The sequence below is a fragment of the uncultured Campylobacter sp. genome, assembly GCF_938002845.1.
Taxonomy (GTDB): domain Bacteria; phylum Campylobacterota; class Campylobacteria; order Campylobacterales; family Campylobacteraceae; genus Campylobacter_B.
In genome coordinates, this window is record NZ_CALKZP010000057.1 from 1 (window position 1) to 57,671 (window position 57,671).

Genomic DNA, 57,671 nt, shown 5'->3' on the forward strand with positions numbered 1-57,671 from the left:
AGAATTTTAGAATTTTAGAATTTTAGAATTTTAGAATTTTAGAATTTTAGAATTTTAGAATTTTAGAATTTCGCCCGCGCGGCGCTGCTCGTAAATTTTGTAAATTTACGAATGCGACCATTTTTAAATTTAGCTGCGCGGCTTTACTTTTAAATTTACCCGCGCGATTTTGCCAAATTTATTTGCGTCGCTCGCAAGATCGGCTTAAATTTAACCGCTCGCGGCGCGTTGATGAAAATCATTGCTAAAATTTGAAATTTCGCATAAAATTGGCGAAATTTCATAACAAGGAGCGGTGGTGGAGCAAATTTATCCTTACGTGCAGATCGTCCATCTCATCTGCGCAATTATCTTTTTAGGCTATATATTTTTCGACGTCGTGATTTTTTCGCGGCTCAAAGGCGCGCTGGGCGCGGATTTTGAGCGCGTTAAAAAAGCGATCGGCTCGCGCGCGATTAAGATCATGCCGGTTTGCCTTTTTACGCTAATAATCACCGGCGGAATGATGATGAGCCGTTGGGTCGGAAGCGCTAATGGCGGATATTTCGGTACGCCGCTTCAAAAAATCTTTATGCTAAAAGTCACGCTCGCGCTCATCATCGCCGTGTGCGTAGCGATAAATTTAAGTTGCCGCGCGATGGGAAGGCCTGCGCCTGAGTTTTTGCGAGTAAATATCCACAAGATCGCTTTTGTATTCGGCTTCATCATCGTGCTTTGCGCCAAGCTGATGTTTGTAGTATAATTTATGGCGCAAAATTTAGCGCTGGCAGCGTGACTTTTATTGCGAAATTCTGCAGCGTGACAAAGATTTAATTTCGCTTGCTTTTAAAATACGATGCTTGCTAAAAATTTTAAAATTCCGTTTTGCTGGGCGGGAGTAGAAATTTAAGAATTTTAAATTCCACTATGTCTGCACTAAAGCGCGAAATTTTAAAATTTCACTCCTTTCTTGTGCTGTTTTGTCAAACGCAATCTGCAAAATTTAATCTCATAAAATTTTAAAATTTCATCGCAAGCTTTAAAACGCTCATAAAATTTCTCACCCAATTCTGCAGCTTTAAAATTTTGTAAAATTCTGTGGCTTTAAAATTTTGTAAAATTTTAAATTATATCGCTAGGATGCGGATGAGAATTCTAAAAAACTCGCGCAAAATCGAAGCAAACAATGAAAAAGCGAATTTATTTGACGACTTTACTTACTATTTAATAATCATTAAAGATATAAAAAGCTAAAATTGCTTTTCGCCCGCGGGCGAATTTAATGTCTGCTTGCCATTCGCGCGGGATTTTGAGGTTTTCCGTAGCCGTGGCAATGGTTTTGAAATTATTTATGAGAAAGGAAAAAGGATGAAGAAATTTCTCTTAAGTCTGCTTGTCGCAGCTTTGGCCAGTAGTGCGCTTTGCGCCAGATCGCTTTCCGAGATCAAAAGTAGCGGAGTGCTTAGAATAGGCGTTTATGACGCACAGCCGCCGTTTAGCAAGATAGAAGACGGCGTGCATCAAGGCTTTGAGGTCGATATGGCAAATGCCATCGCTAAAGATATGCTTCCATCGGGCGGGAAGGTAGAGTTTACCTCCGTGCTTGCAAATCAGCGTATAAAATTCCTACAGGAAGATAAGGTCGACGCGGTTATCGCAACTCTTACTGTAACTCCGGAGCGCGAGAAGCAGATCGATTTTACGACCCCGTATTTTAGCGTCAATATAGGCATTTTAACCCGCGTCGAAGATAAGATTAAATCTTTAAATGAATTACAAGATAAAACTATTTTAGTTCTTAGCGGCGGTACCGCAGAAACATACTTTGAAAAACAAGGCTATAATATCGCCAGATGCGATAACGCAAACGCCTGCTATAAGGCGCTAAAAGCTGGACAGGGCGACGGGTATGCCGATGATAACTTAGTCGTGCTGGCTTATCCGGTATTAGATAAAAAGGTTGAAGTAAATATCAAAAATTTAGGCACTTCGGATTTCTTAGCCATCGGTGTGAAAAAGGGTAATTCGGAGCTCTTGGATTTTCTAAACGGCGAGCTAATCAAACTAAGCAAAGAGGGCTTTTTCAAAAATTCGTTCGATAATTTCATCGAGCCTTACTACAAAGGAACTGCAGAGAAAAAGTATTTCTTGCTGGACGATCTTTATAGCTTGCTGTAATTTTTAAAAAGGGGGACGCTATGAAAAAGATAATCTTGGCGTTAATGTTGGCTGTGTGTTCGCTTCTTAGCAACACTTTGACTCAAATCAAAGAAAAAGGGGTTATTCGAATCGGTATAGATGGCTCATCTCCGCCGTTTAGTGTCGCTAAAGCCGGCGAATATAGCGGCTTTGAGATACTCTTAATCGAAGGGCTTGTTAAAGAAATTTTCGGTGATAAAGGCAGCAAGATACAATATGTCGTAACGGTAGGTGATGACCGCATAAAAGCGGTACAGGATAACAGAGTCGATTTAGATATCGCGCTCATCTCGGTTACGAAAGAGCGCGAGAAGCTGGTAGATTTCTCCGATCCATACTTTAGCGTAAATATCGGCGTGCTAACTCGTAGCAACGATAATATCAGAAAGGTCTCCGATCTAAACGGAAAGACTATACTAGCGCAGCCCGGCACTACTGTGTTTGATTACTTTACGAAACAGGGCTATAACGTAGTACCGTGTGCGAGCGCGAATGAATGCTTTAATGACCTAAAATCGGGCAAGGGCGACGGATACGCAGATGATAATCTGCTTGTGTTCGCTTACGCTGTAGTCGATCGCAAAGTCGAAGTAAATATCAAAAATTTAGGCTCGACGGACTTCCTGGCCATCGCGGTGCAAAAGGGCAATACCGAGCTGCTTAACGCGGTAAATGCGGGACTAATTGAGCTAAGTAAAAAGGGTTTTTTTACAAAAATTTTTGATGAGAGTATTGAGCCTTTTTATAAAGGCACCATTGATAAAAAGTATTTCTTGCTGGACGATCTTTATAGCTTGTTTTAATTTAAAGTGGCGATGGACGGAATTCTATTCGCTGGCAAAATTTTAGTAAAATTTAAAGGAATTTTATGAAAAAGATTATATTTGCGTTGTTAATCGCTTCGTGTTCGTTATTTGCTAACTCTTTAGCGCAGATCAAAGAAAAAGGGCTCATTCGTATCGGAATAGACGGCTCACTGCCGCCGCTTAGCGTCTCCGAGGACGGCAAATACAGCGGTTTTGAAATTTCGCTTATCGAAGAGCTCGTGAAAGAAATTTTCGGCGATAAGGGCGGCAAAATCGAATATGTCGTAACTCTGGGCAATGATCGTATCACAGCCGTGCAAGATAACAAGGTCGATTTGGATATCGCGGCGATTACGGTTACGAAAGAGCGCGAGAAACTAGTGGATTTTTCAAACCCTTACTTTAGCGTAAATATCGGCGTACTAACCCGTAGCGATGACAATATCAAGACAATAAACGACCTGCAGGATAAAGAAATTTTAGCAGAGCCCGGCACTACGGCGTTTGATTATTTTAATAAGGAAGGCTTTAAAGTTATCTCATGCGCTAGTTCTAGTGAATGTTTCCGAGCGCTAAAATCCGGTCGCGGCAGCGGCTATGCAGACGATAATATGGTAGTTTTGGGTTATTCGGTTGTAGATCGCAAGGTAGAGGTAAATATCAAGAATTTAGGCACGACGGACTTTTTAGCTATCGCGGTGCAAAAAGGTAACGATGACTTGCTAAACGCCTTAAACGACGGGCTTGTCAAGCTCAGCAAAAACGGCTTTTTCAAGAAAATTTTTAACGACAGCATCGATCCTTTTTACAAGGGCAAGGCTGAGAAAAAATATTTCTTGTTAGATGATCTTTATAAAATGTTTTAATTCAAAGGACAAAATATGAAAAAAATTCTACTAAGTATTTTGCTGGGTGTTGGCGCGCTTTGCGCTAATTCCCTAGCAGATATCAAGCAAGCAGGCGAAATTCGCATAGGCTTGCAAGATTCCCAGCCTCCGTTTAGCTTCGATGATAACGGCACGCTAAAAGGCTTTGAGGTTGATTTGGCAAATGAGTTAGTCAAAAATCTATTCGGCAATAAAAAGATCAAAATCGACTTTATCTCCGTAGCATCTAAAGATCGCGTCCCCTCACTGGAGCAAAACAAAGTAGATCTCATCATATCCAAGCTTACCGTCACAAAAGATCGCGTTCAGAAAGTCGATTTTTCTTACCCGTATTATTCAGTGCAAATTGGCGTGCTAAGCCGTAAGGATGATAATATTTCAAGAATAGATCAGATCGCGCATAAAAAAATTCTAAGCGTTAAGGGCACAACTGCCGAGGAGCACTTCAAAAACGCGGGCTATGAGATTGCGACATGTACCGACGCGAATGAGTGCGTCGCTAGGCTAAAGGCTGGCGAGGGCATAGGCTTTGCCGACGATAATACGGTCGTACTCGGATACGCTAGAAACGATGCCGCGCTGGATGCAAAAATCATCAACCTTGGCAAGGTAGATTATATCGCCGTTGCCCTATCTAAGGGCAATACCGAGCTACTTGATGCGGTTAATAGCAGCCTGGTAAAAATGTATAAAGCGAAATTTTTCCATAAGGCTTTTGACGAGGATATCAAGCCATACTACGGTGGCAAGATCGATAAAAAGCACTTTACGCTAGACGAGGTTTATAGCCTGTTTTAATTTAGACGTATTTAAAATTTTAAGGCGTCCTTTGACGTACAAACATACGCGCAGCTGCGATATTTGATCGCAGCTCGCTTTTGCCGCCAAGGCTTCGGCGGCAATTTATAATTTAAATTCCGTATTTTTACGGATCCCGGTTGCGATATAAAATTTTATGAGATTTTGATATGCAGTTACGAAAGATTGTGGCTTATAAAAGATAGCCGGTCGCAAGAAATTCTAATTCGAGTAGTAAAATTTTATATCCTTTTTCAGTTGCATCGGCAATATATTAAATTTAGCCCTAAAAATTTTAGAAAAATGCGATAAATTATTATATCCGACCATTTTGGCGGCTTCGTTTACGCTGATTTGATCTAGACTCAATAGCTCTTTTGCAATCTCAAGCCGCTCATTTGTCAGCATCGCATAAACGCTCGTGCCAAAATATGCTTTAAAATCCCTTTTTAGTGCAAATTCGTTCGTAGCGCAAAGATGAGCAAGCTCTTTAATGCTAGGTGGATTTTGCATATTTTCGAGTAATATTTTCTTTGCTTTTTGAACTGTTTTTATGCGATTTTCATCAAGGCTAAGCGCATTTTCAGGCTCATTAAATTTATGAAAACTTCTATAAAGCATCTCTAAAATTTTACTTTCCATAAAAATTTCGCGTATTTTGCCGTCGTATATTGCGGCATTTTCGAGCTCTTTGAGAATGATATTTTGCACGGCGCTTATTTTAAATTTCTTCATGCAAACGGCTTGATCTAAATTCAAATTTTTTAAAATTCCCAGCTCATTTGCAAAAGCGGTGCTAAGCGCTATGCAGGAGCTTTTATAGTGTTTATTTTCAAGCTCGTGAACGCCACGCAATTTGCTTTGCATAGTTCCGAGCCAAAACTCACCTTTATTCAAAACGAATTGATCTTTATCCGATCTGAAGCAGATAGGATTTTCGCCAGTATTGAAAAATAAAAATGAATAGCGGCTGCCCCGTTCGTGGCGATGCAAAAGGGAATCTCTGCAAATTATATCGCTGCTATAATATCCTATCTCTCCGCCCGTATAAAAAGAGCTAAAGTCGAATTTTATACTTTCGCTTTCAAGTTCGGTTTTATTATACCCACATTGCTTGGACGGCTCAATATCGTTAGATATTTTTTGCAAAAAATCGTCTAAACTTATCTCTTTACTCATCTTATCCCTTTAGCGTTTAAAATAATCCCTCTGCCGTTTAGTATTTCTTGATAATGCATATCTTATTATAGTAAAATGAGTTTAAATTTTAATAAGAAAAGGGGCGTTTGTGCGCGCAATATATAAATTATCGCTGATCGCTGCTATAGCGACAGCCGGAATATCGAGCGAGATAGAAAAACAGGACAAAAGCGTAAATTTGGGTGAAATTACTGTAGTCAGTGCTACGGGCCATCGGCAAAATATCCAAGACGCACCCGCTTCCATTTCCGTTCTTACGCAAAAAGAGATACAAAAGCGCAACTACCAAGATATCTCCGCGATGGTAGAGGATTTGCCGAGTGCCTTTACCGCAACGCTAGGCGCTGCATCGAGAAAAGGCATAAGCCTAAGAGGCCTATCTCAAAAATATACGAAAATTTTAATCGACGGCAAGCCTGCGACCAGCGATAGCGCTTATAAAGGATTAAGAAGTATTGGCAGTAGCCAGAATTTCTTGCCTCCCGCAAATGCGATAGAGCGCATAGAGGTCATCCGTGGTCCTATGAGCTCGCTTTACGGCAGCGACGCTATGGGCGGAGTAATAAATATCATCACCAAGGGCTTTTCAAATGAGCTTAGCGGCAATGTAAACGGATACTATACTTTCGCTAAAAAATCGCAAATAAAAGGTGATTATCAAACGGGTTTTTATCTAAACGGAGCTATCGTCCCGGACGTGCTAGGTATTGCACTTTACGGCAGATTTTTTGAAAAGATAGAGGATAAAGAGCCTTATGCGAATAGAAATAATGAAGAGACTAATATGGGCGCAAAACTGATGTATAACGTAACGCAAAATGATGAGGTAACGCTTGATTATCGTAAAGTAAATAATAAATTTAGGCGTACATACGGGCGTACGCGAACAACCTCTGGAGGCAATAACGATATTGCGAAAGAGGATATGAAAGGCTACACCGCAAGCCTGTCTCATCAGGGAAAATACGATAAGTTTATGATAGATAGCTACGCAAATTACGATAGCATGAAAGAAAGCGGCGCCCAGGATCTGCGTCTTAGAACGACTACGCTAAATTCTAAAGGCTCATATTTTTTCGATTCAAATGCTTTGAGTTTGGGCGTGCAATACCGAAACGAGAGATTAAACGAAGCCGCTACTACCGCAGATGAGGCAAAAGTCAAAAGATGGGATTATTCGATCTACGGCGAGGATGATTTTTATCTAACTGATGATTTAACACTAACCGGCGGAATCAGATATAACCGCGATAAAGACTACGGCGGCCATATATCACCGCGCGCTTATGCCGTTTATCGTTTAAACGAAAGTTTTTCTATTAAAGGCGGCGTTTCGACGGGATATTCAACTCCGGATATTAAGCAGCGTAGCGAGGGCCTTGCCCTGCCATTTGCAGGAGGTCAGGGAGCGCAGATCGGCAGAAGCTCTTTAAAGCCCGAAAGTAGCATAAGCTACGAAGGCGGGTTTTCTTACAACGATAACGATAAATTTAACTTTAGTGCTACTGCGTTTTATACCAAAATCAAAGATGGAATTTCTACCAAATTGATTTGCCGTCCAAGACCGGGAAATCCTTGCGTGCATAACGGCAAAAGTTACAGGCGCGGTATTTGGGATACTATAAATATTGGAGAAGCTGAGGTTAGGGGTCTAGAGCTAAGTAGCGATTATCAAATTTTAGATAATTTGAAGCTGCATGCAAACTACGCCTATACGAAATCCGAGCAAAAAACGGGTAGCGAGAAGGGCAAAACCTTAAATAATTTTCCAATCCATTCGGTAAAGCTAGGATTTGATTACGACGTAAGCTCCAAGCTAAACTTATGGTCGCAAATAAATTATTATAGTAGGACGCGCGATAGCCTAAGCTACGATGAGGATATCCGCTCATACACGCTTTTTGATCTGGGCGCTAGCTATAAAGTCACAAAAGACGCAAGTTTAAATTTTACGCTTTATAACATATTCAACGAATTCGTACTAACGCGCTCGGGAAATTACCAAATGATGGTCGTAGACGGGATGAAGGCGCAGGTTGGATTTAACGTGAACTTTTAAATTCGCGGCGCATAAATTTCGTCCGCGGATTTAAAATTTAAGGAAATTAATGGCGATTCTAAAAAGGAAAAAATTTTGGTTCAACGTCCATCTTGTTTTGACGCTTATATGCTGCTTGCCGATCTTAATCGTAGCCCTTAGCGGCGCTATTATCTCGTATCACGACGAGATTATAGATGCGTTAAATCAAAGTAAATCTTTCGTGAGCCCGAGCGGAAAAGATGCCCTCGAACCCGCCGAAATTTTAAATATTTTCAGAAAAGTCAAGTCCAGTTTTACGCTCAGTTATTATAGAATTCCTCAAAATAAAAATGAGGCGATTAGGCTTTCCGGTACAGATTCTAGCGGCGAGTTTAAATCATATTTTATAGATCCTTATAACGGCGAAATTACTTCGGAAAATATAGGCGATACGTTTATCGGCGTAGCGCTAAATCTACATACCAATCTGGGATTTGGGCTAAGCAAAAACGAAACTCTGCGGCTAATAGGCAAAAATATCGTGGCGCTTAGTACGGTTATGTTTATTTTGGTCTTAATTTCAGGCGCGGTGATCTATTATCCTAGTTTTAGAGGGAAAATTTTACGCGCATTTAGGATAAATTTTAAAGCGAGAGGTTATGCGTTTTTATATAGCTTGCATGGCGCGGTCGGAGTTTTGCTGCTGCCCGTTTTACTTACGATAAGCGCTAGCGGGCTTTATTGGTCGTATGATTGGATAGCCAAAATCACCAACAGAGCGCTAGGGGAAAAGGAAATTTTTAGAAAAACGAGTTTTACCGAAGTGCGAGGATTTTCGCTTGAGGATGAAGATAAAATTTTAAATTTTCAGACGGCATTTGATATTTTTAAGCGTGAACGCGGTGAAAACTACGAATTCTTCAATATTATCGCCCAAAAAGATGGAGAAAATTTTATGATCTTTTATTTCGATAAAGGCGAAAAGAGCGAAGAGCATATGAATACGATGAGTATAAACGTTAAAAAGGGCATCTTGCGGCATGCTCGCTATGATGATGCGAAAAGCACCATGCCGCGCCCTTTTGCTATACATAAAGCCGTTTTGAGCGTGCATTCGGGCTATATCTTCGGCGAAGCGGGTAAGTTCTTGTTTTGCGTAGCGGCGATTTCAGTGTTATTTTTTATAGTTACGGGATTTTGGATGAGCATAAAAAGAATTTATAAGAAAAGATAAATCTACGAATTCAAAGCGGAGAGATAGCTTATTCACGGCGTAAATTTAAAATTTTACCCGAAACGGTATCGCTTCTTTTCAGTTAATAAAATTTTATATACAGCGCTTTGAAATACTGCGTGCAGAGTCTTTGTGGGCCTTGTGCCGCATCTTGATTTTGTTAAATTTGCTCCGGCGTTTCAACCGCGCTTATTTGTCGCTCATAAAATCCCTGATATTTTGTGCGATCATCTTTATCAGCCGTTTGCGGGCCTCCATGCTCGCCCATGCGATGTGAGGCGTGATGATGACGTTGCGGCGATTTTTTACTCGCAGCAGCGGATGATCCGCCCTCATCGGCTCTGTTTGCAGCACGTCAAGCGCCGTGCGCAGGCCTCGCTCGTCCACGGCGCGAGCCAGCGCTTCCTCGTCCACGATGCTGCCGCGGCCGAAATTCATCAAGATCGCCCCCTCTTTCATCTTCGCAAGCTCCGCCTCGCCGATCAATCCCGCCGTTTTTTCATTTAGCGGAGCGTGGATTGAGATAATATCGCAGGCCCTCAAAAGCGCATCCAAGCTCACTCTGGCAAACTCGCCGTTGTCGTTCGCGCCGCTAGTGGAGTAGTATCTCACGTTCGCGCCGAATGCGGCGGCGATGCGAGCGACCTTTGCGCCGATCTGTCCAAGCCCGATGACGCCGAATTCTTTACCGTAAATTTCGCTGATAGGTGCGTCAATGTGGGTGAAAATTTCGCTCTCGCACCATTTGCCGCTGCTGCCGTAGTCTGCGTAGTATCCGAGCGCGTTGGTTAGCGCAAACAGCGACGCGAATGCCTGCTGCACGACGCTTTGCGTCGAATAGCCCGCCACGTTTTTCACCGCGATGCCGCGAGCCTGCGCTGCCTGCATATCGATATTATTCGTGCCCGTGGCACTTACGCAGATCAGCTTAAGCGTGGTTTGAGCTATGATCTGATCCGTGATTAGGACTTTGTTGGTTATGACGACGTCAGCGCCCGCTAGGCGCTGCGCGGTTTGCACAGGCTCGGTCGTCTCGTAGCTTTCAAACTCGCCCAAGCTCGCAATCTCGCTAAGATTGGCATCGCCTCCCAGCGTCGCGGCATCCAAACATACGATTTTCATATTTTCCCCTTTGCGTTTTAAAATTTTAAGCTGCAGCAGCGCGGTTAAATTTAGCCGCTAAATTCCATTGCGCGATCCGGAGCGCAGCGCTTAAACGGCAAATTTTAACTCTGCAAATTTAGCTATTGCGTAAATTTGCTCTAGCGGAATTTAACTATCGTGAATTCTGCCCTCGCGAAATTTAATACTTGCAGCGCGCGGGGCGTTAAATTTCAGAATTCTAATTCGCATCGAAGCAAGCGGTAAATTTTACCGCCGCTGAAACCTGCGTCTAAATTTAAAATTTCAATTCGTGCCGAAGCGAGAGATAAATTTTTGCCGCCCGCGTTTAAATTTTAAAATTTAGCTCGCACAAATCTTGCTCCGCGCGGAATTTTAGTTCACGTGAATTTGATCTACGCGGAATTTTAGCTCGCGTCAATTTAACCTGCACGAAATTTTATCCGCGCAGAATTCCAGTCGCGACGCTACGTTAAATTTTACCGTAGCCTCCTAGCGTTAAATTTTTGCTGCTGAGCGGCGATAAAATTTACCGCTGCGAGAGTCTTACCGCCAAAGTTATCGCCAAAATACTCCGCCTTAAAATTTCTCAAATTTTTAAAATTTGCCGCGACGCTACTTCGCGTCCTCGATGTAGTGCCCCACAAATTTTGAGAGATTATTGAGTATCTCGCCGCCCTTGCGGAAGCCCAACGCGCAGCCTTCGTAGGCGAAAAACACCCCCGCTTGATAGTTCTGGGCGCGCTCGTCTTTGTTTAGCTCGTAAAATTCCTGATATAAAAATTTCTGATTTCCGTATTCGCCGCCGTTTTCCTCTATCTTTTTGCCGTCGGCGTCGAAAATCGCTATGTTCGCCCCCTCGCGCGCCAAAAACGGCTTTTTGATCATTTTTTTGCCGATGATCGGCGAAAAGGAGCTTTGTAGCAGCAACGGGTGGTTCGGATACAGATCCCACAGGATTTTCATAATCCCCTTGCTTTGGAAAAGCAGCGTGTATGCGGGGTTTAGGATGATCGCCTTTTGATTTTGCACGATGTTTTTTAAGATGAGCGCAAGCTCGCCCTCCTCGATCGCGATCGCCTCCCAAGGGATGAGCTTGAACCAATACTCGTAGTTTTCGCCGTCAAAAAACACGCCCTCTTCGTCGTTAAATTCCACCTCGTCCACGTAGGCAAAGCGCGTCTTAAAGCCCGCATCCTCCGCGGTCTGCTGCAAAAGCTTCGTCGTCTTTTCGTCCTCGACGTTGCCCGCGACGCTGCTAAATAAAATTTTCCACCCCTCGTAAAATTTAGAAAAATCCTCAATCTCTCCGTCAAGTACCACGAGCCGCTTGAAATTATCGCGCAGTGCGTCGTAGAGGTCGTTGAACTGGCTCGCCTCGTCCATGCCGTTTTCTTTGAGCATCGCCCACTGGATGATCGCCGTCTCAAACACCGCCGTGGGCGTGTCGGCGTTAAATTCTATCAGCTTGATCGGCTTGCCGTCCAGCCCGCCCGCAAAATCGAAGCGCCCGTATAGGTGCCAGTGCACCTCGTTTTCCCAGCTTTGCTTGATTAGATCTACGAGATTGAAAGGGATGCCGAGCTCGTGGAAGAGGTTGTTGTCGATGACGTGCTGCGCGGCTGCTATAAACATCTCATATAGCTCGTTTGCGGCCTCATAATACGCATCCGCCTCAGCAGCGCTCACGCGCACGATCTCGTCGCTGACGTAAGGGGTCTCGTCGGCGTCCGTGTGCCAGTAAAAGCCGAGCTTTTCGAGATATTCGTTGCTTAGCGGCGTTATCTTTTTTAGTTGCATAGATTTTCCTTTTTATGTAAATTTTAAAATTCCGCCCGCAGCGCAAAACAAATATAGCACTAGTCGCTGTCGGCATCTTTTACGAGCGCGGCGAAGCAGAATAAAACGCGAGCTATGGGCTCGCACCTCTAAGCGCACCGGTTAATCAGAGCTCGGCGGGCGAGCGGTGCATTGCTCCGCCGCAGAGCGGCACCTCTTTTGCAAGAAATACACCCTTGCAAATAGCCCCTCCTCGGCTTTCTCAAAAACTGCGGCACGACTTGATCATGCGCCGCTGCTACCTGGATTTCACTCGGGTAAAATTTACTCACTTTAGCACCGCTAGGCGATATAAAATTTGCCGCAAGAAGCACTGCGATACGAAATTTCGCCTTGCAGATGCGCTGATTAAAACTCCCGTCGCAGCACGGCCTCGCTCGCCTTAACGTCGCGTCGCAATATAAAATTTTATCGCACGACGCTACCTTTCATATCAAAATTTCGCCGCGCGGTAACGCTTCAGTAAAAAACGCGATCCGATGCGCTCGGCAGCGGGCGCGGATTCTACCTCGTCATGACGTCGCCGCGTAAGGATTGCAAATCACTACGCGCACCATAAAATTTTTTCTAGCGATAACGTAGCCGTAGGGCATTGTCCCCCGAGCGATACGTAATTTGCCGTATCAAATTTCACCGAAAACGTGCAGCGCGGAGCGCGCTTTCGTTTTAGCTAAAATTCTACTGCGACGGAATTTTGCTCGCTTTCAAGTGCTGCGTGTTAAAATTTAAACTCGCTGCGTAAAGCCGCCGTATGTTTCAAAGCGCGCTTAGCCACCAAAAAATCCGCCGCTTTTGCCGCTTTTGCTTCCGCCGAAAAATCCGCTTCTGCCGCTTCGCGCCTTATCGTTTTGCTGCTTTGCTTGATTGAAGCTATCGACGCTTCTAGAATATGCGCTCGGGCTTTTATAGGCGGTTTGGCGCTGGCTTTGATAAGCTGGGTTGTTAAACAGCTTGCCGCCGATCCACGAGCCGATGATGGCGCCTGCAGCGCTTGCCAAGATCGCTTCACCCAGGCTCATGCCGCCGCTGCTAAGCTGCGCGTTTTGGTTGGTTAAATTTGAAGTGCCGGCGTCGATTTTGGCGTTTTCTTCGGCTAGAAGGGCTTTGGTTTCCTCATCGCTTAAAATTCTCTCCGTGCCGTCTAGCGATCTTAAGATAATCTGGGTTTTTTCGCTCGGAAATTCCTCTAAAATTTTATATTTTCCCGGCGCGACCTCTTCGAGTCGCACGAGCGCGCCTTCTTGCAGACGGACGTTTTGCTCCTGCCCCCTATCGTCGCAGCCCGCTAACGAGCCCGCCATAACGAGCCCGAAGCCGCTTACCAGCGCATAGCTAGCGATTTTGCGTAGTTTCATTTAGATCCTTTCAGTGATTTTATATCTAAGCTTTGATTTATCAAAAGCTCGTTTCCCTCGACGCGGATAAACTCGCTCTTGCCGATGTTTTCGATGATTAGGCTTTGCGCTTTGAGGCGCTTTTTGCGTTTGAGCGATTTTACGAATTTTGCAAGGCTCGTCCATTCGCTACGATCGAAGGTTTTTTCTTTGATTTCGACATCGTAGGGTTTGGCTTCGCGGCTTTTGCTCGAAAGCAGCGGTTTGTCGAAAAACGACAAAAAATACCTGAGTTTCTCGTCGCGCTCTTTATACATCAACTTGATTTCATCTTTCGAGGCGATTAAAATTTCCTCTTTTTCTTTGTGAAGTCTGTCCTTATCGCTTTGCAGTGCTTCGATTTTACCTTTTAGCTCGGAGATTTCTTTGATGAGATAGTCGATGAAGCTTTGAGTGCCCGCCCCGCCGCCAGTACGCGTGCTTTTTGCAGAGCCTTGCGAAGCGGGCTCGCTTTGTTGCATTTCATCATCTAAAAGCACGTAGCGTACGCCGCCGCTTTCCTCGGCGCGCAAGGAATTTCTGCGGATGCGGTTGTAGACGGCTTCTTTTGAAATTCCTAAAATTTCGGCTGCTTCGCCGATCGAGACTTTTTTCATACAAAGATGCCTTTTAGCGTTTTAGGTAATTATTGCTAAATTTGCCTAAAATAGGCATTAAACGCTTCATTTACAAAGATAGATCCTGCTTTACCGCAGCCGGCGCGCGATAAAATTCCGCTCGCTTGCGCCCGCACGATATAAAATTTCGCTTCGCTTGTAAAGCCGCGCAAAATTATTTTTTTGCTAAGCTTTTAGAATTTTAGCCCAATAATGTTGCTTAATTAAGTATATTTTTTATACACTTACAAAAAATTTTAGTATTTCAAAGGAGGCGAAATGTCCGAATCGCCTAAATATAAAAAATCCGAAATTCGCTGTAAGCTCATTTTAGACGCGGCGCTGGAGCTGTTTTTAGCCAAAGGCTACGAGGCTACGAGCTTAAGCGATATCATCGAGCTTAGCGGCGGCTCGCTATCGTCGGTTTATAAGTATTTTGATAACAAAGAAAGCCTATTTTTGCGCATCATCGAACTGCAAAGCAAAAAGCTTGATGAGCGAATGAACGAACGCATGCGAATCAACAAAGACCTAAAATTGCGTGAGTATCTGCAGGAGTTTGCAGGGATTTATCTGGAGTTTCTTTTCGCTCCGGAGGCTATAAAATTCTACCGGCTGATACTTTTCAGCGGCTTTAACGGCGCGCTTAGCGAGAGCCCAAAAATCTTTTTAAAAAGCGGCGTGCTAGGTTCGCCGAATGCGCTGGATGAGTATTTGGCGGCGCATGCGGACGAGTTTGCGCCCGGACGCACGGCAAAAAGCCTGGCGCTATATTTTTGCTTTTTACTTAGAGAGCCGCATTTTAGCAGGCTGCTGTTTTTCGACGAAAAGCTAAATTTCAAAGCGAGCGAGCTAATCAAGGACCGCATCGATATGTTTTTGCTGGGCGTAAAAAAACGCTAATAGCAGAATTTTACGGCGTAAATTCCGCGCTTTCGCGACTTTAAATTTTATGAGCGGTTTGGGGTTTAGAATTTGATTCTATCTGTTACCAAGCGCTATAAAACGCCGCATATCCCGCGCTTAAAATTTTAATTCTATCGATGCAGAATTTTTGAAATGATTAGAGCTGAAATTTTTATTTTCCGTATTAAATTCCGTGCCGCAGTTAGAATTTTGCCGTTAAATTTCGCGCCGCTTGCCTGCGCCTTTAAATTTGCGCCACTCAGATTTTAAATTTAATAAAACCTCTTATAATCCAGCGAAATTTTAGATCAAAAGGATTAAAAATGGATTATGATATCATCGTAATAGGCTTTGGCAAGGCGGGCAAAACCCTTGCCGCAAAATCCGCTGCGCTAGGTAAAAAGGTCGCTCTCATCGAGCGCTCACCGCAGATGTACGGCGGCACCTGCATCAACGTAGGCTGCATCCCGACCAAGCGGCTAGTTACCGCGAGCAAGGAAGCTGGCTTCGTAAATTTCAGCGTGCTCGGAGAGTATTTCGTACTGAGTATGCAGAAAAAGGACGAGCTCGTAGAGGCGCTGAGGGCGAAAAATTTAGCCATGCTAAAGGGAAGCCCAAATATCGACGTAATCGATGGCAAGGGCTCATTTACGAGCGCGAATTCCGTGCGTGTGCTAAGCCCGGACGGACAAACGCGCGAAATTTCGGCAGAAACGATCGTCGTAAATACGGGCTCGAGGGAGGTCGAGCCTAGCTTTGAGGTAAGCTCGCAGATCGCTTATAGTAGCGAAGAAATTTTAAATTTAAAGATCCTGCCGAAGCATCTAGTAATCATCGGCGGCGGATTTATCGGGCTTGAGTTTGCTTCGATGTTTGCGGGATTCGGCTCGAAAGTTAGCGTGCTGATGCGATCGAAATTTATGAAAAACGAGGATGAGGACGTGGCTGCTAGCGTCAAATCCGCTCTGCAGGCCCAAGGCGTGGAGATTATCGAAGACTGCGAGTTTTTGAGCTTAAAGGGCGACGAGCTAAAATTTAACCTCGCGGGCGAGAGCAGGGTGATCGCGGCGGATGCGTTTTTATATGCCCTCGGTCGTCGCGCGAATACGGGTGAGCTAAATTTAGTCGCTGCGGGGGTGCAGACGGACGCGCACGGCAATATCATCACGAATGAGCATCTGCAAAGCTCGACTGCTGGCATCTACGCAGCAGGCGACGTGCGCGGCGGCGAGATGTTTACCTACACTAGCTTAGATGATTTTAGGATAATTTTTAGCGCGCTTTTCGGAGACGGCGCGCGCACTACGAAAAACCGCGCGCCGCATGCAAGTGTGCTGTTTACCCGCACGCCGCTAGCTCGCATCGGCCTTAGCGAGAGGCAGGCAAGAGAGAGTGGGCGCGAGATCAAGGTGCTGAAGCTTTCGATGGCAGCGGTGCCCGGCGCCAAAGTCGTAGCGCACGACGAGGGAATGATGAAAGCGGTCGTGGACGCGGCTAGCGGCGAAATTTTAGGCGCGGCGCTTCACTGCGTAAACGCGCACGAGATCGTTAATGAGCTGGCGATCGCCATGGCGCTGGGCGCGAAGGCGGATTTTTTCAAAAATCAAATTTTTACGCATCCTAGCATCAGCGAAGCGCTGAACGATCTTTTCGGACAGTTTTAAATTTGAAATTTAACGGCGCTCGGGCTTAGGGATGCCCAGGCGCCTAGGCGTAAATTTATCATAAAATTTAATGCGCCGGAGTGGGTTAAATTTGGAGCGAGTTAATAATTTGAGCTCTTGCCGTCCGCTTCTTTCTTGGCTACCAAAGTTGGCTATAAAAAGAAATGATTGAAATAGTTAATTGATAAAATATTCTCGTTTAGGAATAGCAAGATCGCAATCTATTCGGCACTCGGTAAGAGTATGCGGATAAAATTTCTTCTCACAGTTTATACAGGCGAAAACGATTTCGTCCGTCGCTTCATTCAACATAACTCTATAATCGCTAGGCGACCATTGCGGGCATTCGCACGCCAAGTCCAAATCCACGCTAACTACCAAGCTGTCAAATACAATCGAGTTTAATTCCTCGTAGACTAGTCTTAAGCTCTTTTGATCTTTCAATGCTCTAATTTTATTTATCAAGCGGTATCTGTCCGATTTGATGATCTTTACGCCAAAAAGATCCTTCGCTTTTCCGTCGCCGTAAATCGATAGCTCGGTCGGATAATCTTTAAAATTTAATTTTAGTAGCCCGTCCAAACCGCAACCGTCGTATTCTTTCATAAGAAACAAAATTTTATTTTCCATGAACCATGTCGCTATACAGCAACATACTTGCTCGGGATTAAAAGGATGTAGATTTAAAATTCTATTTTCTAACGATAAACACAAATTTCTAATTTTGGGCTGCATTATTTAATTATTTTAACGGCCAAATTTTAGATTATACTATCTCTACCGATATTTGAGCGTCGATTTTGCCGCCATTTTCTTTTAAAATTTCAGGAAATCCCAATTTTATAATCTGCTCTTCACAGAGGCTATAAGAATAGTGGATATTTGACTCTATGCTCAGCGGAGCGACTATTTTCGCAACTTCGCTAAAAGGCAGCTTAACGTCCAATAACGCCACGTAAAAGGCGTCCTTATCGCTATCAAAGACATTTATATAGCAGCCTTTTATATTTTTATCGCCGCTATTTGGAGCCTTGATTATTCTTTCATGGCCGGCAGAGGAACCAAAGAAGTATGAAAAACCGGGCTTAACCATATCAAGGCATCCAAAAGATCTCATCTGCTCTATGTTTAAGCTATAGCCATATACATAATAAGGATCGTCTGCATCCGATTTTACGATTTGTTTTATGTCTTCCAAATCAAGATCTATTTGCCGCGAATCGGCGTAGCTCTCATCGATACCGAAAGATGTTATATCATAATATGTCTTATAATACATATCGCGTATATGAAATTTAATCCGCTTATCTCTTAAAAGCTTTGGATCTATTTTTAGACCGAGTTTTTGCGCGTCCGATTTCGCAATCAATTCAGGCTTGAATATAAATTCTTTGCCAAAACGACCGCTTTGCCCTTTTGGAATTTTAAGTCCATAGAGTTCCCGTCCATCTCTTACCGGAAAAAGATAACGGAAAATACCTTTTATGCTTTTCATTTTTGAATCCTTCTTGTTTTATTTGCTTTCTCAACCCGCTTTAAATTTACGTTATGCTCGCTTGGATACTCTGCACGTATTGAAATTTATACCTTAAGGCGGCGCCTATCTTTTATACGGTATTATATCGCTCTTTTTTACAAATACCTTTATATCGCTGCACTTTTCAACGACCTCGCACCACTTATCATCGCAGTGGTTAATTACAAATATAGGATAATCGGGTCTTGCCAAAACATCATTTTCATTTTTGGATACATAGGTTCTATATTCTCCCTCATAAAAATAACTATATTTATGCCTATCCTTAAACCAATACATATTCTTTTGAGCGGATTTATCATCGGCGCCGGCGCATTTGGCGGCATATTTCATAAAATACGGCTCACACCCGCAAAAGAACAATAACAATATAAAAGATATAAAATATTTCACAGCTCTCCTTTCAAGTATAAAATTAATATCTTTTTACTATATCGTCTTTCTTTACGAAATACTCTTTTTGACCGCAAGGATAGTAAATTTTACACCATTCGCCTTTGCAGGATTGGATAGGGATGACCATCTCATCATAATAAGCAAATTCCTCTTTATCTTCTATAGAAAATTTTACGAATAACGCCGTCTTTAAATTTATATATAATTTTTTGATCTATTTTTTCGCCGCATTCGCCGTAAAAGGTACCGTCTACGTGCTTTGCAAAAGTGATTTTATGCCCTAAAATCGTAGGACTGCACCCATATAGGCATAATGCGACAAAAGATATAACAAAATTTCTCATCTCTCCTCCTACTTAAAATGCGCCCTATCTTTTATTTGGATACATTAGGCTATTAAATACCGCTATAGAAATTATGGCTGATACTAATGTCAAAATTTTCATCTTATTTTCGCCCCCTTTGTCAGAATTTTATTTATAACGCCTTATAATATTCCTTGCAAATACATACGTAATTTTAAAATTTTATACCTTAAGACTGCGCCTATCTTTTAAAATTTTATTCCTCGTCGCGCCGATTTTGCACCCTCTTTAGCCACTCTTTTTCAAATTTAAAATATTTCTCAAGCCTTTTATTCTTTTCTATTTGATCCGATTTTCTATCTCGGCATAATCTTGCAGTTCGCCTCCGCATTTAGGGCAAATACTCCTATCTTTAATGCCTAAGAAATTTACTCATATTTTTGAAATTTTGTCGTAATTCTCCTGTAAAATTTTACTTAAATTTGGCTTCAGTCGTTTAAAATTTTATCTCTTTAAAATTTACGCAGACACGAGCAGACGAGGAGTCGCCGCGATAAATTTAAAGTCAAATTTTATTTCTAGCCATCTTTCAATTTGTTTCTTATCTTTGATGTATTAAATCCCGCCTCGTTTCATTTGCAAATTTGAAACGTATTTCTAAAAAGGAAAAACAATGAGCGAAAGAAATTTACAAATTTTAGGTTGGGCGGGCACATGCCTGTCGGTCATCATGTACGTATCCTATGTGCCGAATATAATGGCAAATTTAGACGGCAACAAAGTCCCGTTTCTCCAGCCGCTAGCAGCTGCGGTAAACTGCACGATATAGCTTAGCTACGGGCTGCTAAAGCCTAAAAAGGACTATCCGCTCGCCGCAGCGAATTTCCCGGGGATCATCTTTGGGCTGCTAACCGCAATAACGGCGCTTTAAACCCAAAGAATTCACGCCACCACCGCGCAGTTGAGCCTCTGCTAACCGCAATAACGGCGCTTTAAACCGCCTTTAGCGGCTTAATAAATTTCAAAATCGCCCGCGCCGCACCTTGTATGCCGCGTCTGTACAGCGCGCCCACCTGCCACGCTGAGTCCGAGCTAACTTGTCGCAAGCGTACCCGCACCTCACATATCCATTACGGCACGGCTTTGAAATTTTGCAAAATCGCCCGCGCCGCATTCAAATCCGCCGAATTTAAATAACTTTTATACAAAATTTGATAAGCTTATTTTGATTAAAATTTTATCTTTAAAAGGACGAAAAATGAAAAAGGTCATCACTTGCGTCGATCAAAATGCGCTTGCCCCAGCGGTTAGAGATTACGGAATTTATGTCGCTAAAACCTTGGGTGCCGAGCTCGTGTTTATTCACGTGGTTGAAATCCCGGAGCTTGGCGAGAATTTTTATGGGCTAGCCGCAGGCGGGATCGTCCTAGGAGAGAATGATATCCTTGCAAATAGCTACGGAAGTCCCACACTAGGCGGCGTGGATGCAGAAAAAGACCACGAAGAAGCTGAAGCGATGCTGGATGAATATATCTGCGCTGCGACTGCTGCAGGTGTAAAGGCAAGTAAAATCATTAAAGATGGCGATTTCATCGACGTTATCGCTGAGTACAAGGAGGAAGCTGAAATTTTTGTACTCGGTATCAAGGGCTCAAATAACGAGGACGTAGGCTTTAACGCAAGCGTGCTGATAAAGGAGCTTCACGTGCCGTCGCTGCTCGTGAATAAGGAATTTTCACCGATAAACTCTGTACTCATCGCGTTTGACGGCACTGACGCGGCGAAACGCACGCTTGAGTTTATAAAGAGCTCAAAGCTTCTTGCGAGCGCACATAAACATGTCTTGCACATCAATCTCGATGCCGCAGAGGGCGAGCGGATGCTGGATCTAGCGCGCGAAATTTTAGGCACTCAAAACGCCACTTTCAAATACATCCAAGCCGAAGTTCCCGCCGATGAGATCATCAAATATCGCCGCGCCAATAACCTCGATCTGATCGCTACCGGTGCCTTTACGAAGGGCTTTTTCAAAAAGCTCTTTTTAGGCAGCGTCTCCGAGGACATCTTGCACAATGCGCTTGTACCGGTGCTAGTGCTATCATAATCGCAAGACCAAACGCCGATAAACGCTAAATTCCGTCGCTTACGTTATTTTAAAGCGGCGGAATTTTAGAATTTTAAATTTTTAAATCCTTTGTTTTTCAAATTCATATACTTTTTAAAATTTATATAAATTTTGCTTAAAAATTCGTCAATATATCTTATTAAATTCCCTTAAATTAGTAATTACATATAAAATTTTATGATTTAGTTTATTAAAAATTTTATTATTATTTAAGAGGAATTGTAAGATAATCCCGCCAGTAAATTGATATAGATTATAAAATCTAAAAAGTATTTTTATGAAAAAGGGTAGAATTTTACTTTCTTTTGCACTACTTTGCTCGCCGTTTTGGCTTACTGCGGCGCAAAAATAGCGGCGCTTCTCAAGGTCAATCCGCTACCGCAAGCTCTGCCTCTAAAATTTCGTCATCGCAAAGCTCGCGTGCAGCCGCCGCATCGCGGAGCTCCGCGCCGCCTGCTTCAAATTTAGCCTCTAATAGTGCGGCGACGCAAAGCTCTGCGCAAAAGCCTGGAAGTCGCCCTACCACTGTAAATTCCGCGCCGCAGGGCAACGCCGTCGTAAGCCCCGCCACTAAAGACATTGCACAAAATTCCGCGCCGCAAAGCGGTAGCGCGGCAAATTCTACGCTGCAGGGCTCAGACGGCGATAATCTCGGCACCATAAACGTCACGGGCAAGGCCGATCTATTGACAACCGAAGGCACCGGTATGTATACGACCGATAATATGAATACCGCTACGGGCCTTGATCTAAGCATCCGCCAGACGCCTCAAACTGTTTCCGTCGTACCCGATCAGCTCATAAAGGATTTGAGCCTTACCAAGGTCGACGACGCGCTAAATTACGTACCGGGTATTACCGCTACTAGCAGATTCGGTATGAATTTGCCGATTTCAAGGGGATTTAACATCGATAATATCCAAGAAGACGGCATGCAATCCACTACTGCGCTTGCGGCGCAGGGGCTTTACGGGCAGTCTAAGGAGCACACGGATTTGGCGTTTTACGACCGCGTCGAAGTTTTACGCGGCGTCGCGGGTCTTACGCAGAGCAACGGCGAGCCCGGCGGAACTATAAATTTAGTAAGAAAGCGTCCTCAAAAGGAGTTTGGAGCAAATTTATCGCTAAGTGCGGGCAGTTATGATTATTATCGCGGCAGCGTGGACGTGACGGGCGGCTTAAACGAAAGCGGCTCGCTCCGAGGACGGCTCATCGGCGTAAGCGGCAAGGAGGGCTCTTATAGAGATCTACAAGGCACCGAGCGTGGCGCGGCATCGGCGATGGTGGGAGCTGATCTAGGAGATTTTAGCGAAATTTTAGCTGGCGTGATCTATCAAAAAACGAGAAGCGTTTACGATCCTTTCGGTATCCCCGTAATGGATAACGACGGCAACGCGTTAAATTTAAGCAAAAGAACGACCTTTATATCGGATTGGAGTAGGTCGGTTTATGAAAAATATAATACGTTTTTGGAACTAAATCATAAATTTAGCGATAATATCAAGGCTTACGCCAAACTAAACTATACTCACAGCGAGAGCTTGTTGAAATTCGGCAGCTGGCACGGAGTGGGTAGGGATCCTGCGAGCAGATACATAGGCTATGACAGATACGACAACGGCAGTAAAGAGCTAAGCTTTCAAGTAGGTAGCGATATAAACTATGAGCTGTTCGGACAGAGCCATGTTTTTTTATAAACGCCACCGCGTCGAAGGAGAGATTCGCGCAGCACGATAGAGACGTTTACGGCGGCGCAGCGGGATTGACATATGAGAGCTTTAATAAGGGGCTTATAAACAACGAGCCTAATTGGAATGATACGACCGCGCTATGCGCGCTTGGAACCCGCTGCTACAATCTTTACTACACGACTAAAATTTATCAGCAGATGGTTGCGATGGGCACGAGATATAATTTTAACGATGATTGGCATCTGCTCGTAGGCGGCAGATATTCAAGGCTAAAGCGAGAAAGCGCTACGGATAACTATCGCACGGGTCGCCACAGCGAAGACGATATCGTTAAAAAACACAAGATCACGCCTTACGTGGGGCTTACGTGGGATTTTTCGAGAGATCATTCGCTATATGCGAGCTATGCCGAAATTTATAAACCTCAAACCGCTAGGGATAGAAACGAAAAAATTCTAGAGCCGATCGTAGGCTATAACGCCGAAGTGGGCTTGAAGTCGGAATTTTTCGACAGCGCGCTAAATACGACCGTAGCTTTCTTTCAGATCGAGCAGGAAAATAGAGCCGTTACCGACTACGATTATTACGACGCTACGGGTCTAAGCAGATCGGTAGCTAGCGGCAAAGTCAGATCCAGAGGCTTTGACATAGAAGCAAACGGTGCAATTACCGACGAGTGGAAAGTATTCGGAGGCTACACCTACAATAAAAGCGAGTATATGAAGGACGAGAGGCGTTTTGCGGCGCTAAGCAACGTCGATTACCGCAAGGGTGCCAATGCCAAGCCTTGGATCCCTAAGCGTATGTTTAAGCTCTACAGCAGCTACGAAATTCCGCTCGTAGCGCAGCAAAAGATCACTTTGGGCGCCGGATTTCGCTATCAGAGCAAGACCGACAACCAATATACCAGGCGCAGTATCTCGACGGGCGCTTATTACCCCGCTAACGACATCCCCGTACAGGGCGGCTACACGATATGGGACGCCAACGCTGCGTATGAATACAATGAGCATTTTAGTTTAAATTTATCGGTAAAAAACATAACCGACAAGCGCTACTTTATCAATCAAAATAACAGAGTAGCGGGACAAAACAACTACTACGGCGAGCCGCGGAATTTTATGCTGACGTTTAATTATAAATATTAAGGCGCCGTTTTGCTCAAAGTCTGCCCGCGCCTTGCTTTGGGCGGGATGCATAAAATTTGCGAGTAAGTCGTATTCGCAAATCTTTATGCTCTCAGATCGCGCGGGTTAGTGTCAATGCGAGCGCAGCGGGGCTTGCATGAAGGTATGAGTTGATCGGCGCTCATTAAGCTTGAGCAATCCGGTGCGCCGAAGTCTGCAGACGGTCTTTGCGCGAATAACAAGAGCGCGATTAAATTTTGCATTCGTTCGCGCGGATTTTGTACTTGCAAAGCTGCGAGTGGAGCGAGCACGCAAAGGAGCGTGAGCTAAATTTATCGCAATCCGCGCGTGGCGAGACGGGTAAAATTTAAACGAAGCCGCGGGATTAAAATTTAATTTGCGATTTGGTTGATTAGCGATTGATTAGTGCGGGCGATCCGGGCGATCGCGGGCAGGGGCGATAAATTTAATTTCGCGAAATTCCGAGCGAATTAAACGCGCAGACTTGCGAGCATAAAATCCGCTCGCGAGTCTGCGGGATCAAATTTAATCCCGCGATTTCGCTGTAATCGGCGCTAAATTTTAAAATTTAAAGAGAAAATTTGAAAACGCTAAAGCAATTTTTTGAAATTCTACGTCTGCACTGGTTCGGCAAGGGCGCGGCGAAGCTGTGGGCGCTGCTGCTGCTCGCGCTTGGTTTTAGTCTCGCTATCATCAAAATCAGCGTGCTGATGAACGCGTGGGATAAGCGCTTTTACGACGCGCTAAGCGAGCTTAAAGGCGAGCTCATTCCCGCGCTCGTGGGCGAGTTTTTGCTCTACACGGCGCTCATTGTGCTTTTCATCGTCTGTGGCAGCTGGCTTCGCAAACTGCTCGTAATCGTCTGGCACAGCGGCTAAGCGCGATGATGGAGCGCAAATGGCTACATAACGCCAACTTCTACCGCACGAGCCTTGGGAGGAATTTTAGCGCCAGGGGCGGATCAAATTTAGAAAAACCTGGCGACGTAAATTTAAACGAGCGCGCAGAGTGTTCCGCAGCCGAGGCGGACAGCGCGGCTTTACATAAAGATGCAAAGGGGTTTGAAATTTTACCGAGTACGGCGAAGCAAAATGCAGCAGAGCAAAGCGGCGCAAGCGAGAATAAAATTTCATCTAAAACTCGCGCAGATCGTGAAATTTCAAAAACGATCGCAAAGCTAGACAACCCCGATCAGCGTATCGCCGAGGACAGCTTGCTGCTCGTGCAAAAAAGCGTCGATCTCGTAAAATCGCTCGTCTACAATCTCGCCAAGCTCATCGCCTTCGTCGCGATCTTGTGGCAGGTCTCGAAGGTGCTGAAATTTGAAATTTTCGGCATGCACTTTGAGATCGAGGGCTTTTTGCTCTACGTCGCGCTCCTCTATACGCTGCTTTGTTCGCTGATTACGCATCTCATCGGGCGCAGGCTTAGGGGGTTAAATTTTGCTAAGCAGCGTGCTGAAGCCGATTACCGCTCGGATCTGCTGCTCGTGCGCGAAAACGCAGAAGCCGTGGCGTTTATGCGCGGAGAGAATGCCGAGCGCGGCCGCTTCCGCGCGAGCTTCGGCGAGATCGCTAAAAACTGGCGCAGCATCATGAATACGGAATTTCGCCTCGAATGCTTTTCGGCAAGCTACCTAAAAATCACGAATTTAATCCCGATCTTTGCCTGCTTGCCGCTGTATTTGTCGCGCGCGATGAGCTTTGGCGACATGATGCAGGCGCGCTCGGCGTTTTACAGCGTGCAGGACGGATTTGCGTGGTTTATGGACTATTATAAGCAGATTATGGAGTGGGCGGCGAGCGTGCAGAGGATCTATGAGTTCATTTCGCGCATGGACGGCGAGAGTGCAAATCTGCGTGCTTGCGTCACACAAAGCGACGAAAATTCCGCTCGTTACGAGGGCTTGTCGGTCTTTACGCCTGCGGGCGAGCCGCTGATCGAGGATCTACGTTTAGAGCTTGCGCCCGCGCAGTTTATAATGCTGCGAGGCAAGAGCGGCGCGGGCAAAAGTACGACTCTGCGCTACGCGGCGGGTCTTTGGAGATACGGTCGCGGCGAGATCAGCCTACCGCGCACGGGCGTGATGTTTATCCCGCAAAAGCCCTATCTAGCGCCGCTTAGCCTAAAAGAGCTCATTTCCTATCCGCAGCCGCCGCGCGCAGACTATGGGGAATTTTTAGAAATTTTACACCGCGTAGGACTTGAGAAATTTGCTCGTATGCTAAACTCGCGCGCCGATTACGTTAAAATTTTAAGCGGCGGGGAGGCGCAGCGGCTCAGTTTCGCACGTATTCATTACCACAAGCCGAGCTTTGTTTTTGCCGACGAGATCACGTCTGCGCTTGATTTCGCCTCGGCGCGCGAGCTGCTACTTGGTCTGCGCGTGGATCTGCCGAGGCTTGGCATGCTAGCGATCGTGCATCAAACGGGGCTTGAGGACATATTTGAGCGGACGATAGAGCTTTAAATTTTATCGTTTAAATTTCACGCTGCAGGGATTTTGCCTTTAAATTCATATATTTTTAAATCCAGATTTATTAAAATTACTCGTTTATATTAAGCGGCGATAAAATTTAGCCTAGGCGCTAAGTGTTCGCATACATGGGCATCGGCACCCGCGCGGCTAGGCGCTTGCACGCAGTCGGTGGCATAGCACCGCCATAGGTAAGTATTTACGGCGCAACGAGTAGTTCGGAAGTCGGTCGGCAGTGCGCGATCGCGATTTTGTGCGAAATTAAGTCGGTAAAATTTAAACGCGAGATAGTCTGCTCAATAATGGGCGTCTCGATAAAATTTTAAGTCGCGTGGCGATCTGTAACGTAGCAGCGCGCCAAATGAGAAGGCTACGTCAGCGGTGCGATGTGCAGGCGTAGCGATAAATCGGTAGCGCGTCGGATGGCGCGCAACACATCGGCGGCGCAGACGGCACGCCGTAGTCTAGAAGCGGAGCGGCGATACGTACCTACTCGGCGCCGTATGACATAACCTTCGCTCGGGTATATCATCATCGTAACGGCGCTACGATCGAAGCAAACAACGCTGCCGCGACGACGGATCGGCAGTACAAAGCGGCGCGGCGTGATTGCGGCGGCGACAGCATAAAATGCCGCAATATGGCAACTGCGATCGACAAGATGCGTATGTAGGGAAAGCGCAGTGCAAGTAGCGCAAACGCGCGATACGATGATGGCGATCCGCGGAGCGTATAAGTGAAGCAGCAGTGCGGGCGGCGCAATAACGCCGAGGCGATACGATAGCGGCGACCGACAAGACGTACCGGTGCAGCAGCTTAGCGCTTGCAGGCACTCCGCGTGAAGTCGCTAAATTTTAGAAACGAGACAAGGAGATTTGATGCTTAAGGCGGGGATTGTTTATAAATTTGCGCTCATCGTGCTGCTGGCTTGCGCGCTTTGCATTTTGGGCTTTTCGGGCGCCTACTTTGCGCGCGGCGAATATGACGAGACGTGGATGAGCCTGCATAAGATCGCGGGATTGGGTCTGCTTTGCGTCGCGATCTTGCATATAATCACAAGGCGAAAGAAGCTCGTAAAGCTCTGGGGCGAGTTTTTGGACGTGGTTTTGAGCCGCAAAAATCCCGGTTTTTGCAATATGGATCGCATAATCGGCGCGATCGAGCGCTATAATATCAGAGAAATCGCTAGTAAAATGGGCTTTGAGCCGGACGAGCTCGCTGAGATTTTGAAATCAAACGGCATCAAGCTTGTAAGCGCAGATCAAGGCCTGCGCGAGCTTGCGAAGTTTAACGACGAAAAAATTTTCTTCATCTTGGTGCTTTTGATCGAGGCAAAATTCGGCAAAGCGGGTGGATGTAAGGTCTAAATTTTAAAAGGCTTAATAGCCCGCGTTTGCGATCGCTTCGGCTTGAGAGTGCGCGATGAGCGGATCGATGATCTCGTCGAACAAACCGCCCGCCATGATCGCGTCTAGGCGGTAAAGTGTTAAATTTATGCGGTGGTCGCTGATGCGGTTTTGCGGATAGTTGTAGGTGCGGATACGCCCCGAGCGGTCGCCGGTGCCCACCTGATCCTTGCGATCTTTGCGCTCTTTTTCTAAGCGCTCCTGCTCCTGCATATCGTAAAGGCGCGCCTTTAGCACCTTCATCGCCGCCTCTTTGTTTTTGTGCTGGTCCTTGCCGTCTTGGTTGGTGACGACTAAACCGGTCGGGATATGAGTGATGCGAACGGCGCTATCTGTGGTATTTACGGACTGCCCGCCGTGGCCGGAGCTGCGCATAACGTCGATACGAAGGTCGTTCGGGTTGATCTGTATCTCACTATCCTCGATCTCCGGCATGACGGCGACGGTGATTGCAGAGGTATGCACCCTGCCCTGGCTCTCCGTTTCGGGGACGCGCTGCACGCGGTGAGTGCCGCCTTCAAATTTCAGCCGCGAATACGCTCCCGCGCCCTTTACGAGCAAGATCGCTTCTTTGTAGCCGCCGACGCTGCCTTCGCTAGTGCTTACGATCTCGCATTTATAGCCGCGAAGATCGGCGTAGCGCAGATACGCGCCGAGCAGATCGCCCGCAAACAGCGCCGCTTCGTCGCCGCCTGTACCGGCGCGGATCTCAAGAAAGATATTCTTATCATCGTTGGGGTCTTTCGGAAGCAGTAAAATTTTGATTTTTTCTTCGAGCTGCGGCTTTTGCATCTCTAAGCTTTTAAGCTCCTCTTTCGCTAGCTCGCCTAGATCGGCATCGCTTAGCAGGGCTTTATTTTCTTCGATCTGATTTAAAATTTTAAGATACTCGCTAGCCGCCTCTTTGATCGGCTCGATATTGCGCTGCTCCTTAGATAATGCAGTCATATTGGCGATATCTGCGGTAACTGCGGGATCGCTAAGCATGCGCGAAAGCTCGTCGTAGCGATCCAAAAAAGGCTTTAGTTTATCGGCTAGCATTTAAATTTTATGCGTAAGGGGCGCTTACGCGGCGGTTTTTAAAGAATTTACGAGTTTGGCTAGGCGGCTTACTTTTCTGCTCGCGGTCTGTTTTTTCAAAAAGCCCCTGCTTACGAAGCTGTGGAAGCTTTCATTAGCCGTTTTTAGAGCCTGAGTCGCTGCGTCTAGATCCTTGCTCTCGACCGCCTCTCTTACGGCTTTTGTAATATTTTTTACTCTGGTGCGATAAAATCTATTTCGCTCCGTTCTTTTTATGGTTTGTCTCGCGCGTTTTTCGGCGGATTTGTGATTTGCCATAACGTTCCTTTTCGGTTAAATTTGAACCTGCGATTATACGTAAAAAATATTTAATCGACGCTTAATTTAAGTAAAATTTAAATATAGTTTAAATTTATTAAGATTAAACTTTTTCTGGTAGAATTTCCTGATTTTTATACAAGGATTTGATAATGAAACTTTTCGGGACGGACGGCGTACGGGGCAAAGCAGGGGAATTTCTAACCGCCGAGCTTGCAATGCGCGTAGCGATGGCAGCGGGAATTTATTTTAGGAAAAATTCCGTTACGAATATGATTTTAGTCGGCAAAGATACCCGCAGAAGCGGCTATATGATAGAAACAGCGATCGTAGCAGGCCTTACCTCGGTGGGCTACAACGTCCGCCAGATCGGACCGATGCCTACTCCTGCGATTGCCTTTCTTACGGAGGATATGCGCTGCGATGCAGGCATCATGATAAGCGCGAGCCACAATCCATACTATGACAACGGCATTAAATTTTTCAACAGCGAGGGCTTTAAACTCGACGAAAAAGAGGAAGCACAGATCGAAAAAATTTATTTCAGTGACGATCTAATCGCCGAGGCGCGCACCAAAATGATGCAAATCGGCGCCGCAAAGCGCGTGGACGACGTCATCGGCAGATACATCGTGCATATTAAAAATTCCTTTCCGAAGCAAAAGACACTGCACGGGCTTCGCGTGGTACTTGATTGCGCAAACGGAGCAAGCTACAAGGTCGCACCTACCGTATTTAACGAGCTGGGAGCCGAAACGATCGTCATCGGCGACGAACCTAACGGCAAAAATATTAATGATGCTTGCGGCGCACTAAGCCCGCAAAATTTAGCCTCGGAGGTCAAAAGATTACGCGCCGATGTCGGCTTTGCCTTCGACGGGGATGCCGATAGGCTCGTAGTCGTGGACGAAAACGGCGAGATCATCCACGGCGACGCGCTACTTGGAATTTTAGCAGTCTATTTGAAAGGAAAAAATCGCTTAGCAGGCAATAAAATGGTAGCCACAGTGATGAGTAATTCTGCGCTGGAGGATTTTTTAGCTAAACACGACATCGCGCTTCATCGCTGCAATGTAGGCGATAAATTTGTACTTGAGACGATGCACGAACTAGGCGCAAATTTCGGCGGCGAGCAGAGCGGGCACGTGATCTTTGGCGATTACGCCAAAACGGGCGACGGCATCGCAAGCGCGCTACAATTCGCCGCCTGCATGCTGGATATGAAAAAGAAGGCAAGCGAATTTTCGGGGATGATTAAGCCCTATCCACAAATTTTAAAGAATTTAAAAATTTCGGATAAAAAACCGCTTGAAAAATTAAAAGGGCTAAAGGAGCTTGAAGCAAGCCTTAAAGCGGACAAGATCCGCTCGCTCTTTCGCTACTCCGGCACCGAAAACGTTATCCGCCTCTTAATCGAGGGCAAAAACGAAAAGCTGCTGCAAAAGCGAATGGACGAGGTCGAGAAATTTTTTGCCAAAGCCCTAAATGAGTAGCGTTGCGGTGAAATTTTACGGCGCGACAAGCTCATGGCTCGGTACAAAAGGCGCGGATAAAAAATGCAGGCTTTACATATTTAAATTTAGGCTGCGAGATGGCTAAGACCTGTATTAAATTTATCCTGCTTTTCGCGGCGATCTTTGCAATCGATCAAGCGATCAAACTTCTGTTTTTAAACGGCTTTTCGTGGCAAGGCGAGTTTTTTTCGCTAGAGCTTACGCTTAATCGCGGCGTTGCGTTTTCGATGTTTGCCTTTTTGGGCGAGAATTTAAAATTTATCCAGATCGCGCTGATCTCGGCGCTTGCGGCGTATGTATTTTGTCATAAAAAGCTTTTTTGCGAGCACTGGGCGCCGTTTGCGCTGATGCTCGCGGGAGGTTGTTCAAACCTGCTCGATCGCTTCATTCGCGGCGGCGTGGTCGATTACGTCGCATGGCATAAGTGGTTTGAGTTTGCGGTGTTTAATTTCGCCGACGTGATGATCGATCTAGCCGTGGTGATTTTTATTTTTCAGGGCTTACGCACCGCAAAAAAAGGAGAAAAATGAAGAGAAATAACTACATCGCTTACGCGCTTTGGTTTTTAGGTGCGTTTTCATGGATCGCAGCTATGCCAATCGGTGGCGGACTGCATAGAATTTATTGCGGCAAATTTATCAGCGGATTTGCTCAAATCGCGCTATTTTGGCTGGGAAGTTTTACGCTATGGTTTTTAGTGGGCTTTTTGTTTTGGGCGATTTGGGGAATTTGGATTTTGCTGGATATATTTTTCGTAGGAATTTGGGTTGAAGATTTAAATGCTTTTGCAAGCGAGACGGAGGAAGACGACTACGAGGGGCGTCTAAAAAAAGTCGATGCGCTCTTTGAGCTGTATCAAAAAGGCGCGATTTCCAAAGAGGAATTCGAGGCTCGAAAAGAAATTTTAATGAGAGATTAAGGAGAAAAAATGAGTTACTATTGGTTTAAATTTGTCCATTTTGCGGGCTTTATTTCATGGATGGCGATGCTATTTTATATGCCGCGTCTATATGTCTATCATGCTGAAAATTTAGACAAGCCTGACTTCGTAAAGGTCGTTAAAAAAATGGAGCGGATGCTATATCACGCGATCGGCTGGATAGCGATGGCAGTGACGGTTTTTAGCGGCGTGATGCTTATCATTTTAAATCCTGGGCTTATGAAAATGGGATATTTTCATATAAAATTACTAGCCGGAGTTTTGCTAATCTGTTATCATTTGTGGCTGTATTATTATATGTATAAATTTGAAAAAAACGAGTGTCACAGGAGCGGAAAATACTTCCGTGCGATCAATGAAGGCCCTACGATCATAATGTTTATAATACTTTATGCGATGCTAATAATGCCGAATTTACCGAGCAACTAGCCCGTTTTGATAAAAATTTAATTAAAATTTGCATAAAATTAGAGCAAAATTTTAAAGGAAGCATGTGCAACATATCATTAAGAAAATTTTATCAAGCGAAAGTAGCGCCGGCGTCATATTACTTCTATCCGCGGTTTTTGCGATCATAGCTCAAAATGTGGACTTTTTATCAAAATATTATGAAGCGTTTTTACATCTAAGTTTTACCATAGGCGTCGGCCCTGCAAAGCTCGATGAATCAATGCATTTTTTGGTAAACGACGTGCTTATGGCGATATTTTTCTTTGCCATCGGACTTGAGCTAAAGCGCGAAAAGATCGAAGGGCAGCTGCGCCATTTTTCTCAAATTTTACTTCCTAGCTTCGCGGCTTTGGGCGGAGTAATGATGCCCGCGATTATATTTTCGATCATCAACTGGGGCGATGCCGTCGCGATGAAGGGCTGGGCGATCCCAACGGCGACAGATATAGCCTTTGCTGTAGGCGTTATGGCACTTTTGGGCAAAAAAATCCCGGCTAGCCTTAAAATTTTTGTCCTAACGCTTGCGATAATGGACGATCTGTGTGCAATTTTAATCATCGCTTTGTTTTATTCCTCTACCATAAACGCAATCTATCTAGGCGGCGCAGCTGCCTGTGTCGCAATAATGCTAGCGATGAGCAGACTTGGTGTCGATAAAAAGCTTCCGTTTATCATCGTGGCCGTGGTGCTGTGGGTGATGGTACTAAACTCCGGCATCCACGCGACCATCGCGGGAGTACTTGCGGGTTTTTGTATCCCGCTTAAGACCCGCTCGGGCTCTATGCTAAAGGATATGGAGCACGGACTAGCCTACCCAGTAAATTTTTTCATCTTGCCGATCTTTGCCTTTACAAACGCAGGCGTTTCGCTAGCGGGCATTAGTCCTAGCTTCCTTTTCGGCCCGGTACCTATGGGCATTATGCTCGGACTATTTTTTGGTAAACAGATCGGAATTTTTGCCTTCAGCTGGATCTTAATCAAAGCTAAAATCGCCTACATGCCCGAAAACGCGGGCTGGCCACAGCTTTACGCCGTGGCAATTATCTGTGGTATCGGCTTTACGATGGCGCTTTTCGTCGATGGCCTCGCATACGGCGGCAGCGATATGTATCATTACACAGACAAGCTCGCGGTATTTTTAGGCTCGATAATTTCCGGAGTAGTGGGATTTTTCGTCGCAAAAGCAGTCGCGGTAAAACAAAGCTAAATTCCATAAAAAGATTAAAATTTTAAAATTCTACCGCTCAAAAAATTTCAAAATTTTAAGAGCGGCTCTAAATTTTAAAAATTTATACGCTACAAAATTTTGCTTAAAATTCTATTTGATCCAAGCGCAGCTTAAATCACCAAAATCCCCGCATTTTGCATTAAGTTTAGTGCGCATTCATCGTAGTAGCCGCGCTCATGATTCGGCGCATCGTATGTAGCCACCGCACCTCGCGGAACGATGACGTCTTTATCGGCGCCAATTTCGTTGAGATAGGTGCGCAGGCTAAGCGCAAACTGCATCACGCAGATATCGGTGCAACAGCCCGTAATCACAAAGCGATCGAAGCCGCCCAGAATTTTCTTATCCAAATTATGAAAGCCGTTCGTACTGCGCTTAAAAGTGACGTTCTGCTCACTTACGTAGGGCGCAAGCTCCTCGATCACCTCCGCTTCGGGCGAGCCAACTAGACAGTGGATCGGGTAGCGCTTCATCTCCAAATCCCGCTCGGCGTGAGCGTCGCAGATGAAATGCACATTTTTCGCCGCCTCAATCTGCCTAATCACCGCAGGAGCGATCTTTGCTATGCTAGGATCGGCCATCGCGCCGAATTTTACGAAGCCATTTAGCATATCGATCACAAATACCAAAGTTTTCATCAAAACTCCTTATAAATTTCAGGTTTCATATCTTTTAAAAGATCCATTTTAGCGCGAAATTTTAAAATTTCATCTAAATTTATATCCACGACTTTCACGGCCTCTTTTTTGCCTAAGCGTGCGACGATCTCGCCGCCGGGACCGATCAGCATGGAATTTCCGCCGAAACTCTCGCTCTGCCCCGCATCGCCGCAGCCGTTTACCGCGCAGATAAAAATTTGATTTTCGATCGCGCGGGCCTTAGCAAGCGTGATAAAATGCTCTATGCGACTTTGCGCGAACTGCGCGATCACAAAAACAATCTGCGCGCCGCAAAGCGCTAAGGCGCGAAAAATTTCGCAAAAGCGTAGATCATAACAGACCGCGACGCCGATTTTAACCGTTCGATTTTGAAATTTTATCTCGCAAAGGCCTAGCTTATCGCCACCGCTTACGATCTCGTTTTCGCGAGCAAGCGAGAAAGCGTGGATCTTGTCGTAGCGTAAAATTTCGGCTCCGTTTTGATAGACGAAAGCAGAATTATAAATTTTATCTCGCTCGGAGTTTATCGATCCGCCTATTAAAACAGCGCCGCAGTTTTGCGAAATCTCGCTTAAAAATCCCTTCGTTCGCGCAGATCCCGCGTCGGCTAAGCGCTTGAAATTTTGCACGCAAAAGCCCGTGTTAAAGACCTCGGGCAGCACCGCTACGTCCGCGCCGCGCTTTAACGCGCGATCTATCAGCCCGCGCGCGCGGATAAAATTTTGCTCGCAATCTACGGAATTTTGAGCCATTTTCACGTCCATTTGCAAAATAGCGATTTTCATAAAACCTCCTATTTAGGTGTTAAGCGCATAACATTTGCATGCGTGAGCGCGATAGCTATGGCGTCGGTAATATCAAGCGGCTTAATCTCCTTATTAATCCCCAAAATTCGCTTCACCATGAACGCAACTTGCTCCTTCGCCGCCTTTGCCTTTCCGGTAACAGATTTTTTTACCTGAAGCGGCGTATATTCGGCAAAATTTCCAAAAATTTGTAAAATTTTAAGAGCCAGCGCGCCGCGAAACTGAGCGAGCTTTAAAACAGACTGCGGATTATAGGCATAAAACATCGATTCTATCGCGACTTCATCGATCTTATGAGCGCTAAAAATTTGATCTATCGCCTCGCTCATCTGCGTCATTTGAAATTGCACGTTTTCGGCCTTCATTTTCACAAGTCCCGCCTCTATGAGGGTGATTTTATTCACATCTTTTTCCAAAACCGCATAGCCTAAATTTCTAGTTCCCGGATCAATTCCTAAAATTTTCATAGCCACCTTTCACGCTTATTCACAGTTTAATCACCGGTGAATAAACTGAAATTTACCGCAAATTTAGTGAAATTTAGCTAAAATAGCAGCTTAATTTATAAGGGAATTCAATGGCGACGTCGCAAGCACAAGAAATTTTATCGAATTTAGAGAAGGAAATTTTACCTACCGAATACTCTAGATACATTAAAAATTTGAAATTTAACGATAAAAACTCGACCCCGGAATTTTTCATTTATAACGCAACTAACGAGTTTATAGCCAAATATGCCCAGACAAAATACGGCACTAAGATAAAAGAGCTTATCAAAAAACAGTTCGGGCTTAACGACGTGATCGTCAAAATCACCTCAAAGGCTAAAATTTCGCCGAAAGAAAAGGTAAAAATCATCTCCGAAAAGCCTAAGAACACGATTCTAAGTGAAAATTATAATTTTGAAAATTTTATCATTGGCGATTCAAATAAATTTGCCTTCGAGTGTTCGGTATCCGTCGCAAAAGAGCCCGGAATCCGTTTTAATCCGCTTTTTATCTACGGACCTAGCGGGCTAGGAAAAACTCACCTCCTTCAATCGATCGGAAATTACTGCATTAAAAAAGGAAAGACCGTCATCTGCGTTACCAGCGAGCAGTTTGCTAATGATTTCGTCTTTAATCTCAAAAACAACTCGATCGATAAATTTAAACAAAAATACCGCAACTGTGACGTTTTACTTATCGACGATATTCAGTTTTTAATCGGGCGCGATAAAGCTCAGGAGGAGCTTTTTTATACATTCAACGAGCTAAAAGACAAAAACTGTCAAATCGTGCTAACTAATGACCTGCCGCCAAAATTTCTAAAAGGCTTTGAAAGTCGCCTCACAACGCGATTTGAAAGCGGCATAATAGCAAACATTACCCCGCCAAATCTAGAAACTAAAATCGCCATTATCAATAAAAAGAGCGAGGAAAATCGCGTTAGAATTCCACACGATGTCGTAGAATATATCGCTACAAATATGGGTGACAATATCCGCGAAATCGAAGGCGCAATAAACAAACTAAACGCCTACTCCTCAATACTTCGTACAAAGATCACGCTGGAATTTACCAAAAGTACACTGCAAGATCAAATTCACCAAAAATATTCAAGCGTGAGCCTTGAACACGTCATAGAGGTGATTTCAAAAGAACTGAACGTAAAACCCAGCGAGCTAAAGAGCAAAACACGAGCTAAAAACGTCGTCGAAGCGCGCCAAATTTGCATATATCTAACCAAACAGTTAACTCAAAACTCAATGCCAAAAATCGCCGCATTTTTTAATCTAAAAGATCACAGCGCCATCAGCAAAAATATCAAAAAAATCAACGAGCTCATTCAAACCGACGAGATATTAAAGATAAAAATTGAAGAGCTAAAAAACAAAATAACCAAAAAGGATAAGAATGAAATTTAGACTTTATGAAAATAAAGCAAAAAAGGTGAATAAAAGTGAATAAAACAAAGCTACTTACTCACTGGATAAACTACCTAAAGACAAGCTTTAGGATAAGTTTTTCACAAAAACCTCTTACCAACTACTACAACGATAAAAATTTAAAAGGATAAAAATATGAAAGTGTTAATCACTAAAAAACTTCTAGAAGAGATAGTTTCAAATACTAGCTCCTATCTTGATAAAAAAGATCTAAGCTCAATAACTTCACATCTTTTAATGAGCGCTAAAGATGGAATTTTTAGTATAAAAGCTACCGATCACGAAATCGGACTAAGCTATAATCTTCAAAACGTCGCTATAGAAACAGAAGGCGAAGCCACGGCAAACGGAGGCAAACTTCTTAGCGTTATAAAAGGCCTAAGCGACGATAGCGTTACTTTAGAAACTGTCAACGGAGCGCTATTTGTAAAGCAAAAAAAATCCAAATACAAGCTTCCGATGTTTGAAACGAGGGATTTTCCAAACTTTCCTACAATAGATGGTAAAAACAGCTTTGACGTAAATGCTGGAATTTTAGGCAGAAGCCTTAAAAAGATCTATCCGTCGATCGACACCAACAACCCAAAATATGAGCTAAACGGCGCTTTAATCGACGTAAAAGAGGGTTTTATAAATTTAGTCGGAACCGATACGAAGCGACTTAGCGTTTATAAGCTAATCACTCAATCAAAAGCGGGCGAGCTCGATACTAAAATTTTAATCCCTAAAAAGGCGATAGGCGAAATTCAAAAGCTATTTTCGGATAAAATTAAAATTTACTACGACGAAAACGTGTTGCTAGCGGTGAGCGAGAATTTTGAGTTTTTTACAAAGCTTATTAACGGCAAATTTCCAAACTACGAGCGCGTGATCCCAAGCGATACAGCGTATAAAATTTCAATTCCGCGCGATAAGATGGTAAGTGGCGTACGAGCAATAAACGCGATGTGCGAGGAGATGAAGGTTACCATCAAAAAGGATGGAATGGTTTTTGAGAGCATCAACGAGGATAATTCCGAGGCAAAGACCGAAATTGAAGCGGCGATCGAGATAAACAGCGAGATAGTTTTTGGCGTGAAAAACCGCTTTCTGCTTGATTTTTTAAGTAATATTGAGAGTGAAATTTTTGAGCTTGATTTTAACAGCTCCGATACGGCGTTCGTACTTAGCGCGGATGGCTTAAAAACGGTCGTCATGCCGATAAATAATATTTAAAGGAAAATTATGAAGCAAAATTACGGCGCTAGTAATATTAAAGTTTTAAAAGGTCTTGAGGCTGTTAGAAAGCGCCCTGGAATGTATATCGGAGACACCAATATTGGCGGACTTCACCATATGATCTACGAGGTAGTTGATAATTCGATTGACGAGGCGATGGCAGGTTACTGCGACACAATCGACGTCGAAATCACAAACGAGGGAAGTTGTATCGTTAGTGATAACGGTCGTGGAATCCCCGTCGATATACATCCGACCGAAAAAATTCCTGCCGCAACGGTGGTTCTTACGGTGCTTCACGCAGGCGGTAAATTTGACAAAGACACTTATAAAGTCTCCGGCGGTCTGCACGGCGTGGGTGTTAGCGTTGTAAATGCGCTCTCAAAAAAGCTCGTTGCTACGATCAAACGTGACGGAAATATTTATAGACAAGAATTTGCCAAAGGAATTCCTACTACCGAGCTTGAAAAGATAAAAACTACTAATCGCACGGGTACTACGATCGAGTTTTGGCCCGACGGCGAAATTTTTGAAATTTTAGAATTTGATGATGAAATTTTATCAAAAAGATTTCGCGAGCTAGCGTATCTAAATCCAAAAATTACGATAAATTTTAAAGATAATCGCACGGGCAGGGACGAGCATTTTCACTTTGAAGGCGGTTTGGAGAGCTTTGTAAACGATATGAATAAAGCGCCTGCCATATCCAAAGCCGTATCGTTTAGCGACGGCGCGGAAGATGTTATGGTTGATTTTGCGCTGATGTATAACGAAACATATAGCGAAAATTTACTAAGCTTCGTAAATAATATCAAAACTCCGGACGGCGGTACTCACGAGGCTGGTTTTAGAGCGGGTCTTACGCGCGCGATAACAAATTACGTCGCGGCAAATGCGGCTGCGCGCGAAAAGGACACGAAGATCACCGGCGATGACGTTCGCGAAGGGCTTATTGCGGTAATTAGTGTAAAGGTTCCCGAACCGCAGTTTGAGGGACAAACTAAAGGTAAGCTGGGCTCCAGCTACGTTAAGCCGATCGTGCAAAAGATGGCGTTTGAGGTGCTTAGCAAGTATTTTGAAGAAAATCCGATTGAAGCGCGCGCCATTATGAATAAGGCTCTTTTAGCCGCGCGCGGTCGCGAAGCGGCAAAAAAAGCACGCGATCTAACGCGCAAAAAAGACAATATAAATTCCGTCGGAACCCTTCCCGGAAAGTTAGCTGATTGTCAGAGTAAAGATGCAAGCATTAGCGAAATTTATCTAGTCGAGGGCGATAGCGCGGGCGGTTCGGCGAAGCAGGGAAGAGACCGCGTGTTTCAAGCGATTCTGCCGCTTAGAGGTAAAATTTTAAACGTAGAAAAGGCGCGCCTGGATAGAATTTTACAATCCGAAGAGATTAAAAATATGATCACGGCCTTTGGTTGCGGTATCGGTGAGGAATTTAACGAAGAAAAGCTCCGCTATCATAAAATTATCATTATGACCGATGCGGATGTCGATGGCAGCCACATCCAGACTCTGCTTTTAACCTTTTTCTTTAGATTTTTGCGACCTATCGTAGAAAACGGCTATGTTTATCTAGCACAGCCGCCGCTTTTTAGATATAAAAAGGGCAAAAAAGAAATTTATCTAAAAGACGAAAAGGCGCTGAGTGAGTTTTTGATCGAAACGGGCATTGATATGGGAGAGTTTGAAGGTATCGGCAACGAGGATCTGATCGATTACTTAAAAATCGTCTCAAACTACCGTTCGCTTCTAAATGAGCTTAAAAAGCGTTTCAGCGTGCTTAGTGCGATCAGATTTTTGATAGAAAACGACGAAGCGCGAAGCCTTGGCTATGAGGAGCTATTTAAAATTTTAAAACCGCGCCTAGAGAGTGAAGGATTTAACATCTTAAATTCCTACGTAAATGATGAAGGCATTAGAATTTATGTCCAAACTCCGAGCGGCTTGGAACAGCTTGTGATAGATGAGAATTTATTCGGCAATTATATCTTTGAAGAGGCGATCAGAGTTTATTCAAAGATCAAAGAGCGGGATGTAAGCTTTGGCAAGGATTTTATTGAAATTTTAGATGAAATCGAAAAAAGCTCGAAAAAAGGCGCTTATATTCAGCGCTATAAAGGTCTTGGAGAGATGAATCCGGAGCAGCTTTGGGAAACTACTATGAGCCCTGAAAATAGAAGGCTTTTAAAAATCAGCATTGCAGACGCACAGAGTGCTAGCGATACCTTTAATCTTTTCATGGGCGACGAGGTCGAGCCACGCCGAAACTACATTCAAGATCATGCAAAAGATGTTAAACACTTGGATATATAATGTCTGTTCTATTTAGTGAGACCAAAGAGCGCGAAAACCGCTTCATAACGGCACTTAAAATTTCGGTACCGTTTACCTGCGTTTTGATTGTTTTTGGAATTATTTTGTTCCGAAACGGCGAGTTTAAATTTGACGACGTAATTTTGTTTTTGATACTTTTGATCTGCTATGTTTATTATGTCATCTATCAAATTTACTTTGGCTTTCAAAAGACGCTGATCGATCCCGTTACTCACGTATTCGTGCGCGAGGAGATCGAGAAAATTTTAAGTAATGATCTAGCCAAAAATCGTCAAATAAATATCGTTCTTTTGCGAATTAAAAATATCATCGACATAAACGATCGATACGGCTATAAAAACGGCGATGAAATTTTATACGAGTATTGTAAGGAACTTTCAAATTTTATGGCGGAGCAGGGTTTTAAGGACCTTCCGATCGGGCGCTTTATAAACGGCTACTTTGTATTCGGCGTAGAATCAAAAGCTACAAATTTAAGCCATATTTTGCGGATGTTTGAGCATAAAATTTCAAGTCAAACGATCAAAAATGTAGAGATAAAAAGCGAATTTACGATGCTTCCAAGCTCCTATGATCGCAATCTAAATAATATTGTAAATGCGCTATTTTATAAGATAAATCACTTGGACGACGAAGAACACGGCGAGAAGGCTATTGACGTAGAGAAAGTGCTAATTGATGTGTTTTCTGCCGACGTTATGGAAGCGATCGACAGCGAAAATTTTAGCTTCAAATATCAGCGCGTTGCAGATAAAAACGGCGTAAAATCGCATATAAATTTGATCCCGAAGCTCGATCTAAGAAGCGGCGAAAAGATTACAAAAAGTAGAATTTTAGATATTTTGCTTCTAAATCATTATGACATCAAATACGATATTTCGATGATGAGGCAGATTTCTAGGATCATCTATTTTAAAGATATTGACGCTAAAATTTTTATCGAGGTCATGCCTCAGACCCTGCGAAATAACGAGTTTCGCAATGAAATTTTAAAGCTCATCGATAATAATCTGATTGATCCGAAAAAGATCGTGTTTGAGTTTAACGAAAAGCTTATTTATTCGGAGATCAAGCGCTTTGATGAAATTTTGATTAAATTCCGCGAACTTGGATTTAGCTTCGCGCTGTCGCAGTTCGGCGGCTCAAACGCGAGCTTTGAGTATTTAAAATTTCTAAATGTCGATTTTATTGTTTATGATATAGAATTTAATAAAAATTTAGACGATGAAAAGATTAAAAATATTTTTATAGGCATCAACGAAGCCTGCGCAAAATCGGGCGTCAAAACCATAATGCGCTTTGTAGATAAGCAGGAATTTCAAATGAAACTTTATAAAATGGGCATCGATTATATTCAAGGATTTTGCGTCGAAAAACCGAATGATATATCGAATTTAAGGAGATCATAGTGAGATACGGCGAAGAGGAAATTGAAAAATTCGATATAGAAAATATGGAAGTTTGGCCCAATAAACAGGAGCGTGATTATCTGATAAAAATCATCCTACCCGAGTTTTGCTGCCGCTGCCCGCGCTCGGGCTATCCGGACTTTGCGACGATCTATTTGGAATATATCCCGGACAAGCTCGTAGTCGAACTTAAAGCGATCAAACTTTACATAAATTCCTTTATGAACCGCTACATCAGCCACGAAGATAGCATAAATGAAATTTACGGCGCGCTTCAAAGCAAGTTAAAGCCTAAATTTATGAAAATCACGGGCGATTTTAATCCGCGCGGCAACGTCCACACGGTAATCGAAATAAACTCGGATCAAATTTATCGATGATAAGCTCAAATTTAGTCGAACAAATTTTTAAATCCGCAAGCATTAGCCGCTGGAACGATTACCCAAAGATGGTAAGTCTAGTTGAGCTTGACAAGCAGGCGCATAAATTTATAATCGCCTATTTTATCGCTAGCTTTGAGCGCGATGTGGATATCAACTACGTCATCGAAGCGGGGATTTTCGAGTTTTTAGCGCGTATCGTAGTAACCGACATCCGTCCGGATGTCTTTCATCAGATCCAAAAAACCAAGAAAAAAAAGATCAACGAATGGGTTTTAAGTGTCCTGGAAAGCGATCTTTTGCCTATTCAAAACGGCGCGTTTTTCGAGCGATTTAAAAAATATCTAAATTCCAAAGATCATAAAAAAGAAGCCGTGATCTTAAAGGCGGCGAGCTACCTCTCTACGCGCTGGGAATTTAATATCGTCTATCAAACGAGCCAGTTTCTAAACGACATCGAGGAGCTAAAAGCCAAAGTCGAGGAGGAGCTCGAGGATTATTATGAGCTAATCGGCGTGCGAAAAATCGTGATGAATAAAAAAATTGCTCGCATAGTCGATCTTAGTGGCAGACTTCGTTTCCAAAAACGCTGGGCGCAGACGCCGCGCATCCCTGAGACATCGGTGCTAGGACACATGCTGGTAGTCGCGATTTTAAGCTACTTTTTCTCGCTTGAAGTTGGTGCGTGCCGCTCGCGTACGGCATATAATTTTTTCTGCGCTCTATTTCACGATCTACCAGAAAGCCTCACTCGCGACATCATCAGCCCCGTAAAATACGGCGTCAAGGGCCTTAGCGACATCATCAGCGAATATGAGATGCGGCTAATAGACGATAAAATTTTACCTTTCGTGCCGGAACATATGCGAGATGATTTTAGCTATATTTTAGGCATCCGCAAAGGGGGCGGTAAATTTATAAAAGACGAGTTTGAAAACCGCACCTTCGAGCTAGGCAAGGAGCCTAAATTTGCAGAAGGCAGCCTAAAGATGTTTAATGAAGACAAATTTCGCGCAATCGACGGCAAGGCGCTTAAGTATTGCGACAAACTAGCGGCGTTTTTCGAGGCGGGGATTTCGATCAGTTACGGCGTAAAGAGTAAGGAGCTGCTTAGCGGATATAATTCGATGCTGGAATTTTTCAAATCAAAGCCGAAAATTGAAGGCGTTGATTTTCATAGTGTTTGCGAGGATTTCAAAGAGCATTTCGGGCTCAATAGGATCGATTTATAAAACCCCTTCCCAGATGGCTGCGGCACATGCGAGATCTAAGTGCTCTGCTGTATTCCTACCCTGAAGCGGTGCCTAAAAAAAGCATTGCACAGGTCTAAGAAAGGGCAAACGGGATTATATGGAAATGTTTCTTAAAGTAAGGTTATAAATGAATTTCAAAAATCATCTTCTATCCGTATTTCGCGAGGTCTTTATCCCTCATCATCGCTCTATCGAATTTAGAGCTAAAATTTTTGCTGCAATGCTACTTGCCAAAAAGAAGCAGACCGACGAGGACTACGACGTGATCAAAGATATAGCGGGCGAAATTTATCCGGGCGACGAGCAGCGCATCGGCGTGCTTGTTTCCATCGTAAAAGAGTATATCTTAAAGGCGAAAACCTATAAAAGTTTAAATTTAGACTCGCTTCTAAAAGAGATCGACAGAGATATCAAAAACAACAAAAAATATATCAAAAAGATTGATTTTTCGCATCTGCGCCGTCTGATCGGAGATGATGACGAGGATGCGCTGATCCAACAGCGCGTTTATGAGTTTTTTGTCTGTGAAGTCAAAGAGTACTCGTAAATTTTTATCTTAAGAATTTTTTTAGTATAATCGTCAGCCTTTAAAATAGCAAACGGAGAAAAATTTGGAAAATATCAGAAATATTGCGGTTATCGCGCACGTTGATCACGGCAAGACCACTATCGTAGATGAGCTTTTAAAACAGTCCGGCACCTTTGGTAATCACCAAGAAGTCGGCGAGCGCGTGATGGACAGCAACGACATCGAGCGCGAGCGCGGCATTACGATCCTATCCAAAAATACCGCCATCCACTACGGCGGCGTTAAAATCAATATCATCGACACCCCAGGTCACGCCGATTTCGGCGGCGAGGTCGAGCGCGTACTAAAGATGGTCGACGGCGTACTTTTACTCGTCGATGCGCAAGAAGGCGTCATGCCGCAGACAAAATTTGTCGTAAAAAAGGCACTATCTTTAGGGCTCAGACCTATTGTAGTCGTAAACAAAATCGACAAGCCCGCAGCCGATCCAGACCGCGTGGTAAATGAAATTTTCGATCTTTTCGTAGCGCTTGATGCAAACGACGAGCAGCTGGAGTTTCCAGTTATCTATGCCGCGGCTAAAAACGGCTATGCAAAATACGATCTAAACGATGAAAGCGCCGATATGAAGCCGCTTTTTGAGACGATTATCTCTCACGTCCCTACTCCGAGCGGTAGCGACGATAATCCGCTTCAGCTACAGGTTTTCACGCTCGATTACGACAACTACGTGGGCAAGATCGGCATCGCTAGAATTTTCAACGGCACGATAAACAAAAACCAAAGCGTTATGCTAGCCAAAGCCGACGGTACGCACATCAACGGTAGAATTTCAAAGCTGATCGGTTTTAACGGGCTTGAGCGCACCGATATCGACGCGGCGGGCACGGGCGACATCGTGGCGATTGCGGGATTTGACGCGCTTGACGTAGGCGATAGCATCGTCGATCCCAATAATCCGATCCCGCTTGATGCGCTGCATATCGAAGAGCCGACCCTTAGCGTAATTTTTAGCGTAAATGACGGACCGCTAGCGGGCACGGAGGGTAAATTCGTAACCTCAAATAAGATCGATGAGCGCTTGGAAGCGGAGATGAAAACCAACATCGCGATGCGTTATGAAAACGTGGGCGAGGGAAAATTTAAAGTAAGCGGTCGCGGCGAGCTGCAGATCACGATTTTGGCTGAGAATATGCGCCGCGAGGGCTTTGAGTTCTGCCTCGGGCGCCCGGAAGTTATCATCAAAGAGATCGACGGCATCAAATGCGAGCCTTTCGAGCACTTAGTTATCGACGCGCCCGATGATTGCACCGGCACTGTCATCGAAAAGCTCGGTCGCAAAAAGGCCGAGATGAAGGTGATGAATCCTACCGGCGATGGGCAGACGCGTATGGAGTTTGAGATCCCGGCGCGCGGTCTTATTGGCTTTCGCTCGCAGTTTTTGACCGATACTCGCGGCGAAGGCGTAATGAACCATAGCTTTTTGGAATTCCGCCCCTTCATCGGCGCGGTCGAAAAGCGACAAAACGGCGCGCTCGTGAGTATGGAAAACGGAGTGGCGCTAGGATACAGCCTGTGGAACCTGCAAGATCGCGGCGTGCTTTTTATTGCTCCGCAGGCGAAGGTATATCTAGGCATGATTATCGGCGAGCACAGCCGTCCGAATGATCTGGACGTCAATCCGATCAAGGGTAAAAATTTAACCAACGTCCGCGCGAGCGGTAGCGACGATGCGATCAAGCTCGTGCCGCCTCGTGCGCTAAATTTAGAGCGTGCGCTGGAGTGGATCGAGGAGGACGAGCTTGTGGAGGTTACGCCAGTAAATATCCGCGTGCGCAAGCGATACCTGGACCCTACGACGCGCAGACGAATGGCTAAAAAATAGAATTTCAAAATGAAATTTTAAAATTCGGCGTGAAATTTAGCTTTAAATTTCACGCCTTTTTTATAGGCAAATTTTAAAATTTACGCTTCTAAAATTTTGCTAGGAGAGGCAATGAATCTTGTTTTATTCGACTTTGACGGCACGATCACGCGCGATGATTCCCTGCTCGAGTTCGTCGCCTACGTAGTCGGATTTAAGAAATTTTTTCGCGGGATTTTGGTGCTATCGCCCATTTTAGCGGCATATAAGCTAGGCCTTGCGAGCAATAATTTTACGCGCAGAAAGCTTCTAGGCTACTTTTTTGCGGGTATGAGCGCCGATAAATTCGATAAAATTTGCAAAAAATACTCCACCACTCACATCGAAGATATCCTAAAACAAAGCGCGATGGATAAGATCGCAAGCTATAAAGCCGCGGGCGATAGGGTTGTCATCGTCACCGCCTCGCTCGAAGACTGGCTGCGTCCGTGGTGCGATGCGCAGGGCTTGGAGCTTTTAGGCACCAAAATACGGCGCAAAGGAGGCATCATCACGGGCGAGATCGAGGGGCAGAACTGCTACGGCGCGCAAAAGGTCGCTCGCGTGCGCGCAGCATACGACGTGCAGGCTTTCGATCGTGTCATCGCTTACGGCGACAGCAGGGGCGATCGCGAGATGTTAGAATTCGCCGACGAGGCGCACTACAAGGCGTTTGAGTAAAATTTAACGCTGAAAGCTTAAAATAGCATCTGCGGCGACTGCGCTTTTGCCGTGAGTCATAATTTAGCTCACGCAGAATTTTATCCTTTTAAATTTATCGCGCTTATCTGTGGAATTACACCGCATGATAAATTTTTATATTTTATCGCAGTGCAAAAGCCCTGAACTACGAAATTATGTTGCAGAATGGGATTTTAAAATTCTCGGTGCGGGTAAAATTCTAAAATTCCGTCATGCATAAAATTTTAAAATTCTATCATAGCGTGAAATTTTGCTCCGAATGGAATAGATGTTTTTAAACCGAGCGTGAGATAAAATTTTAAATTTTGAAATTTTGCGGAATTTCTCGCTTACTAAAATTCCAAAATTTGCAGATCGCGGAATTCCACTCGCCGCGTGCGAAGCGGAATTTTAAAATTTAAAAATCCCGCGCCTTAGAATTCTAAGGTCTAAAGCATATTATAAATTCCGTCTAGCAGGAAGTATTTTTTATCCGCCGTGCCGCGATAAAACGGCTCGAAAGTGTCCTCATAAGCCTTTTTGAAAAAGCCCTCTTTGCTTAGCTTGATTAGATCGGCATTGATGAAATCAAGCAGGCTTTGATTGCCTTTTTGCACGCCGACGCCTAAGAATTCCGCCGCGCCTAGGTTTTTAAACGGCACTTCGAGCGTATCGTCCACGACAGCATAGGCTAGGACGATGATGTTGTCATTGGCGTAACCGTCGGCTCTGCCGTCCTTTATCATCGCATAGCACTCGGAGGTATTTTTGCAGTAAACTAAATTGCTAAATTTCTCTTTGCGTAGATAGCGCTCGGTCATCGAGCCGTTGGGATTTTTTTCGATTGAAATTCTCATATCACGAACCTGTGCGAAGTCTTTCACTTGATCCTCTTTACGCGTTACAATGCCAAAATTTACCGATAGATACGGTAGTGAGAAATCCACCTGCTTCTTACGCTCTTGCGTAATCATAAAGGTGCCGATAACCATATCGACCTTGTTATTTTTCAAAAACGGGATTCTCTCGCCTGCGGTTACGGCTACGAACTGCACTTCGCCCTTTTTATCGCCGAAAATATCTTTGGCGATTGAGCTAGCAAGCTCGATTTCAAAGCCCTCAAACTTGCCGTTATTAGACTCGCTTAGCGGCGGACGACCTTCGCGTACGCCCACTCTGATGATCCCTGCCTGCCTGATTTCATCTAATGTATTTGCAAAAATGCTAGCGCAAAATAAGGCTAAAATAAAAAGTAATCTCATAAAAAGCCCCCTACTTTTTAGTTTTCGGAATAATTATAGCACTATATATTTTAGAGAAAATAAATTCAAGCGGTTTAAAATTTAATCACCGCGCGTATGCAAGTTTGAAATTTAGGGGCGAATCGGGGATTTAAAATTTAATGAATTTGAAAAATTTTAAATCCCAAGATTTTAGTTATACAAGCTACCTGCGATAAATTTTATATTTTGATTCCTAGCTCGCTTTTATAGCAAGTCATAAATTCCATCTAAAAGGAAGTATTTTTTATCCGCCGTACCGCGGTAAAAAGGCTCGAAAGTGTCCTGATAAGCCTTTTTGAAAAAGCCCTCTTTGCTTAGTTTTACAAGCTCTGCGTTGATAAAATCAAGTAGCTCCTTATTTCCTTTTTGCACGCCAATACCGATGAAATCGGGCTTACCGAAGTTTTGAAACGGTACTTCGAGCGTATCGTCCACGACGGCGTAGGCTAGCACCGTGATATTAAGGTTGATGTATCCGTCGGCTTTGCCGTCTCGGATCATCGCGTAGCATTCACTTGTGCTTTTGCAGTAGCTTACATTGCTAAATTTCTCTTTTTTGAGGTAATTATCTACGGTCGTGCCCTCTTCAGTTACGAGCCTCATATCGCGCAAACGCGATATATCTTTGATGGCGTCTGCTTTGCGAGTTAGTACGCCGAGATTGGTCGAAAAATACGGCATCGAGAAGTCCACGTGATTTTTACGCGCCGAATCGATGACAAAGGTAGCTACGACCATATCGACTTTATTATTGACTAGATACGAAACGCGATCGGCGGCGCTTAGAGAGACGAACTGCACTTCGCCTTGTTTGGCACCGAAAATCGCCTTTGCGATCGCATTGGCAAGCTCGATCTCAAAGCCTTCAAATTTACCACCGCTAATCTCGCTAAAAGGCGGTCTGCCGTCTCTGACGCCTACTCTAATGACGCCGCTATTTCTGATCTCTTGCAGCGTGTTTGCAAAAAGCCCCGCACAAAGCAAGATCAAAGTAAAAAGTAGTTTCATTTGCTGCTCCTTTGTTTAGGTTATTTATGGCTAATTCTAGCGAAATTAAGATCAAAAGGCGCTTTTTTAGGCTAAATTTATTTGTCATTTGCTTTTTATGAAATTTCAAGGCGCCATTAAATTTAGCCTTAGATTTGATATAATCGTGCAAAATTTAAGCGAGGGCAATATGAAAAATTTTATCTTTTTGTGGCTTTTACTTGTGGGCTGCGCTTTCGGCGCCGCTAAAGAGGATGCGGCGGCTTCTACTACGCAGCAGGTGGCGTCAAATTTGCCGCAGCCAAATTTTGAAATTTTTTACGATGAAAATGCTAGCGATGCGCAGATAGATGCGGGCTTGGACGCGCTTTTGGAATTCGCGGCGCAAAACAGGGGCAGGATCGACGAGGATTTCGGGGAGTTTAAAGATAGAATTTTCACCGCTTTCATTTTTAATCCAAAGGTGCTGCGAAATTCAAAATTTGACTTCGAGCGGATAGAAAAAATCCTTAAATTTAAACCAAATCTCAATTACGGCGGAGACGGCGGTTATTTCTCGCCGCTAAAGCTCGCGATCTTTTTCGGCTCGAAATTTAGCAGCGAGATAGCGAAGCTTTACCATTTTGATAAAGCCGATGCGATGCGGCTTTTAGAGCTTTTGGTGCGAAACGGCGCGGACGTCAAGGCTAGCGGGCTGCTGCGAGATGCCGCGGCAAACGATAATTTCGAGGCATTTAAGTTTTTGATTGCAAACGGCGCGCGAGATACGAAAGATGTGGTCGGCTCGGTTGCGGGCAGCGAATTAATATTTTTAAGCGACAATAACGTTTCCATTCTCGGATATAAAGAGGCGCTGCCGCTTGCTGCGAGGGAGTTTGCCGCGGGCACCAAATTTAAAGAATTCCGCGATGGGAGATTATGCTATTTGGACGAAATTTTAAAATTCCAAAGCTTTGCAAGCATCGATAAAAAGGAGATCGAAACGCTTATCAAAGTAGCTGTGGTGCTGGATGACGAGATGACGGCGGAGTTTTTGCTCTCTCGCGGCCTTTGCAAGCAGAAGGGGCTTTGCGAGTTTCTAAAAGTGCAGGCAAAAACTTACGACGCTGCAAAAATTTCTAAAATTTTAAGCCGCAAAGAGAAGTAAATTTTAAAATTTGAGCAGCTACGGCGTGGCAAGCGGATAAAATCGCTATTACAATTGCGCCAGCCGCAGCCGCCCTACTTTGTCATTTAACGCGAGCGAAAAAGCAAAATTTGTTCCGCCTAATCTACTCTCCTCCGCTTATCAAACAGCTCGCTATTAAGTCTATTCAAGATAAATTTTAATTTATTTGCCAGACAGCGCGGCGGCGAAGGTAAATTTTAAAATTTAATCAATATAAAGGACAAATTTAAGTGCCATTGTTATATAATTTACCCTATTTTTTAAAAAGGAGTTTGAGATGACTTTTATAGAATCTGTTCGCACTTGTCTCAAAGAGAATTATTGCAATTTTGAGGGGCGTGCACCACGTTCAGAGTACTGGTGGTTTGAATTATTTGCGGCACTTTTAGTAATCGTAACGTTAGTATTGGATGGCTTTTTAGGCACCTATGCCGTTACGAGTTCTGGTAGAATGATCGGTTTCATTAACTCAATCTTTTTATTGGCAATACTTTTACCTTCTATTGCCGTAGCGGTAAGGCGTCTGCACGATACCGATAGAAGTGGCTGGTTTTATCTATTAATTTTTGTCCCGATAATAGGCCCGGTAGTATTGATAGTGTTTTTTATCCAGCAAGGCACTAACGGAGGCAACCGCTTTGGAGACGATCTGTTGCGACCCGCAAGCAGAGGCTCGATTTTTTAAACGTAGCTTTGTAGCACACATAAGCTTTGCAAATAAGCTAAATTTAGAGCTAATTCCATTTTGGTTTTAGCCCTTTTTACTAGGCGGTTTTGCTCAAAATAGCCTTTTATATTTAAATTTAGATTCGCCGCGAGATTCAAACTACAAAATTTTAATCCTATTGCCTTTTAATTTCACTATTTTTTTGTCGTTTACTAGCTTCGTAATCGCTTGAGAGACATTTTGGCGAGGCGCGCCGAGTAGGCTTGCAAGCGTCATTATATTAAAGGGAAGCTCCACGATCTTGTCTGCGTTTGCGATGCGATTTAAGAAATTTAAAATCCGCGTCTGGATTTTCGCAAAGACGATCTCTTTAATTAAAATCCGCTGCGAGTAGATATTTTTGATAAGTGCGTTTATGATCGAGCTTGCAAACTCGTCTCCGAGCAACTCGAAAAGCTCCGAGATGTTGATCTGCAGCGTCTCGCAGTCGCTTAAAATTTCAAGGCTCGTGTTTTTATCCAAGCAGACGTAGGCGCCGCTTCTTACGAAGCTAAAGATAAATTCCTTACCGTTTTCGTAGCAATTTAGCTTCGCCCTGCCACGTAGCAGAATGATAAATTTAAACTTTTGCGCGTAGATCACGTCGCCGTGAGCGTAGCTTTCGCGTCTAAATTTAGCAATCCGCTCCCTGCTTAAAAAGTCGAATTTCTCGCTGTAATCGTTATTTAGTCTATCTATCATAGCAGCTCTTTGCATAAAATTTCACGTAAATTTTACATAAAAAGGATAAATTCGTCGCAATCGCGACAAATTTAAATTTATCTTTGATTTATAATTCGCGTTAAAGATAACCTAGAAAGGATACTTTATGAGGAAAATTTTTATCTCATTTATCTGTGCGTGTTCGCTTTTTGGCGGCGAGGTAATCTCTAAAACCGCTACGATCTCGCAAGACGGCAAAGCAATCGGCGAGGCTGAAATTTTAACGCCGATCGAGGTGATATCCAGCGATGGCGGCGTTACCAAGATTAAAATTAAAGGCGTCGTGAGCGAAAACTATCAGCTTCAAATCCAAAAAAATATGAAAGAGGCTGAAATTTACGCGATTTTTACGAACGAAGCCGAAGCAAATTTTAAAAAGGGCAAAAAGCTCGAGGACGATTACGGCGAGATTTGGTATGAGGCGGAGGGGATTTACGAGATCAGTTCGGATGCCGTAGCTAAGGACGCTAAGGCGCTTTATGCGGAGGCAAAGACGAACTACGAGCAGATCTGCTCGGCGTGTCACCGCTTGCATGAGCCAAAGAGCTTCACGGCAAATCAGTGGCCTGCAAATTTGCAAGAGATGATCAATGCAAACTACGTAGCGCTCGAGGGCGACGAGCTAAATTTGATCATAAAATACCTACAACACAACGCAAAAAAACCTGAATGATAAATGAGATCAGATGAAAAGGCGAGACTTTTTAAAGGCAGGGATTTTAGGCGCAAGCGCGGCAAGCGCTAGCAGGATCGAGGGGGTTACACAGACGATTTTTGATAACAAAAAGGTATTCGGCGCGAATAGATTCGGCCCTTTTTGGCTAAATTTAAACTCGTCGCAGATCGTTTCGGTAAGCGAATTCGAGGGCGATAAATTTCCAAACACGATGAATTACAGCTTGCCCGATTCCGTGCAGAACGAAAACCGCGTGCTCTATCCGATGGTGCGCAAAAGCTATCTAAAGGCTAAAGGCGCGGCAAAGAGCGAACTGCGCGGCAAAGAGGAGTTCGTGCGCGTTAGCTGGGACACGGCCCTTGATCTAGCCGCAAAGGCTTTGAAAGAAAATTTCGACAAATACGGCGCCGAGGCGATCTACGGCGAGTGCTACTGGTGGGGCGGTAGCGGCAAGATCGGCTGGGGACGCACCGTAGCGCACCGAATGCTTAAAATTTTAGGCGGCTACGTAGAGGAAAGCGGCGATTACTCCACCGGCGCGGGGCTCGTCATCATGCCTCACGTGCTTGGCTCAAGCGCCGTTTACGACGCGCCTACTACGTGGAAAGCGATCGTCAAAAACGCCAAAAACGTCGTATTTTGGGGCACCGATCCTGTGGTAACCAATCAAATTTCATCCATTCCGCCTACGCACGACGGTTATATCGGCATGCAAGAGCTTAAGAAATCGGGCATCAAAACTTATAGCGTAAACGTAATGAGAAACGACACCGCGCGCTACTTTGGCAGCGAAGATATCATTGTGCGCCCGAACACCGACACCGCGCTCATCATCGGTATGTGCCATTATCTGTTTACGAACAATCTCTACGATGAGGAATTTATCAAAAAATACACAGTCGGATTTAATAAATTTAAAGCGTATTTTCTAGGCGAGAGCGATAAAATCGTAAAGGACGCAGCTTGGGCGAGCAAAATTTGCGGGCTTAGCGAGGAGGCTATTGCGAAATTTGCTACGGCGCTTGCAAAGGAGCCGAGCACGATCCTGATCGGTCGCGGTTTGCAGCGCGCAGATCACGGCGAGCAGCCTTTCTGGGCGCTAGTGGCGCTTAATGCGATGCTGGGGTATATCGGCAAGGAGGGTCTCGGCTTTGAATTTAGCCTGGGCTACGGCTCTGCGGGCGCTACGAATAAAGTGGCTCCGATTTTAAAGGGACTTAGCACACGCATAGATGAAAAATACGAAAACACGGGCTCTGCGCCTTGGAAAAACGCGAAAAACATCACCATCCCATCCTCTCGCAGCATAGAGGCGCTGGAGCATCCGGGCAAGCAGATCGATTATGACGGCACCAAGATCAAGCTGCCGCATATGAGAGTCGCATATATGGCGTGCGGATCGATGTTTACGCGCCATCAGGACGTGAATAATATTGTGAGGCAGTGGCGCAAATTTGACACCGTCATCACCGCCGAGCCGTACTGGACGAGCACCGCAAAACTTAGCGACATCGTGCTTCCCGTCGCGATCGAGGTCGAGCGCAACGACATCAACCAAACGGGCGCTACGGGCGAATATATAGTCGCTTACAGACCTGCAATCGAGCCGATGGGCGAGAGCAAGAGCGACTTTTGGATCTGCGAGCAGATCTGCAAGCGCTGGGGATACGGTGAGGTCTTTAGCGAGGGCAAGGACGAGTTAGGCTGGATGAAAGAATTCTACGCCGATGCCGTAGAGCAAGCCAAAGGCCTAAATATAACGATGCCTAGCTTCGAAGAATTTTACGACAAAGGCTTCGTGCGCTTTGAAAAGGACGACGAGAGCAGCGCGCTATATACGCGCCTTGCGGCATTCCGCGAAAATCCCGCCAAAAACCGCCTCGGCACGCCGTCTGGCAAGATCGAGCTTTACTCGCCCGTAATCGCTAAGATGGGCTATGCCGACTGCCCGCCGATGCCTACTTGGATCGAGCCTAAGGAGTGGCTAGGCGATGCGAAAAAGACGGCGAAGTATCCGATCCACATCGTAAGCCCGCACTCTCGCTACCGCCTGCACAGCCAGCTAAACAACTCGATCATCAGAAATTTCGCCGAGGTTAGCGGCAGAGAGCCGGTGCTGATAAATCCAAAAGACGCCGAAGCTCGCGGGCTTGCGAACGGCGACATCGTGCGCGTTTTCAATGACCGCGGCGAAATTTTGGCAGGCGTACTCGTTACCGACATCGTGCCCGAGCGCGTCGCAGCGATCTGCGAGGGCGCGTGGTACGATCCCGAGGTTTGGGGCGAGAAGAGCCTCTGCCAGCACGGCTGCGTAAACGTGCTTACGTTCGATAAAGGCACGTCAAGTCTCGCGCAAAGCAACTCGGCTCACACCGTGCTAGCGCAGATTGAGAAATTTAAAGGGGAGATTAAACCTATAACGGCGTTTTCTAAACCTAAAATCCTACAATCTTTGTAGCGCGTCGTCTCGCGAGTGCTTTTGAGAGAGATTTGAAATTTTAAGTCTGCGGCAGACTACTTGTCTAGCCTTGACTTAAAATTTCTGCACAACTCTCAAAATCATCTCGCGATACTTCCGCTTGTCTTTTTGTGCTCAAATTTGGTGAAAATTTGAGCACAATTTGCTTCTTTTGTGTGCGTCAAATTTGAATGTAAATTTTGCTCAGGTTAAAAACTCTGCTAAAATTCGCTCAAATTTAACCCAAAGGTCGCGCCATGCAAATCCCGAATTTGATCCGAAATTTTATCCGCAAACGCATCGTTTCAGAGTCCATTTTGCTGCCGTTTTTCTATCCCGATGAGGGCGAGTTTGAGAGTTTTCAGGACGGATATAGGCTCGCTAGCCGCAAAACTGGCGAGGAGCTAGCAGACGACGCACCAGGGCAGTGGCGAAAGAGCTGGCGGGTCATCGCGCGTAACGGCATGGACGATCCGTTTTTCGTGGATTTTGCCCTCGGGGACGCCTCGCCGGTGTATTTTGCCTATCACGGCGCGGGCTCGTGGGAGCCGATAAAGGTCGCGGACGATATCGTTAAATTTGAAGCAATTTTAACCGCACTTGTCGCGCTTAAAGCGCCTTGCTCGCTTGAAGCGATCGCGCCGCTTACTGATTTAAACAACGAATTTTACCGCGAGCTGGCGGACGACTACGCGCGGGAAGACGAAGTGCGCGAGGAGCCCAAATATAAATATTCCAGCGTTTTTACCCTGGACTTGGGTGCCGATAAGGTAAAAACGCTCGTGTTTTTAAAGAAATTTTTTGACGACGAAAGCTTTGCAGTGACCAAAGAGAGGGCGCAAAATTTGCCGCTTTGCGTATTTAGCGGCATAGAGGAGTCAGCGCTAGCGCTACAAGACAAACTTGCCTCACTCGGAGTTAAATTTTACGCGCGGGAGATCTCTTTTAGCGAATTTATCGCGCGGAGTGACTAAGCGAGCAAATTTAAAATTTCAACTCCCGCTGCTGCTAAATTTAAAATTTAGCAGCAGGCGATCCTATTAAATTTCGTGCTCGTTCGCTTGATATCGCAGTGCGTTAATAGCTTTGCGTACGCTGGAGCGAAAATTAAAGCGTAAAATCAAAATGTAAAATTGAAGTGGATTTTAAGCGCCCTACTTCGTTTTTTACTTGCAGTAGGGCGAATTTGCTTAAAGTAGTGAACTAAAGCGAGGCGAAAATTATCCAAACCTTGGATCTGTTATCTTGCTCAGTTAGAGCAGCTGTTGCGAGCGACGAGCTCTGCAAAATCTAGGGCTGCGTCGTAGTCGGGCTCAGAGGCTATGTCGCTTACGAGCTCTTTATAAACCACAACGCCTGCGGTATCTATGACGAAGATTGCTCTGGCACTGAGACCTGCTAATGCGCCGCTGGCGATGAGGGTGCCGTAGCGGCGGCAAAATTCCTTATCGCGGAAATCGCTTGCAACGCGTAGATTTTTGATCCCCTCAGTCGTACAAAACCTCCCCATCGCAAACGGTAAATCCATCGAAACGACGATTACTTCAGTGTTAGGAAGCGATGCGGCGCGCTCGTTGAACTTACGTGCCTCCGTCGCGCAGACGGGCGTATCTAGCGATGGCACAGCGACGATGATTTGCACGTGCTTGCCGCTAGCGATCTCAATTTCGCTTAGATCTTGAGCTACTAAGCGCACTTGCGGCGCGCGATCGCCTAGATTTATCTCTTGCCCGCTTAGCTCTACAGGCTTTCCTTGAAATGTTACTTTTGACATTTTTGTCCTTTGTTTTGAATTTGTAGCGGCGAATATACAAAAATTCCTTAAATTTCAGGTAAAATTGCTTTAAAAATCAAGGAGAGCAGATGGGCGAAGATATTTGGGGCAGCAGCAGCAATCCTGCATCGCTAGCCAGTATAAGACGTAAAAGCGGCGAAGAAAAAAAGCCCCTGGATGAGAAACCACAGGAGCAATCTGAGAATTTAGATTTAGCGCAAGAAGAACTTGCGGCGGATGATACTAGCGAGCAAAATTCTGCGGCTCAGAATTCTATAGAGCAAAATTCCACTTCCATAAGGCAAAATTTTACTCCACAGAATTCTGCGGAGCAAAATTTAGCTTTTGCAGCTCAAGGCCTAGATGAAGAAAATTCTATTTTGCGAGATTCTGCCGCTACAGGCTCTAGCGAGCAAGATTCTAACGCTAAAAGTTTGAATTCTACCGAAAATGCTGCGAACTCGCAGAATTTTGTGGAGCAAAATTCCACTTGGCAAAATTCAGCTTCCTCAAATTCCGATAGAATTAGCTCTACACAAAGCTCAGCTAAGGTTTACGATCTAAATAAAGCCTACGTATTTTATATGTTCCTAGGGCCTTTCGGTGCGCATAGATTTTATCTTGGGCGTATAATCTCCGCGATTTTTCAGCTTTTAGGCGGGCTGCCATTTCTCATCTGGCTTTTTTTAGTAGTGGTTGCTGTCATGTGGACGAGTATAGAAGGTAACGAGCTGTTGGCGCTTGTAAACTCATCTCGTCCGGATTTGGGCGTGCAAGCATCAGACCTAAAGGATATAGAACAGGGCTTTTTTCATTTTATGGTTATTTTTTCGGTGCCTAATGTTTTGTTTTTAATCTGGCTTATTAGCGACTTTTTTAGGTTGCCTGATATGGTGCGAAAGCTAAATGTATCCGTAGGCGCGGGAGCAATCCTGTATGTTTATGCGGATGACGCTAAAGAGCAGAGCGAAAATCTATCTACTGCCAAAACTACCCTTTACATAGCGTTTGGGCTTGAGGCGTTAAATGCGGTAGGCAGATATATCAAGAATATAGATAAAGTGGGTGCGTTGGAGGGCGTCGGACTTATATCTATGATATGCCTAGCTGTAGGGTTATATTTTTTAGCGCGGGCAATACGCAGCACGGATCTGCTATCAAACGCCGTGCTAGTCGGGGTTTCCTCGGCTATAAGCGCAGTAAGCACTATATTTGTAGGATTTGAATTGTTTAAACCATCAGTTTTTATGATAAGCATTTCTTGCGTATGCACAGCGGTATATCTGATCTATCAGCTGCTAGTTAGTAAAGAGCTTTATGATTGTAGCGGAGAGAAAAACTATCTAAGAGCGTTTTATGTTATTGCAGCTACGGAGATAGTAACTCTAGTCTTGATAGCGCTTGACTCGCAGCTTTTTGCCTTAGTATTTGCCATAGGGTGGTTAGCTTCGGTAGTTCTAAATGTTTCGGCGGTTTATGGCACTAGGGAGGTTACTGCCTCAAAAGGCGGCTACGGCCTAGTGCATCTGGCGCATCACGTAAAGCAGATGAACGGACGGGAGTTTTAGGTATTTAAATTTAAGGGGCGATTAG

At 44.7% G+C, this 57,671-nt stretch carries 54 protein-coding genes and 1 other RNA gene; 36 read left to right on the forward strand and 19 right to left on the reverse strand.

Annotated features, from left to right (window positions below; all coding sequences use genetic code 11):
* Positions 1 to 298 precede the first annotated feature (298 nt).
* The 5 genes from Q0224_RS09745 (at position 299) to Q0224_RS09765 (ending at position 4,669) form a co-directional block, all read left to right on the forward strand.
* Positions 299 to 742: a copper resistance protein CopD gene (locus tag Q0224_RS09745; RefSeq protein WP_297950968.1), complete on the forward strand. Its 444-nt coding sequence runs from the start codon at positions 299 to 301 to the stop codon at positions 740 to 742.
* A 605-nt stretch (positions 743 to 1,347) separates the two neighbouring features.
* Positions 1,348 to 2,157, forward strand: a complete 810-nt coding sequence (locus Q0224_RS09750) for a transporter substrate-binding domain-containing protein (RefSeq protein WP_295150425.1) — start codon at positions 1,348 to 1,350, stop codon at positions 2,155 to 2,157.
* A gap of 20 nt (positions 2,158 to 2,177) precedes the next feature.
* Positions 2,178 to 2,981, forward strand: coding sequence for a transporter substrate-binding domain-containing protein (locus Q0224_RS09755; RefSeq protein WP_297950970.1), 804 nt, complete (start codon positions 2,178 to 2,180; stop codon positions 2,979 to 2,981).
* A 65-nt stretch (positions 2,982 to 3,046) separates the two neighbouring features.
* A complete protein-coding gene (locus Q0224_RS09760; RefSeq protein WP_297896999.1) occupies positions 3,047 to 3,850 on the forward strand; it encodes a transporter substrate-binding domain-containing protein in 804 nt (267 codons plus the stop codon).
* A gap of 15 nt (positions 3,851 to 3,865) precedes the next feature.
* Positions 3,866 to 4,669, forward strand: a complete 804-nt coding sequence (locus Q0224_RS09765) for a transporter substrate-binding domain-containing protein (RefSeq protein WP_297950971.1) — start codon at positions 3,866 to 3,868, stop codon at positions 4,667 to 4,669.
* Positions 4,670 to 4,891: 222 nt separating this feature from the next.
* On the opposite strand, the gene Q0224_RS09770 is transcribed toward Q0224_RS09765, so the two are convergent.
* A complete protein-coding gene (locus Q0224_RS09770) occupies positions 4,892 to 5,848 on the reverse strand; it encodes an AraC family transcriptional regulator (RefSeq protein ID WP_297950972.1) in 957 nt (318 codons plus the stop codon).
* Positions 5,849 to 5,957: 109 nt separating this feature from the next.
* Here Q0224_RS09770 and Q0224_RS09775 point away from each other — a divergent pair, with 109 nt between their 5' ends.
* Together Q0224_RS09775 and Q0224_RS09780 are read left to right on the forward strand one after the other, a co-directional pair.
* Entirely contained in the window at positions 5,958 to 7,928 is a 1,971-nt protein-coding gene (locus Q0224_RS09775; protein WP_297950974.1) for a TonB-dependent receptor, read from the forward strand.
* A gap of 49 nt (positions 7,929 to 7,977) precedes the next feature.
* Positions 7,978 to 9,123, forward strand: coding sequence for a PepSY domain-containing protein (locus Q0224_RS09780; RefSeq protein WP_297950976.1), 1,146 nt, complete (start codon positions 7,978 to 7,980; stop codon positions 9,121 to 9,123).
* Positions 9,124 to 9,312: 189 nt separating this feature from the next.
* Here Q0224_RS09780 and Q0224_RS09785 read toward each other — a convergent pair whose 3' ends face one another.
* The 4 genes from Q0224_RS09785 to Q0224_RS09800 form a co-directional block, all read right to left on the reverse strand.
* On the reverse strand, positions 9,313 to 10,245 hold the full coding sequence (locus tag Q0224_RS09785; protein ID WP_297950978.1) for a D-2-hydroxyacid dehydrogenase: 933 nt from the start codon (positions 10,243 to 10,245) through the stop codon (positions 9,313 to 9,315).
* A 615-nt stretch (positions 10,246 to 10,860) separates the two neighbouring features.
* On the reverse strand, positions 10,861 to 12,045 hold the full coding sequence (locus tag Q0224_RS09790) for a glutathionylspermidine synthase family protein (RefSeq protein WP_297950979.1): 1,185 nt from the start codon (positions 12,043 to 12,045) through the stop codon (positions 10,861 to 10,863).
* An 806-nt stretch (positions 12,046 to 12,851) separates the two neighbouring features.
* A complete protein-coding gene (locus tag Q0224_RS09795) occupies positions 12,852 to 13,439 on the reverse strand; it encodes a UPF0323 family lipoprotein (protein ID WP_295150449.1) in 588 nt (195 codons plus the stop codon).
* Entirely contained in the window at positions 13,436 to 14,074 is a 639-nt protein-coding gene (locus tag Q0224_RS09800) for a helix-turn-helix domain-containing protein (protein ID WP_295150452.1), read from the reverse strand. The genes Q0224_RS09795 and Q0224_RS09800 overlap by 4 nt, the downstream gene beginning before the upstream one ends.
* A 279-nt stretch (positions 14,075 to 14,353) precedes the next feature.
* Here Q0224_RS09800 and Q0224_RS09805 point away from each other — a divergent pair, with 279 nt between their 5' ends.
* Positions 14,354 to 14,977, forward strand: coding sequence for a TetR/AcrR family transcriptional regulator (locus Q0224_RS09805; protein WP_297950980.1), 624 nt, complete (start codon positions 14,354 to 14,356; stop codon positions 14,975 to 14,977).
* A 326-nt stretch (positions 14,978 to 15,303) separates the two neighbouring features.
* Entirely contained in the window at positions 15,304 to 16,644 is a 1,341-nt protein-coding gene (locus tag Q0224_RS09810) for an FAD-dependent oxidoreductase (RefSeq protein ID WP_297950981.1), read from the forward strand.
* Positions 16,645 to 16,821: 177 nt separating this feature from the next.
* On the opposite strand, the gene Q0224_RS09815 is transcribed toward Q0224_RS09810, so the two are convergent.
* From Q0224_RS09815 to Q0224_RS09830, 4 genes are all read right to left on the reverse strand, one after another.
* Positions 16,822 to 17,379, reverse strand: a complete 558-nt coding sequence (locus Q0224_RS09815; protein WP_297950983.1) for a hypothetical protein — start codon at positions 17,377 to 17,379, stop codon at positions 16,822 to 16,824.
* Positions 17,380 to 17,410: 31 nt separating this feature from the next.
* Positions 17,411 to 18,139 (reverse strand): hypothetical protein, encoded by a 729-nt coding sequence (locus tag Q0224_RS09820; protein ID WP_297950985.1) that lies wholly within the window; start codon positions 18,137 to 18,139, stop codon positions 17,411 to 17,413.
* 105 nt (positions 18,140 to 18,244) lie between these two features.
* Entirely contained in the window at positions 18,245 to 18,574 is a 330-nt protein-coding gene (locus tag Q0224_RS09825) for a hypothetical protein (RefSeq protein ID WP_297950986.1), read from the reverse strand.
* 155 nt (positions 18,575 to 18,729) lie between these two features.
* Positions 18,730 to 18,921, reverse strand: coding sequence for a hypothetical protein (locus Q0224_RS09830; protein ID WP_297950988.1), 192 nt, complete (start codon positions 18,919 to 18,921; stop codon positions 18,730 to 18,732).
* Positions 18,922 to 19,555: 634 nt separating this feature from the next.
* Between Q0224_RS09830 and Q0224_RS09835 the strand changes: the two genes are divergently transcribed.
* From Q0224_RS09835 to Q0224_RS09865, 7 genes are all read left to right on the forward strand, one after another.
* Positions 19,556 to 19,711, forward strand: coding sequence for a hypothetical protein (locus tag Q0224_RS09835; RefSeq protein WP_297901051.1), 156 nt, complete (start codon positions 19,556 to 19,558; stop codon positions 19,709 to 19,711).
* A 429-nt stretch (positions 19,712 to 20,140) separates the two neighbouring features.
* Entirely contained in the window at positions 20,141 to 20,986 is an 846-nt protein-coding gene (locus tag Q0224_RS09840; RefSeq protein ID WP_297950989.1) for a universal stress protein, read from the forward strand.
* 326 nt (positions 20,987 to 21,312) lie between these two features.
* A complete protein-coding gene (locus tag Q0224_RS09845) occupies positions 21,313 to 22,704 on the forward strand; it encodes a TonB-dependent receptor plug domain-containing protein (RefSeq protein WP_297950991.1) in 1,392 nt (463 codons plus the stop codon).
* Positions 22,705 to 22,769: 65 nt separating this feature from the next.
* Positions 22,770 to 23,846 carry a TonB-dependent siderophore receptor gene (locus Q0224_RS09850; RefSeq protein ID WP_297950993.1) on the forward strand — a complete coding sequence of 359 codons (1,077 nt, stop codon included), beginning with the start codon at positions 22,770 to 22,772 and terminating at the stop codon, positions 23,844 to 23,846.
* A gap of 581 nt (positions 23,847 to 24,427) precedes the next feature.
* The gene (locus Q0224_RS09855) at positions 24,428 to 24,724 is read left to right on the forward strand and encodes a hypothetical protein (RefSeq protein WP_297950995.1); all 297 of its coding nucleotides are present in this window, start codon (positions 24,428 to 24,430) and stop codon (positions 24,722 to 24,724) included.
* Positions 24,725 to 24,732: 8 nt separating this feature from the next.
* Complete coding sequence (locus Q0224_RS09860) at positions 24,733 to 26,316, forward strand: SbmA/BacA-like family transporter (RefSeq protein ID WP_297950997.1); 1,584 nt, start codon at positions 24,733 to 24,735, stop codon at positions 26,314 to 26,316.
* Between the two features lie 884 nt (positions 26,317 to 27,200).
* Positions 27,201 to 27,689 (forward strand): chemotaxis protein, encoded by a 489-nt coding sequence (locus Q0224_RS09865; protein ID WP_297950999.1) that lies wholly within the window; start codon positions 27,201 to 27,203, stop codon positions 27,687 to 27,689.
* Between the two features lie 12 nt (positions 27,690 to 27,701).
* Here the strand turns inward: Q0224_RS09865 and prfA are convergent, their stop codons facing one another.
* Entirely contained in the window at positions 27,702 to 28,769 is a 1,068-nt protein-coding gene (gene prfA, locus Q0224_RS09870) for a peptide chain release factor 1 (protein WP_297882595.1), read from the reverse strand.
* Between the two features lie 24 nt (positions 28,770 to 28,793).
* Positions 28,794 to 29,066, reverse strand: a complete 273-nt coding sequence (gene rpsT, locus Q0224_RS09875) for a 30S ribosomal protein S20 (protein WP_291938896.1) — start codon at positions 29,064 to 29,066, stop codon at positions 28,794 to 28,796.
* Between the two features lie 152 nt (positions 29,067 to 29,218).
* On the opposite strand from rpsT, the gene glmM reads away from it, so the two are divergent.
* The 5 genes from glmM to nhaA all read left to right on the forward strand — a co-directional run bounded on the left by glmM (position 29,219) and on the right by nhaA (position 33,177).
* Entirely contained in the window at positions 29,219 to 30,559 is a 1,341-nt protein-coding gene (glmM, locus tag Q0224_RS09880) for a phosphoglucosamine mutase (RefSeq protein WP_297951002.1), read from the forward strand.
* 98 nt (positions 30,560 to 30,657) lie between these two features.
* Complete coding sequence (gene lspA, locus Q0224_RS09885; protein WP_297951003.1) at positions 30,658 to 31,110, forward strand: signal peptidase II; 453 nt, start codon at positions 30,658 to 30,660, stop codon at positions 31,108 to 31,110.
* Positions 31,107 to 31,499: an SHOCT domain-containing protein gene (locus Q0224_RS09890; protein WP_297916965.1), complete on the forward strand. Its 393-nt coding sequence runs from the start codon at positions 31,107 to 31,109 to the stop codon at positions 31,497 to 31,499. The genes lspA and Q0224_RS09890 overlap by 4 nt, the downstream gene beginning before the upstream one ends.
* A gap of 9 nt (positions 31,500 to 31,508) precedes the next feature.
* The gene (locus tag Q0224_RS09895; protein WP_177386933.1) at positions 31,509 to 31,949 is read left to right on the forward strand and encodes a CopD family protein; all 441 of its coding nucleotides are present in this window, start codon (positions 31,509 to 31,511) and stop codon (positions 31,947 to 31,949) included.
* Between the two features lie 64 nt (positions 31,950 to 32,013).
* Positions 32,014 to 33,177: a Na+/H+ antiporter NhaA gene (gene nhaA, locus Q0224_RS09900; protein WP_297951004.1), complete on the forward strand. Its 1,164-nt coding sequence runs from the start codon at positions 32,014 to 32,016 to the stop codon at positions 33,175 to 33,177.
* 131 nt (positions 33,178 to 33,308) lie between these two features.
* Here the strand turns inward: nhaA and Q0224_RS09905 are convergent, their stop codons facing one another.
* The 3 genes from Q0224_RS09905 to ruvC are packed head-to-tail and all read right to left on the reverse strand — an operon-like array spanning position 33,309 to position 35,130.
* Entirely contained in the window at positions 33,309 to 33,836 is a 528-nt protein-coding gene (locus Q0224_RS09905) for an isochorismatase family cysteine hydrolase (RefSeq protein ID WP_297951005.1), read from the reverse strand.
* Entirely contained in the window at positions 33,836 to 34,642 is an 807-nt protein-coding gene (locus Q0224_RS09910; RefSeq protein ID WP_297951006.1) for a nitrilase-related carbon-nitrogen hydrolase, read from the reverse strand. The genes Q0224_RS09905 and Q0224_RS09910 overlap by 1 nt, the downstream gene beginning before the upstream one ends.
* 8 nt (positions 34,643 to 34,650) lie before the next feature.
* A complete protein-coding gene (gene ruvC, locus Q0224_RS09915) occupies positions 34,651 to 35,130 on the reverse strand; it encodes a crossover junction endodeoxyribonuclease RuvC (RefSeq protein WP_297951007.1) in 480 nt (159 codons plus the stop codon).
* A gap of 110 nt (positions 35,131 to 35,240) precedes the next feature.
* Between ruvC and dnaA the strand changes: the two genes are divergently transcribed.
* From dnaA to Q0224_RS09945, 6 genes are all read left to right on the forward strand, one after another.
* Positions 35,241 to 36,569 (forward strand): chromosomal replication initiator protein DnaA, encoded by a 1,329-nt coding sequence (gene dnaA / locus Q0224_RS09920; RefSeq protein ID WP_297951008.1) that lies wholly within the window; start codon positions 35,241 to 35,243, stop codon positions 36,567 to 36,569.
* Between the two features lie 156 nt (positions 36,570 to 36,725).
* On the forward strand, positions 36,726 to 37,805 hold the full coding sequence (gene dnaN / locus Q0224_RS09925) for a DNA polymerase III subunit beta (RefSeq protein ID WP_297951009.1): 1,080 nt from the start codon (positions 36,726 to 36,728) through the stop codon (positions 37,803 to 37,805).
* A 9-nt stretch (positions 37,806 to 37,814) separates the two neighbouring features.
* A complete protein-coding gene (gene gyrB, locus Q0224_RS09930; protein WP_297951010.1) occupies positions 37,815 to 40,127 on the forward strand; it encodes a DNA topoisomerase (ATP-hydrolyzing) subunit B in 2,313 nt (770 codons plus the stop codon).
* On the forward strand, positions 40,127 to 41,557 hold the full coding sequence (locus Q0224_RS09935) for an EAL domain-containing protein (RefSeq protein ID WP_297951012.1): 1,431 nt from the start codon (positions 40,127 to 40,129) through the stop codon (positions 41,555 to 41,557). Before gyrB ends, Q0224_RS09935 begins: the two co-directional genes overlap by 1 nt.
* On the forward strand, positions 41,557 to 41,937 hold the full coding sequence (gene queF, locus Q0224_RS09940; protein ID WP_297951013.1) for a preQ(1) synthase: 381 nt from the start codon (positions 41,557 to 41,559) through the stop codon (positions 41,935 to 41,937). Before Q0224_RS09935 ends, queF begins: the two co-directional genes overlap by 1 nt.
* On the forward strand, positions 41,934 to 43,169 hold the full coding sequence (locus tag Q0224_RS09945; RefSeq protein ID WP_297951014.1) for an HD domain-containing protein: 1,236 nt from the start codon (positions 41,934 to 41,936) through the stop codon (positions 43,167 to 43,169). The genes queF and Q0224_RS09945 overlap by 4 nt, the downstream gene beginning before the upstream one ends.
* A 3-nt stretch (positions 43,170 to 43,172) precedes the next feature.
* Here Q0224_RS09945 and ffs read toward each other — a convergent pair.
* An RNA gene (ffs, locus tag Q0224_RS09950) (signal recognition particle sRNA small type) lies at positions 43,173 to 43,270 on the reverse strand.
* A gap of 47 nt (positions 43,271 to 43,317) precedes the next feature.
* Here ffs and Q0224_RS09955 point away from each other — a divergent pair.
* The 3 genes from Q0224_RS09955 (at position 43,318) to Q0224_RS09965 (ending at position 46,303) form a co-directional block, all read left to right on the forward strand.
* Positions 43,318 to 43,737 carry a hypothetical protein gene (locus Q0224_RS09955; RefSeq protein ID WP_297901478.1) on the forward strand — a complete coding sequence of 140 codons (420 nt, stop codon included), beginning with the start codon at positions 43,318 to 43,320 and terminating at the stop codon, positions 43,735 to 43,737.
* 64 nt (positions 43,738 to 43,801) lie between these two features.
* On the forward strand, positions 43,802 to 45,604 hold the full coding sequence (gene typA, locus Q0224_RS09960; RefSeq protein ID WP_297951016.1) for a translational GTPase TypA: 1,803 nt from the start codon (positions 43,802 to 43,804) through the stop codon (positions 45,602 to 45,604).
* Between the two features lie 111 nt (positions 45,605 to 45,715).
* Complete coding sequence (locus Q0224_RS09965) at positions 45,716 to 46,303, forward strand: HAD-IB family hydrolase (protein WP_297896884.1); 588 nt, start codon at positions 45,716 to 45,718, stop codon at positions 46,301 to 46,303.
* 449 nt (positions 46,304 to 46,752) lie between these two features.
* Here the strand turns inward: Q0224_RS09965 and Q0224_RS09970 are convergent, their stop codons facing one another.
* Together Q0224_RS09970 and Q0224_RS09975 are read right to left on the reverse strand one after the other, a co-directional pair.
* Entirely contained in the window at positions 46,753 to 47,565 is an 813-nt protein-coding gene (locus tag Q0224_RS09970) for a transporter substrate-binding domain-containing protein (RefSeq protein ID WP_297951018.1), read from the reverse strand.
* Positions 47,566 to 47,790: 225 nt separating this feature from the next.
* Entirely contained in the window at positions 47,791 to 48,594 is an 804-nt protein-coding gene (locus tag Q0224_RS09975) for a transporter substrate-binding domain-containing protein (protein ID WP_297951019.1), read from the reverse strand.
* A 97-nt stretch (positions 48,595 to 48,691) separates the two neighbouring features.
* On the opposite strand from Q0224_RS09975, the gene Q0224_RS09980 reads away from it, so the two are divergent.
* Both Q0224_RS09980 and Q0224_RS09985 read left to right on the forward strand, forming a co-directional pair.
* Positions 48,692 to 49,720, forward strand: a complete 1,029-nt coding sequence (locus Q0224_RS09980) for a hypothetical protein (RefSeq protein WP_297951021.1) — start codon at positions 48,692 to 48,694, stop codon at positions 49,718 to 49,720.
* Positions 49,721 to 50,018: 298 nt separating this feature from the next.
* Positions 50,019 to 50,426, forward strand: coding sequence for a DUF805 domain-containing protein (locus Q0224_RS09985; protein WP_297951023.1), 408 nt, complete (start codon positions 50,019 to 50,021; stop codon positions 50,424 to 50,426).
* A gap of 141 nt (positions 50,427 to 50,567) precedes the next feature.
* On the opposite strand, the gene Q0224_RS09990 is transcribed toward Q0224_RS09985, so the two are convergent.
* Positions 50,568 to 51,149, reverse strand: coding sequence for a Crp/Fnr family transcriptional regulator (locus tag Q0224_RS09990; protein ID WP_297951024.1), 582 nt, complete (start codon positions 51,147 to 51,149; stop codon positions 50,568 to 50,570).
* Positions 51,150 to 51,276: 127 nt separating this feature from the next.
* Between Q0224_RS09990 and Q0224_RS09995 the strand changes: the two genes are divergently transcribed.
* The 3 genes from Q0224_RS09995 to Q0224_RS10005 all read left to right on the forward strand — a co-directional run bounded on the left by Q0224_RS09995 (position 51,277) and on the right by Q0224_RS10005 (position 55,278).
* Positions 51,277 to 51,843 (forward strand): hypothetical protein, encoded by a 567-nt coding sequence (locus Q0224_RS09995; protein WP_297951026.1) that lies wholly within the window; start codon positions 51,277 to 51,279, stop codon positions 51,841 to 51,843.
* Between the two features lie 13 nt (positions 51,844 to 51,856).
* A complete protein-coding gene (locus Q0224_RS10000; RefSeq protein WP_297951029.1) occupies positions 51,857 to 54,304 on the forward strand; it encodes a molybdopterin-dependent oxidoreductase in 2,448 nt (815 codons plus the stop codon).
* 257 nt (positions 54,305 to 54,561) lie between these two features.
* Entirely contained in the window at positions 54,562 to 55,278 is a 717-nt protein-coding gene (locus Q0224_RS10005; protein ID WP_297951031.1) for a hypothetical protein, read from the forward strand.
* A gap of 275 nt (positions 55,279 to 55,553) precedes the next feature.
* On the opposite strand, the gene tpx is transcribed toward Q0224_RS10005, so the two are convergent.
* Positions 55,554 to 56,078: a thiol peroxidase gene (gene tpx / locus Q0224_RS10010; RefSeq protein ID WP_297881845.1), complete on the reverse strand. Its 525-nt coding sequence runs from the start codon at positions 56,076 to 56,078 to the stop codon at positions 55,554 to 55,556.
* Positions 56,079 to 56,167: 89 nt separating this feature from the next.
* Here tpx and Q0224_RS10015 point away from each other — a divergent pair, with 89 nt between their 5' ends.
* Positions 56,168 to 57,646 (forward strand): NINE protein, encoded by a 1,479-nt coding sequence (locus Q0224_RS10015; RefSeq protein ID WP_297951033.1) that lies wholly within the window; start codon positions 56,168 to 56,170, stop codon positions 57,644 to 57,646.
* Positions 57,647 to 57,671: the final 25 nt, after the last annotated feature.

Excerpts from the sequence above, each read along its gene's own strand:
- Q0224_RS09750 (WP_295150425.1), top strand. The coding sequence starts at position 1,348 with ATGAAGAAATTTCTCTTAAGTCTGCTTGTCGCAGCTTTGGCCAGTAGT.
- Q0224_RS09755 (WP_297950970.1), top strand. The coding sequence starts at position 2,178 with ATGAAAAAGATAATCTTGGCGTTAATGTTGGCTGTGTGTTCGCTTCTT.
- Q0224_RS09760 (WP_297896999.1), top strand. The coding sequence starts at position 3,047 with ATGAAAAAGATTATATTTGCGTTGTTAATCGCTTCGTGTTCGTTATTT.
- Q0224_RS09765 (WP_297950971.1), top strand. The coding sequence starts at position 3,866 with ATGAAAAAAATTCTACTAAGTATTTTGCTGGGTGTTGGCGCGCTTTGC.
- Q0224_RS09770 (WP_297950972.1), bottom strand. The coding sequence starts at position 5,848 with ATGAGTAAAGAGATAAGTTTAGACGATTTTTTGCAAAAAATATCTAAC.
- Q0224_RS09780 (WP_297950976.1), top strand. The coding sequence starts at position 7,978 with ATGGCGATTCTAAAAAGGAAAAAATTTTGGTTCAACGTCCATCTTGTT.
- Q0224_RS09785 (WP_297950978.1), bottom strand. The coding sequence starts at position 10,245 with ATGAAAATCGTATGTTTGGATGCCGCGACGCTGGGAGGCGATGCCAAT.
- Q0224_RS09790 (WP_297950979.1), bottom strand. The coding sequence starts at position 12,045 with ATGCAACTAAAAAAGATAACGCCGCTAAGCAACGAATATCTCGAAAAG.
- Q0224_RS09795 (WP_295150449.1), bottom strand. The coding sequence starts at position 13,439 with ATGAAACTACGCAAAATCGCTAGCTATGCGCTGGTAAGCGGCTTCGGG.
- Q0224_RS09800 (WP_295150452.1), bottom strand. The coding sequence starts at position 14,074 with ATGAAAAAAGTCTCGATCGGCGAAGCAGCCGAAATTTTAGGAATTTCA.
- Q0224_RS09805 (WP_297950980.1), top strand. The coding sequence starts at position 14,354 with ATGTCCGAATCGCCTAAATATAAAAAATCCGAAATTCGCTGTAAGCTC.
- Q0224_RS09810 (WP_297950981.1), top strand. The coding sequence starts at position 15,304 with ATGGATTATGATATCATCGTAATAGGCTTTGGCAAGGCGGGCAAAACC.
- Q0224_RS09815 (WP_297950983.1), bottom strand. The coding sequence starts at position 17,379 with ATGCAGCCCAAAATTAGAAATTTGTGTTTATCGTTAGAAAATAGAATT.
- Q0224_RS09820 (WP_297950985.1), bottom strand. The coding sequence starts at position 18,139 with ATGAAAAGCATAAAAGGTATTTTCCGTTATCTTTTTCCGGTAAGAGAT.
- Q0224_RS09830 (WP_297950988.1), bottom strand. The coding sequence starts at position 18,921 with ATGAGAAATTTTGTTATATCTTTTGTCGCATTATGCCTATATGGGTGC.
- Q0224_RS09835 (WP_297901051.1), top strand. The coding sequence starts at position 19,556 with ATGAGCGAAAGAAATTTACAAATTTTAGGTTGGGCGGGCACATGCCTG.
- Q0224_RS09840 (WP_297950989.1), top strand. The coding sequence starts at position 20,141 with ATGAAAAAGGTCATCACTTGCGTCGATCAAAATGCGCTTGCCCCAGCG.
- Q0224_RS09860 (WP_297950997.1), top strand. The coding sequence starts at position 24,733 with ATGGAGCGCAAATGGCTACATAACGCCAACTTCTACCGCACGAGCCTT.
- Q0224_RS09865 (WP_297950999.1), top strand. The coding sequence starts at position 27,201 with ATGCTTAAGGCGGGGATTGTTTATAAATTTGCGCTCATCGTGCTGCTG.
- prfA (WP_297882595.1), bottom strand. The coding sequence starts at position 28,769 with ATGCTAGCCGATAAACTAAAGCCTTTTTTGGATCGCTACGACGAGCTT.
- rpsT (WP_291938896.1), bottom strand. The coding sequence starts at position 29,066 with ATGGCAAATCACAAATCCGCCGAAAAACGCGCGAGACAAACCATAAAA.
- glmM (WP_297951002.1), top strand. The coding sequence starts at position 29,219 with ATGAAACTTTTCGGGACGGACGGCGTACGGGGCAAAGCAGGGGAATTT.
- lspA (WP_297951003.1), top strand. The coding sequence starts at position 30,658 with ATGGCTAAGACCTGTATTAAATTTATCCTGCTTTTCGCGGCGATCTTT.
- Q0224_RS09890 (WP_297916965.1), top strand. The coding sequence starts at position 31,107 with ATGAAGAGAAATAACTACATCGCTTACGCGCTTTGGTTTTTAGGTGCG.
- Q0224_RS09895 (WP_177386933.1), top strand. The coding sequence starts at position 31,509 with ATGAGTTACTATTGGTTTAAATTTGTCCATTTTGCGGGCTTTATTTCA.
- Q0224_RS09905 (WP_297951005.1), bottom strand. The coding sequence starts at position 33,836 with ATGAAAACTTTGGTATTTGTGATCGATATGCTAAATGGCTTCGTAAAA.
- Q0224_RS09910 (WP_297951006.1), bottom strand. The coding sequence starts at position 34,642 with ATGAAAATCGCTATTTTGCAAATGGACGTGAAAATGGCTCAAAATTCC.
- ruvC (WP_297951007.1), bottom strand. The coding sequence starts at position 35,130 with ATGAAAATTTTAGGAATTGATCCGGGAACTAGAAATTTAGGCTATGCG.
- dnaA (WP_297951008.1), top strand. The coding sequence starts at position 35,241 with ATGGCGACGTCGCAAGCACAAGAAATTTTATCGAATTTAGAGAAGGAA.
- dnaN (WP_297951009.1), top strand. The coding sequence starts at position 36,726 with ATGAAAGTGTTAATCACTAAAAAACTTCTAGAAGAGATAGTTTCAAAT.
- gyrB (WP_297951010.1), top strand. The coding sequence starts at position 37,815 with ATGAAGCAAAATTACGGCGCTAGTAATATTAAAGTTTTAAAAGGTCTT.
- Q0224_RS09935 (WP_297951012.1), top strand. The coding sequence starts at position 40,127 with ATGTCTGTTCTATTTAGTGAGACCAAAGAGCGCGAAAACCGCTTCATA.
- Q0224_RS09945 (WP_297951014.1), top strand. The coding sequence starts at position 41,934 with ATGATAAGCTCAAATTTAGTCGAACAAATTTTTAAATCCGCAAGCATT.
- Q0224_RS09955 (WP_297901478.1), top strand. The coding sequence starts at position 43,318 with ATGAATTTCAAAAATCATCTTCTATCCGTATTTCGCGAGGTCTTTATC.
- Q0224_RS09965 (WP_297896884.1), top strand. The coding sequence starts at position 45,716 with ATGAATCTTGTTTTATTCGACTTTGACGGCACGATCACGCGCGATGAT.
- Q0224_RS09970 (WP_297951018.1), bottom strand. The coding sequence starts at position 47,565 with ATGAGATTACTTTTTATTTTAGCCTTATTTTGCGCTAGCATTTTTGCA.
- Q0224_RS09975 (WP_297951019.1), bottom strand. The coding sequence starts at position 48,594 with ATGAAACTACTTTTTACTTTGATCTTGCTTTGTGCGGGGCTTTTTGCA.
- Q0224_RS09980 (WP_297951021.1), top strand. The coding sequence starts at position 48,692 with ATGAAATTTCAAGGCGCCATTAAATTTAGCCTTAGATTTGATATAATC.
- Q0224_RS09985 (WP_297951023.1), top strand. The coding sequence starts at position 50,019 with ATGACTTTTATAGAATCTGTTCGCACTTGTCTCAAAGAGAATTATTGC.
- Q0224_RS09990 (WP_297951024.1), bottom strand. The coding sequence starts at position 51,149 with ATGATAGATAGACTAAATAACGATTACAGCGAGAAATTCGACTTTTTA.
- Q0224_RS09995 (WP_297951026.1), top strand. The coding sequence starts at position 51,277 with ATGAGGAAAATTTTTATCTCATTTATCTGTGCGTGTTCGCTTTTTGGC.
- Q0224_RS10000 (WP_297951029.1), top strand. The coding sequence starts at position 51,857 with ATGAAAAGGCGAGACTTTTTAAAGGCAGGGATTTTAGGCGCAAGCGCG.
- Q0224_RS10005 (WP_297951031.1), top strand. The coding sequence starts at position 54,562 with ATGCAAATCCCGAATTTGATCCGAAATTTTATCCGCAAACGCATCGTT.
- tpx (WP_297881845.1), bottom strand. The coding sequence starts at position 56,078 with ATGTCAAAAGTAACATTTCAAGGAAAGCCTGTAGAGCTAAGCGGGCAA.
- Q0224_RS10015 (WP_297951033.1), top strand. The coding sequence starts at position 56,168 with ATGGGCGAAGATATTTGGGGCAGCAGCAGCAATCCTGCATCGCTAGCC.